Annotated in this window: 60 protein-coding genes; 51 read left to right on the forward strand and 9 right to left on the reverse strand. The window is 49.7% G+C overall.

Features of this window, described 5'->3' with window-relative positions; genetic code table 11:
- The 17 genes from ATL39_RS17310 to ATL39_RS02260 form a co-directional block, all read left to right on the forward strand.
- A partial coding sequence (locus ATL39_RS17310; protein ID WP_211326959.1) for a hypothetical protein occupies window positions 1-864 on the forward strand: 864 nt, incomplete at its 5' end.
- 110 nt (window positions 865-974) lie between these two features.
- Complete coding sequence (locus ATL39_RS02185) at window positions 975-2012, forward strand: hypothetical protein (protein ID WP_120191649.1); 1038 nt, start codon at window positions 975-977, stop codon at window positions 2010-2012.
- 15 nt (window positions 2013-2027) lie between these two features.
- Window positions 2028-2297, forward strand: coding sequence for a gas vesicle structural protein GvpA (gene gvpA, locus ATL39_RS02190; protein ID WP_120191650.1), 270 nt, complete (start codon window positions 2028-2030; stop codon window positions 2295-2297).
- Between the two features lie 101 nt (window positions 2298-2398).
- Complete coding sequence (gene gvpO, locus ATL39_RS02195; RefSeq protein ID WP_342768742.1) at window positions 2399-2665, forward strand: gas vesicle protein GvpO; 267 nt, start codon at window positions 2399-2401, stop codon at window positions 2663-2665.
- Between the two features lie 5 nt (window positions 2666-2670).
- Window positions 2671-3813 (forward strand): gas vesicle protein GvpN, encoded by a 1143-nt coding sequence (gene gvpN / locus ATL39_RS02200; RefSeq protein ID WP_120191652.1) that lies wholly within the window; start codon window positions 2671-2673, stop codon window positions 3811-3813.
- Window positions 3814-3825: 12 nt separating this feature from the next.
- On the forward strand, window positions 3826-4587 hold the full coding sequence (locus ATL39_RS02205; protein WP_120191653.1) for a GvpL/GvpF family gas vesicle protein: 762 nt from the start codon (window positions 3826-3828) through the stop codon (window positions 4585-4587).
- 1 nt (window position 4588) lies between these two features.
- Window positions 4589-4840, forward strand: a complete 252-nt coding sequence (locus tag ATL39_RS02210; RefSeq protein ID WP_120191654.1) for a gas vesicle protein GvpG — start codon at window positions 4589-4591, stop codon at window positions 4838-4840.
- Window positions 4841-4853: 13 nt separating this feature from the next.
- Window positions 4854-5717: a GvpL/GvpF family gas vesicle protein gene (locus ATL39_RS02215; RefSeq protein WP_120191655.1), complete on the forward strand. Its 864-nt coding sequence runs from the start codon at window positions 4854-4856 to the stop codon at window positions 5715-5717.
- The gene (locus tag ATL39_RS02220; RefSeq protein WP_120191656.1) at window positions 5704-5934 is read left to right on the forward strand and encodes a gas vesicle protein; all 231 of its coding nucleotides are present in this window, start codon (window positions 5704-5706) and stop codon (window positions 5932-5934) included. Before ATL39_RS02215 ends, ATL39_RS02220 begins: the two co-directional genes overlap by 14 nt.
- Before the next feature lie 18 nt (window positions 5935-5952).
- Window positions 5953-6261 carry a gas vesicle protein K gene (locus tag ATL39_RS02225; protein WP_374562979.1) on the forward strand — a complete coding sequence of 103 codons (309 nt, stop codon included), beginning with the start codon at window positions 5953-5955 and terminating at the stop codon, window positions 6259-6261.
- Between the two features lie 39 nt (window positions 6262-6300).
- Window positions 6301-6666, forward strand: a complete 366-nt coding sequence (locus ATL39_RS02230; RefSeq protein ID WP_120191657.1) for a gas vesicle protein — start codon at window positions 6301-6303, stop codon at window positions 6664-6666.
- Window positions 6667-6701: 35 nt separating this feature from the next.
- Window positions 6702-6959: a hypothetical protein gene (locus ATL39_RS02235; protein ID WP_120191658.1), complete on the forward strand. Its 258-nt coding sequence runs from the start codon at window positions 6702-6704 to the stop codon at window positions 6957-6959.
- A gap of 137 nt (window positions 6960-7096) precedes the next feature.
- Window positions 7097-7669 (forward strand): protein-L-isoaspartate(D-aspartate) O-methyltransferase, encoded by a 573-nt coding sequence (locus ATL39_RS02240; protein WP_120191659.1) that lies wholly within the window; start codon window positions 7097-7099, stop codon window positions 7667-7669.
- Between the two features lie 134 nt (window positions 7670-7803).
- Window positions 7804-8181 (forward strand): GntR family transcriptional regulator, encoded by a 378-nt coding sequence (locus ATL39_RS02245; RefSeq protein ID WP_211326960.1) that lies wholly within the window; start codon window positions 7804-7806, stop codon window positions 8179-8181.
- 2 nt (window positions 8182-8183) lie between these two features.
- Complete coding sequence (locus ATL39_RS02250) at window positions 8184-9062, forward strand: ATP-binding cassette domain-containing protein (RefSeq protein WP_342768753.1); 879 nt, start codon at window positions 8184-8186, stop codon at window positions 9060-9062.
- Window positions 9052-9756 (forward strand): hypothetical protein, encoded by a 705-nt coding sequence (locus ATL39_RS02255; protein ID WP_120191661.1) that lies wholly within the window; start codon window positions 9052-9054, stop codon window positions 9754-9756. Before ATL39_RS02250 ends, ATL39_RS02255 begins: the two co-directional genes overlap by 11 nt.
- Window positions 9757-9822: 66 nt before the next feature.
- Entirely contained in the window at window positions 9823-10755 is a 933-nt protein-coding gene (locus ATL39_RS02260) for an aldo/keto reductase (RefSeq protein WP_120191662.1), read from the forward strand.
- 43 nt (window positions 10756-10798) lie between these two features.
- Here ATL39_RS02260 and ATL39_RS02265 read toward each other — a convergent pair whose 3' ends face one another.
- Window positions 10799-12154, reverse strand: a complete 1356-nt coding sequence (locus ATL39_RS02265; RefSeq protein WP_120191663.1) for an alanine/glycine:cation symporter family protein — start codon at window positions 12152-12154, stop codon at window positions 10799-10801.
- Window positions 12155-12248: 94 nt separating this feature from the next.
- Between ATL39_RS02265 and ATL39_RS02270 the strand changes: the two genes are divergently transcribed.
- The 4 genes from ATL39_RS02270 to ATL39_RS02285 all read left to right on the forward strand — a co-directional run bounded on the left by ATL39_RS02270 (window position 12249) and on the right by ATL39_RS02285 (window position 15098).
- Window positions 12249-12638 carry a hypothetical protein gene (locus tag ATL39_RS02270; protein ID WP_120191664.1) on the forward strand — a complete coding sequence of 130 codons (390 nt, stop codon included), beginning with the start codon at window positions 12249-12251 and terminating at the stop codon, window positions 12636-12638.
- 127 nt (window positions 12639-12765) lie between these two features.
- Window positions 12766-13074 (forward strand): hypothetical protein, encoded by a 309-nt coding sequence (locus ATL39_RS02275; RefSeq protein ID WP_120191665.1) that lies wholly within the window; start codon window positions 12766-12768, stop codon window positions 13072-13074.
- Between the two features lie 107 nt (window positions 13075-13181).
- Entirely contained in the window at window positions 13182-14483 is a 1302-nt protein-coding gene (locus tag ATL39_RS02280) for a homocysteine synthase (RefSeq protein ID WP_120191666.1), read from the forward strand.
- Between the two features lie 57 nt (window positions 14484-14540).
- Window positions 14541-15098, forward strand: a complete 558-nt coding sequence (locus tag ATL39_RS02285) for a DJ-1/PfpI family protein (protein WP_120191667.1) — start codon at window positions 14541-14543, stop codon at window positions 15096-15098.
- Between the two features lie 43 nt (window positions 15099-15141).
- On the opposite strand, the gene ATL39_RS02290 is transcribed toward ATL39_RS02285, so the two are convergent.
- From ATL39_RS02290 to ATL39_RS02305, 4 genes are read right to left on the reverse strand one after another with little or no spacing between them, the layout of a single operon-like run.
- On the reverse strand, window positions 15142-16050 hold the full coding sequence (locus tag ATL39_RS02290; RefSeq protein ID WP_120191668.1) for a F510_1955 family glycosylhydrolase: 909 nt from the start codon (window positions 16048-16050) through the stop codon (window positions 15142-15144).
- A complete protein-coding gene (locus ATL39_RS02295; protein ID WP_120191669.1) occupies window positions 16047-16265 on the reverse strand; it encodes a hypothetical protein in 219 nt (72 codons plus the stop codon). The genes ATL39_RS02290 and ATL39_RS02295 overlap by 4 nt, the downstream gene beginning before the upstream one ends.
- Window positions 16262-17623 (reverse strand): sensor histidine kinase, encoded by a 1362-nt coding sequence (locus ATL39_RS02300; protein WP_120191670.1) that lies wholly within the window; start codon window positions 17621-17623, stop codon window positions 16262-16264. Before ATL39_RS02300 ends, ATL39_RS02295 begins: the two co-directional genes overlap by 4 nt.
- Window positions 17620-18321, reverse strand: a complete 702-nt coding sequence (locus ATL39_RS02305) for a response regulator transcription factor (protein WP_245960892.1) — start codon at window positions 18319-18321, stop codon at window positions 17620-17622. The genes ATL39_RS02300 and ATL39_RS02305 overlap by 4 nt, the downstream gene beginning before the upstream one ends.
- A gap of 200 nt (window positions 18322-18521) precedes the next feature.
- Here ATL39_RS02305 and ATL39_RS02310 point away from each other — a divergent pair, with 200 nt between their 5' ends.
- Window positions 18522-18839, forward strand: coding sequence for a four-helix bundle copper-binding protein (locus ATL39_RS02310; protein WP_120191671.1), 318 nt, complete (start codon window positions 18522-18524; stop codon window positions 18837-18839).
- Between the two features lie 141 nt (window positions 18840-18980).
- Entirely contained in the window at window positions 18981-20981 is a 2001-nt protein-coding gene (locus ATL39_RS02315; protein ID WP_120191672.1) for a copper-translocating P-type ATPase, read from the forward strand.
- 289 nt (window positions 20982-21270) lie between these two features.
- Here the strand turns inward: ATL39_RS02315 and ATL39_RS02320 are convergent, their stop codons facing one another.
- The gene (locus ATL39_RS02320; RefSeq protein ID WP_170146807.1) at window positions 21271-22347 is read right to left on the reverse strand and encodes a DUF418 domain-containing protein; all 1077 of its coding nucleotides are present in this window, start codon (window positions 22345-22347) and stop codon (window positions 21271-21273) included.
- Between the two features lie 199 nt (window positions 22348-22546).
- On the reverse strand, window positions 22547-24253 hold the full coding sequence (locus tag ATL39_RS02325) for a gamma-glutamyltransferase family protein (protein WP_120191674.1): 1707 nt from the start codon (window positions 24251-24253) through the stop codon (window positions 22547-22549).
- A gap of 206 nt (window positions 24254-24459) precedes the next feature.
- Between ATL39_RS02325 and ATL39_RS02330 the strand changes: the two genes are divergently transcribed.
- The 3 genes from ATL39_RS02330 (at window position 24460) to ATL39_RS02340 (ending at window position 25995) form a co-directional block, all read left to right on the forward strand.
- A complete protein-coding gene (locus ATL39_RS02330; RefSeq protein WP_120191675.1) occupies window positions 24460-24933 on the forward strand; it encodes a glycine/sarcosine/betaine reductase selenoprotein B family protein in 474 nt (157 codons plus the stop codon).
- Window positions 24934-24972: 39 nt separating this feature from the next.
- Window positions 24973-25197, forward strand: a complete 225-nt coding sequence (locus ATL39_RS02335; RefSeq protein WP_120191676.1) for a hypothetical protein — start codon at window positions 24973-24975, stop codon at window positions 25195-25197.
- A gap of 138 nt (window positions 25198-25335) precedes the next feature.
- Window positions 25336-25995, forward strand: coding sequence for a haloacid dehalogenase type II (locus tag ATL39_RS02340; protein WP_120191677.1), 660 nt, complete (start codon window positions 25336-25338; stop codon window positions 25993-25995).
- 33 nt (window positions 25996-26028) lie between these two features.
- Here ATL39_RS02340 and ATL39_RS02345 read toward each other — a convergent pair whose 3' ends face one another.
- The gene (locus ATL39_RS02345; RefSeq protein WP_120191678.1) at window positions 26029-26334 is read right to left on the reverse strand and encodes a hypothetical protein; all 306 of its coding nucleotides are present in this window, start codon (window positions 26332-26334) and stop codon (window positions 26029-26031) included.
- Between the two features lie 190 nt (window positions 26335-26524).
- Here ATL39_RS02345 and ATL39_RS02350 point away from each other — a divergent pair, with 190 nt between their 5' ends.
- Window positions 26525-26995 carry a GNAT family N-acetyltransferase gene (locus ATL39_RS02350; RefSeq protein ID WP_120191679.1) on the forward strand — a complete coding sequence of 157 codons (471 nt, stop codon included), beginning with the start codon at window positions 26525-26527 and terminating at the stop codon, window positions 26993-26995.
- A 231-nt stretch (window positions 26996-27226) separates the two neighbouring features.
- Here the strand turns inward: ATL39_RS02350 and ATL39_RS02355 are convergent, their stop codons facing one another.
- A complete protein-coding gene (locus ATL39_RS02355) occupies window positions 27227-29173 on the reverse strand; it encodes a sigma-54 interaction domain-containing protein (RefSeq protein WP_170146808.1) in 1947 nt (648 codons plus the stop codon).
- 153 nt (window positions 29174-29326) lie between these two features.
- Between ATL39_RS02355 and yfcC the strand changes: the two genes are divergently transcribed.
- The 24 genes from yfcC (at window position 29327) to ATL39_RS02470 (ending at window position 56844) form a co-directional block, all read left to right on the forward strand.
- The gene (gene yfcC, locus ATL39_RS02360; protein ID WP_120191681.1) at window positions 29327-30826 is read left to right on the forward strand and encodes a putative basic amino acid antiporter YfcC; all 1500 of its coding nucleotides are present in this window, start codon (window positions 29327-29329) and stop codon (window positions 30824-30826) included.
- Window positions 30827-30845: 19 nt separating this feature from the next.
- On the forward strand, window positions 30846-32012 hold the full coding sequence (iadA, locus tag ATL39_RS02365) for a beta-aspartyl-peptidase (protein ID WP_120191682.1): 1167 nt from the start codon (window positions 30846-30848) through the stop codon (window positions 32010-32012).
- A gap of 174 nt (window positions 32013-32186) precedes the next feature.
- Window positions 32187-32732 carry a DUF1697 domain-containing protein gene (locus ATL39_RS02370; protein WP_120191683.1) on the forward strand — a complete coding sequence of 182 codons (546 nt, stop codon included), beginning with the start codon at window positions 32187-32189 and terminating at the stop codon, window positions 32730-32732.
- 83 nt (window positions 32733-32815) lie between these two features.
- Window positions 32816-32956 carry a hypothetical protein gene (locus ATL39_RS17315; protein WP_170146809.1) on the forward strand — a complete coding sequence of 47 codons (141 nt, stop codon included), beginning with the start codon at window positions 32816-32818 and terminating at the stop codon, window positions 32954-32956.
- Between the two features lie 159 nt (window positions 32957-33115).
- Window positions 33116-35542, forward strand: coding sequence for a bifunctional diguanylate cyclase/phosphodiesterase (locus ATL39_RS02375; protein ID WP_170146810.1), 2427 nt, complete (start codon window positions 33116-33118; stop codon window positions 35540-35542).
- 184 nt (window positions 35543-35726) lie between these two features.
- Window positions 35727-36920, forward strand: a complete 1194-nt coding sequence (locus tag ATL39_RS02380; RefSeq protein WP_120191685.1) for a cation:proton antiporter — start codon at window positions 35727-35729, stop codon at window positions 36918-36920.
- 202 nt (window positions 36921-37122) lie between these two features.
- Window positions 37123-37833 carry a FadR/GntR family transcriptional regulator gene (locus tag ATL39_RS02385; protein WP_120191686.1) on the forward strand — a complete coding sequence of 237 codons (711 nt, stop codon included), beginning with the start codon at window positions 37123-37125 and terminating at the stop codon, window positions 37831-37833.
- Between the two features lie 14 nt (window positions 37834-37847).
- The gene (gene lhgO / locus ATL39_RS02390) at window positions 37848-39092 is read left to right on the forward strand and encodes an L-2-hydroxyglutarate oxidase (RefSeq protein ID WP_120191687.1); all 1245 of its coding nucleotides are present in this window, start codon (window positions 37848-37850) and stop codon (window positions 39090-39092) included.
- On the forward strand, window positions 39049-40455 hold the full coding sequence (locus ATL39_RS02395; RefSeq protein ID WP_120191688.1) for an FAD-binding oxidoreductase: 1407 nt from the start codon (window positions 39049-39051) through the stop codon (window positions 40453-40455). The genes lhgO and ATL39_RS02395 overlap by 44 nt, the downstream gene beginning before the upstream one ends.
- Window positions 40448-41752 (forward strand): (Fe-S)-binding protein, encoded by a 1305-nt coding sequence (locus ATL39_RS02400; RefSeq protein WP_120191689.1) that lies wholly within the window; start codon window positions 40448-40450, stop codon window positions 41750-41752. Before ATL39_RS02395 ends, ATL39_RS02400 begins: the two co-directional genes overlap by 8 nt.
- A gap of 275 nt (window positions 41753-42027) precedes the next feature.
- Window positions 42028-43218 carry an acyl-CoA dehydrogenase family protein gene (locus ATL39_RS02405; RefSeq protein ID WP_120191690.1) on the forward strand — a complete coding sequence of 397 codons (1191 nt, stop codon included), beginning with the start codon at window positions 42028-42030 and terminating at the stop codon, window positions 43216-43218.
- Window positions 43219-43253: 35 nt separating this feature from the next.
- A complete protein-coding gene (locus ATL39_RS02410) occupies window positions 43254-45254 on the forward strand; it encodes a TRAP transporter permease (protein WP_245960893.1) in 2001 nt (666 codons plus the stop codon).
- A gap of 40 nt (window positions 45255-45294) precedes the next feature.
- Window positions 45295-46377, forward strand: coding sequence for a TAXI family TRAP transporter solute-binding subunit (locus ATL39_RS02415; RefSeq protein WP_245960894.1), 1083 nt, complete (start codon window positions 45295-45297; stop codon window positions 46375-46377).
- Between the two features lie 87 nt (window positions 46378-46464).
- Window positions 46465-46884 (forward strand): FAS1-like dehydratase domain-containing protein, encoded by a 420-nt coding sequence (locus ATL39_RS02420; protein ID WP_170146811.1) that lies wholly within the window; start codon window positions 46465-46467, stop codon window positions 46882-46884.
- Complete coding sequence (locus tag ATL39_RS02425; RefSeq protein ID WP_120191693.1) at window positions 46881-47270, forward strand: MaoC/PaaZ C-terminal domain-containing protein; 390 nt, start codon at window positions 46881-46883, stop codon at window positions 47268-47270. Before ATL39_RS02420 ends, ATL39_RS02425 begins: the two co-directional genes overlap by 4 nt.
- Window positions 47271-47288: 18 nt before the next feature.
- Complete coding sequence (locus tag ATL39_RS02430) at window positions 47289-49043, forward strand: dihydroxy-acid dehydratase (protein WP_120191694.1); 1755 nt, start codon at window positions 47289-47291, stop codon at window positions 49041-49043.
- Window positions 49043-50434: a hypothetical protein gene (locus tag ATL39_RS02435; RefSeq protein WP_120191695.1), complete on the forward strand. Its 1392-nt coding sequence runs from the start codon at window positions 49043-49045 to the stop codon at window positions 50432-50434. Before ATL39_RS02430 ends, ATL39_RS02435 begins: the two co-directional genes overlap by 1 nt.
- Window positions 50435-50452: 18 nt before the next feature.
- Window positions 50453-51103: an aspartate/glutamate racemase family protein gene (locus ATL39_RS02440; protein ID WP_120191696.1), complete on the forward strand. Its 651-nt coding sequence runs from the start codon at window positions 50453-50455 to the stop codon at window positions 51101-51103.
- On the forward strand, window positions 51094-52347 hold the full coding sequence (locus ATL39_RS02445) for a nickel pincer cofactor-dependent isomerase, group 22 (protein ID WP_120191697.1): 1254 nt from the start codon (window positions 51094-51096) through the stop codon (window positions 52345-52347). The genes ATL39_RS02440 and ATL39_RS02445 overlap by 10 nt, the downstream gene beginning before the upstream one ends.
- Before the next feature lie 24 nt (window positions 52348-52371).
- Window positions 52372-53238 (forward strand): fumarylacetoacetate hydrolase family protein, encoded by an 867-nt coding sequence (locus tag ATL39_RS02450; RefSeq protein WP_120191698.1) that lies wholly within the window; start codon window positions 52372-52374, stop codon window positions 53236-53238.
- Between the two features lie 23 nt (window positions 53239-53261).
- Window positions 53262-54053 (forward strand): SDR family oxidoreductase, encoded by a 792-nt coding sequence (locus ATL39_RS02455; protein ID WP_120191699.1) that lies wholly within the window; start codon window positions 53262-53264, stop codon window positions 54051-54053.
- Between the two features lie 24 nt (window positions 54054-54077).
- A complete protein-coding gene (locus ATL39_RS02460) occupies window positions 54078-55262 on the forward strand; it encodes a CaiB/BaiF CoA transferase family protein (RefSeq protein WP_120191700.1) in 1185 nt (394 codons plus the stop codon).
- A gap of 25 nt (window positions 55263-55287) precedes the next feature.
- A complete protein-coding gene (locus ATL39_RS02465; RefSeq protein ID WP_170146812.1) occupies window positions 55288-55917 on the forward strand; it encodes a fumarylacetoacetate hydrolase family protein in 630 nt (209 codons plus the stop codon).
- Between the two features lie 27 nt (window positions 55918-55944).
- Entirely contained in the window at window positions 55945-56844 is a 900-nt protein-coding gene (locus ATL39_RS02470) for a dihydrodipicolinate synthase family protein (RefSeq protein ID WP_120191702.1), read from the forward strand.
- Window positions 56845-57055: the final 211 nt, after the last annotated feature.

The raw sequence follows: 57055 nt of genomic DNA on the forward strand, positions 1-57055 counted from the left end.
GACGAAGAAGAAGACGAAGAAGATGAAGAAGAAGACGAAGATGAAGAAGACGAAGAAGATGAAGAAGAAGAAGACGAAGATGATGAAGTAGAAGAAGACGAAGAAGAAGACGAAGATGATGAAGAAGACGAAGATGATGAAGTAGACGAAGATGATGAAGTAGACGAAGATGATGAAGAAGACGAAGATGATGAAGTAGAAGAAGATGATGAAGTAGAAGATGATGAAGAAGAAGACGAAGAAGAAGACGAAGATGATGAAGTAGAAGAAGATGATGAAGAAGAAGACGAAGAAGAAGACGAAGAAGAAGACGAAGATGAAGAAAACGACGAAGAAGATGATGAAGAAGTAGAAGAGGAAGAGGAAGAGCAGCCTAAAAAAGCCTCTTTTAAAAAGCCGAACCGCATCAAAAAGCCTGCACCAGGTAAAACGCAGCAGCAGCTTACCGAGCAGGAAACAGATGAAGACAACAAATCAGTAACAAAAAAAGAGCCTACAAAAAAACACCGGGCTGCTGCTTCTAGCAAGTCAACGGAGAGCAGTAAAAAAACGTCTTCTTCAACTGCAGGTAAAAAACAGCCGGCCGCTAAATCAGATTCGAAAAAAAAAAGTAGCGACGACGCCATCGAAAAAGTCGAAGCTTACTTTAAAGAAGAAGTAGCGGAACCGTTTCAAACGATCTCGGCCACCGACCGTAAAAACGGCTGGAAGGTTCGCTTAGAGGTTGTAGAATCAGAAGAAAAGCAGGACAATAAGGTGATAAAGAACATTGTACTGTACGATGCAAACATTAATGATAACCTTAATATCACCTCGTACCGCAAGATCTCTGAGCGTTCTACGGAGATACCGGAACTTTCGTAAAAAACGATCCGAATGAACTAGATTAACAAACTACTCAACGGGTATGGTAGTAGAGCAGCATGCATACTCAGCTGAGTAAGCTTTAACCACGAGAGGTGGTGGTGCACTATATGGCAAGCTGGAAGAAAAATAAGAATCTCAAGCGCTTTGCGTTATTGAATTCTAATTATTTAACAGAAGGCGCCGAGAAAGAGAAGCGGAGAACCTTTGATATTGCAAATACAGATGATTCTTCCAGTTCCTCAGATGAAGAAAGCTTTATGGATAAAGCAAAAGATAAAGCCAAAGATCTGGTACCGGGAACATCTTCCGGCAGTAAAGAAGATCAGCCGGAGGAAGAAAATGAAGACAGCAGTGAAGACTCTTCTCTGCTGGATAAGGCAAAAGACAAACTCTCATCTAATAATAAAGACGACAGCGAAGAGGATGAGGAAGAAGATCCTTCTCTGCTCGATAAAGCAAAAGACACTTTGGCATCCGATGATTTAAAAGATGTGAAGAAACGAGTGGAAAACGTAACCGACGGCAAGCCGCTGGAAACAATAAAAGATCTTGCATCCGGTGATAAAAGTACAATTAATGACGCGAAGAAAGAAGCGATTGGGTTTGCCAAGGACGAAGCAAAAAATCATCCGAAAGCACGAAATGCTGCTGCTGCTTCCATTATTGGCAAAAAATTCTACGATACGTTTGAAAAAATGCGTATTGCTAAAGAAGAAGCTCAGGAGAAAGTCGCCGAATTAAAAGAAAGTCTGGAAGATGCCGGTGAAGAAGCTAAAGAAAAGCTGGATGAATTTGCTGAAGAATTCCAGGATAAAGCAGCAGATGCTAAAGATGAATTAAAAAACAACTCGCTCACCGGCGATAAAGACTCGAAGGGAGGGAAAAAAAAGAAGAAAGGTTCCACTATCAAGGGAGCCAGTGACATTAAAGGAATGAAAGACATCCATAAAGGCGTCAGTGACATCAAGGGATACAAAGACATCAAAGGAACTGACAAATTGAAGGGTGTAAGCGATATCAAGACATCAGCAAGCAATCTCAAGAGCAGCACGGACCTCAAAGGAGCAGACAGCATCAAGAGTGCCCACAACATCAAGAGCGCCAAAGATATCAAAGGCATAAAAGATATTAATACTTTCACTTAAAGGAGTGACGCAACAATGGCAACATTGGAAAGAAACTCAGATTCTTCAAGCTTGGCAGAAGTTATTGACCGTATTTTGGACAAAGGTATCGTAATCGACATCTACGCAAAGATTTCACTAGTAGGTATTGAACTTATAACAATTGAAGCTCGTATCGTAATCGCCAGCGTAGACACATGGTTGAGATATGCTGAAGCAGTCGGCCTGCTTAGAGACGATGTACAAGGTGAAATAGACGAAGACGCGGACGTAAGCGACCGTTCCAAGCAGCTTAACTTCGCATAATAGTACTTGAATAAACCCAACCCTCCCATACGCATTGCGCGTATGGGTTCTGGGTTTATCACCATAATAGATAGAGCCGCAGGCGGAAAGCAGGGATAGCCATGGAAGAATTACTACAAAAAGTAACGACTTTTTTTGAAAATTATGTCCTTCCACCTTTTAAGATCACGTCCGTTATCAATCATGATGAAGGATGGGATGTAGAAGTAGAAGTAATTGAAGAAAGCGAATATATGAAAAAGTATGCGAAAGACCAGCTTTTAGGTGTATATGAAGCAAAACTTGATAAGAATAAAGAAGTTGTGTCATTTCAGCGCGTGAGCCTTCGTCCAAGAAGCACGCCGTTAGATAAAGCAGAAGGGAGATAACACGGATGCCTGCGAGAACAACGGAAGAACAGTCGAAGAGTAAAACAGAGGAAGAAACCACCAGCCCGAAAAGCAAAGCAAACACCTCGTCATCCTCCAGCAGAGCCAAAAGCAGCTCGTCATCCTCATCCAGTACGAAGAACAGTTCGTCTGCTTCAGCTAAATCATCTCCATCAAACAGCTCAAAAAATACAGACACCAGCAGTAAAAAGAACGACTCTTCTGATAAGAAGGAAGCAGTTTATGATGAGAATGATAAAATGGTACGCACGTTCGAAAACTTTGTTCAGACCGAAGAGCTGCAAAGTCTGCTTGAACGTTCAGAGCGTTATATCCATGCCGGATTCCCTGTTCACTTTACGGGAGCTGCGGGTGTAGGAAAGACATCTCTTGCCCTTCAGTTAGCCAGCCGACTCGGCCAGCCGGTCGTATTGTTAAACGGTAACAGAGATTTATCCAACGTGGATCTTCTCGGAGGATATGTAGGTTATAAAAGCAAGCGCTTGATCGACAACTATGTACGCACTGTTTATAAGCGGGAAGACGAAGTAAAAGAGCAGTGGAGCGGCGGACGTTTATATGAAGCCGTTACGAAAGGGTATACGGTTATTTATGACGAGTTTACTCGTTCCATGCCGGAAACAAACAACCTGTTTTTATCTATTCTCCAGGAAGGTATACTTCCACTTTACGGCGTAAAGCAGAGAGACACGTTTGTTAACGTTCACCCGGACTTCAAAATGATTTTCACCAGCAACCCGGAAGAATATGTCGGCGTGTATGAAACCCAGGATGCGCTTGCGGACCGTTTAATTACGATCCATATGCAGGAACAGGATATCGATAGACAGGCAGAAGTGCTTGCAGACCGGACAGATATATCTGAAGGCGATGCGAAGACAATCGTTAAGGCCGTCTCCAGAGTAAAAGAAATCTGTCAGGAAGAAGACAAACCTGCACCAAGTTTCCGTGCCTCTGTTATGATAGCCGAGATCAGCAGCAAAAGTGACATCAGCGTTAATACAAAAGATGATGATTTCTTCTTTGTCTGCCAGGATGTACTTGGTGCTTATATTTATGGAGCCAAAGGGCATAAGAGCAATGAAGAAACAGAGAAATTATTGAAGCAGGAACTGAAGAAGCTTTAGGAGGCAGCCGTTGTGAGTGGAAAAAAAGGAGTTTATCTATTTTGTGTCATCGAAGCGGATACGCCGCAGGAATTTGGCACGATTACACTTCTCAAAAAAGAGAGAGACGTTTACACGGTGAACCGCGATGGATACGCTATGGTTGTTGCCGATGCGCCGGTTGATGTATATGAACCGAACCGTAAAAACCTTAAGTCACATCAGGATGTGGTAACAAAGGTGATGGAGCGTTATGACATTATTCCGATGAGCTTTGGAAACGTGCTCGAAGGCAAAAAAGATGTGCATATTTTAATGGAAAAACTCAAAGAACAGTTTGATGAAATTTTTCCAAAGATACGCAACAAGTTTGAAGTAGGCCTGAAGATTATTGGAAAAAAAGAATGGCTGTCGGAGAAAGTAAGCCAGCAGCCGGGTATGAAGGAATTAAAGTCAAAGGCGCAGTCCAAGCCTGAAGATGCAGCTTACTACGAGCGCATGCAGCTGGGTGAATCCGCCCATAAATTTATGATCCGTCTTCATGAAGAGTTTGAAAATGAAGTGTTTCACCCGCTTGCCGATATTTCCGATGCGGCGAAGAGCAACGAAGTCATCAACGAACGTATGCTTCTCAATGCTGCTTTTCTGCTTGATAAAGACCAGGAGGAAGCATTTGAGAAAAAACTCAATGAGATTTATAATAAATGGATGGACAGTGCTGATTTTAAATATACAGGCCCTTGGCCGGCCTATAACTTTATAGATATTAAACTAACAGCAAAGGGTGCGACGTAATATGATAACCAAAGCATTCACTTGGCCCATCGACCTGCTGATTATGATCGGCAGGGAAGTCAAAGATGAAGTGGATAAGGAATATTACGATCTAAAGACCATCCAGCAGAAGCTTGCGAACCTGCAGATGATGTTTGAGATGGATGAAATACCCGAAGAACTTTACCTCGAACAGGAGGAGGAACTTCTGCTCCGCTATCGCGTAGCGAAAGAAATTGAGCAGCGCGAGCTGAGAGAAAGCCTGGAGGAATAAGGAGGAAACACAGGTGGAAGACACAGCACAAGAAAGCAATCAACTAATCTACTTGTATGCCTTCGTGCCATCAGGGCAGTTTACTGACAACCCCATGCCGGAGCTGGAAGGTATTGAACCGCCGGAAATGATACAGTACGAAGTGCACGGTGATATTACCGCCGTTACGTGCCGCGTGCCGGAGGACGTATACTCTGAAGCGAAGCTGCAGCGTAAAGTGGAAGATATGCAGTGGCTTCAGGTGAAAGCCTTTCATCATCATGAATTAATGAATAAGCTGCATGAAAACTATACGGTTATTCCATTGAAATTCGGCACGATCTTTGAAACAGAAAAAACGTTTCAAGCGATGATAGCTGAAAAAAAGACTACCATTATGGAACAGTTTCAGCGTCTGTCCGACAAAGAAGAATGGAACCTGAAAGTATACGCAGCCAAAGATAAATTCATGAACAACGTAGTCGAAAACAGCGAAGAAATGGAACAGAAAAAAGCTGATATTGAAGCGATGCCGAAAGGGCGTCAGTTTTTTGAAAAGAAAAAGCTCGCCAACTTCGCCGAAGAAAAAGCAATTGAAAAAATCAGAGACTACTGCCAGGAGCTTCATGACCATTTGAAGTCCCTCAGTGAAGCAACCGACGTAAAGAAAAACTGGGAACGAAAAGTAACCGGTCGTGACGAAGATATGAGCCTGAACAGCGTATACCTTGTAAACGCAGATGGGAAAAAGGCGCTGCTTGATTATGTGGAAGCAGAAAAACAGTACGCCGAGGATCATGATACCGGTTTTTATTTTGAAATGACCGGTCCATGGCCGTCTTATCACTTCTCGGACTTCGCTGCGAAGGGGGAGGAAAAGGACAATGCGGGAAGATAGCCTCGATTTAAAAAATAAGGATATCACGCTTTTGGATATTCTGGACACGGTGCTCGAAACAGGAGTAGTAATCCGCGGGGATTTAACCATTTCCATTGCCGATATTGAATTAGTGTACCTTGATTTAAGTGTCCTGCTCGCTTCGGTCCAGAAGCTCGAGGACAACCGGAAACGCTCCCTCGTTGAAAACGAGAGAACGATTCAGGAAGTAAAGTAACGTAAGGAGGACGTCCGTATGGGAGACACACCAGACCTGACCGGCCTGCAGACAAGCAATCCTACCGGGAAGATTTCGCTGGATCCGGATAAAGTAGACGAAGGGCTGTCACAGATTGTGATGACCGTTATTGAACTTCTCCGCCAGCTCGTGGAACGCCAGGCAATGCGCCGGGTAGAAGGCGGCGACCTGTCCGATGAACAGATCGAACAGCTCGGTATTGCATTAATGCAGCTTGAAGAGAAAATGGAAGAAATGAAAGTGATTTTCGGACTGACCGATGATGATTTAAATATTGATCTTGGTCCGCTCGGAAACCTTATTTAGAAATAACGTATGAAAATCAGCTTTAAAGGAGAATGTTAAATGGCTAGTAACGATCGTCATCATCCAGCTAGTAACCGTCCCGCCCAGGTAAATGCAAGCAACTCCGGAAGCAGCAGCCTTGTCGATGTACTCGAAACGGTATTGGACAAAGGGGTAGTTATCGCAGGAGACATTAAGCTCAACATTGCGGAAGTAGAGCTGTTAACGATCAAAATCCGCCTGCTTGTCGCTTCTGTTGATAAAGCTGAAGAAATGGGCATTGACTGGTGGAGACACGATCCGCATTATTCCTCCCAGGCTATGGAAGTCGTTCAGGAAAATAAAGCGCTTCACGAAAGAATCCGCCAGCTCGAAGAAGCAAACGGCACGCAGCAGGAAGAAGAAACCGAAGAGTCCAATAAATAAAGCCTCAGCGATTAAAAGCAGGGAGTGAAAGCACAATGAGATTGAATGATCTTCTTAAAGACGTCACTCGTATCGTGAAAGATCTTGAAAACAAAGATCAATCGCAGGCTCACCGCGTAGAAGAACGCACTATCGGCGGAAAAGAAGATGGTAAACCAGCCATGCGGGCAGAATATAACATTAAAGCCCATGTCGGCCTTCCTTCAAAAGAAGAGCTGGAAGCTTTTCAGGGAAAACGTAAAGAAGTAAAAGACGCCAACCCTGAACAGAATCGTCTCGATAAGGATAAATAAAGCTAAACTAAATGAATACACGTCTCTCTCCTGTTCTGCTGGAAAAAAGCCAATAGTGAGGGTTTCTTTGCATGCAGTAAACACCGGAGCTTAGAGGCTTTGGTGTTTTTTTATACTCTGGAAAGGAGCATCCGGGTATGAAATCAAAGGAAGAAGCAATAACCGCTTATTTAAGAGAAATAGACCGAAGCTTTTACATGGAGACATCCAAAGACCAGGCTCATGTAGATGCGGCTGCACCCATTGGATACGGCCAGACAATTTCCCAGCCTTCGCTTGTGCGCAAGATGACAATCGAGCTGGACCCGGGCCCGGATCTGCGTGTGCTCGAGATCGGAACGGGCTCGGGTTTTCAGACAGCTCTGCTGGCCGCTTTCTGCGGAGAGGTCTACACGGTAGAGCGGATTGCGCCCCTGTATGAGAAAGCGAAGCAGCGGCTGAAGGCAGCAGGCTTTTCCAATATTAAATACAAACTTGGCAACGGCAGCGAAGGCTGGGAAGAATATGCCCCGTTTGACCGGATTCTCGTAACAGCTGCAGCAGCTTCTGTTCCGCCGGCACTTCTTCAGCAGCTGAAGCCGGAAGGCCGAATGGTGATTCCGGTTGGCAGTAGTTTCAGCCAGGATCTGCTGCTTCTTGAAAAAGAAACGGACGGCTCGGTTAAGGAGACATTTTTGTGCGCCGTGATGTTTGTAAAACTGTATGAATAAATATGTCTCACCCTGTCGGTCTTTTGGCCGGCAGGGTGTTTTTTTGTGTAAAAAGAATTGACAAAAAGCGGATAAAGTTATATGGTTAGTTACACAACCAACTAACCATATAACATAAAGGTGGTGTTCCTATAGTGAGGCCCACATTGGATGAAAGCAAGCCTATTTTTCAGCAGATCACAAAGATGATTGAGGATGACATTGTGAATGGGGAATTAAAAGAAGGTGAGCAGGCGCCTTCTTCCACACAGCTCGTAGCGTATTACAAAATTAACCCTTCCACTGTCCTAAAAGGGATGAACCAGCTTGTAGACGATCAAATTCTATACAAGAAAAGGGGAGTTGGCATGTTTGTTGCAGATGGAGCAAGAGGGAAGCTGCTGGAGGCACGCAGGCAGACGTTTATGGAAGAGTATATAGGGAGCATGCTGCAGGAAGCAGGCAGGCTCGGCATCAGTACCGATGACATTTACAAGATGATGGAAGAAATGAAAAGAAGGGGGGAGCGGTGACGATGCATATTCAGGCGGAAAATCTAAGCATCGGCTATGGCTCGAAGAACATACTCGAACACGTGTCATTTGAGCTCGAAGAAAATAAAATATATGGTCTGCTCGGACGTAACGGTACAGGGAAAACCTCGCTTCTCTCCGTGCTTGCAGCCTTCCGGAAACCAAAAGCAGGACGGATTATGGTAAACGGAGAAGAGCCGTTTGAGAATGCAGCAGTGATGGAAACCATTTTGTTTGTGTATGATTCAAACCTTGAAGATGAAACAGAAAAAGTGAAAAAGTGGCTCAGAATGAACGCAGCTTTCCGCCCGAACTATGACCACGACTACGCTGATTATTTATGCCGGCGGTTTAACATTCCGGTAAATAAAGCGGTCAAAGATCTGTCCAAAGGATTGAAGTCGGCGGTTCAGGTGGTCGACGGTCTGGCATCGCGGGCGTCTCTTACCATTTTTGATGAAGCATATCTCGGTATGGATGCGCCGGCACGGGAGCTGTTTTACGAAGAAGTATTAAAAGACTACATGGAGCATCCGCGGACCATTATTCTCTCCACCCACCTGATTTCGGAAATGGCTGGCATGATCGAAGAAGTGTTGATTATTAACGACGGCACCCTGCTTTTACAGCAGGACAAAGAACAGCTTCTCGAACGGGGGACGACCGTTACCGGACCAAAAGAAAAAGTGCTCGCATTTACTGAAGGCAAAAAACGCCTCAAAGAACAACAGCTCGGCAGCACGATGTCCATCATGATTGATGCGGTACTGTCCGATCAGGAAAAGCAACAGGCGAAGGCGGAAAACCTGGAATTAGGACCGGTTGCCCTGCAGGAACTGTTCATTCATTTAACGGAAGGAGCGGAGCAGCATGCCGGATAAAAAAATGCTTGTCGGTAAAATCTCTTTTGACATCATAGGAAGATGGAGCCTCTGGTTCCTCGCTATTTACCTGGTAATTTATTTCGGCACCGGCGCCTTTATGACATGGTGGGGCGACGATATAATGACATGGTCGTTTCTGGAAAACTCCCGGGGCTCTGCGCGGATTTACTTCTTTATCGCCGGTATCCTTTCGATGGGCGGTTTAATCCGCTATTACGTGTCCAACGGTGTTACCCGCAGGGATTATTTCTTCGGCACCATGGGAGCCGCCGTCATATTGGCCGCCCTGCTCACGGTTGTATTCGGAGCAGCATACGGCCTGGAAACAATGGCAGCTGCTTTTACCGGATGGACCCAGTCACAGAGTGGGAGCACGTTAAATCTGCCGGGCCAGCTGCTTTCTTCCTTTTTCCAGTTTATTTTGTATTATGCAATCGGCTGGTTTATCAGCGCCTCCTTCTTCCGGTTTCACTGGTTCGTTGGTCTTCTGCTCACGTTTGTTGGAGGCGGGCTGATGGGTGTGATCGAGCTATTCTGGGAAGCGGAAAACTCTATTTTTCAATTCATATCTGTCATGGCATCCGGGGGAGTGTCCCTTATGGTATCTGTCTTATTAAGTACGCTGCTCTTCCTTCTCCTGGCCGCAGTTATTCGTATGTTAACAAAGCGGGCCGACATCAAAGCGGTCTAATATGTTTAAACTCTTCCAATTGGTGATAAATAGTAAGAGAGACATTATAATCAGGGAGATGAAAACATGGCAGAACACGTAACACTTGGAAAATCAACGCTGGCCGTTCATCCGATCGGCCTTGGTACAAACGCTGTAGGCGGACACAATATTTATCCGGACATGCTTGATGAAGAGCAGGGAAAAGATGTCGTACGCGCCGCATTGGACAACGGCATGAATTTTCTGGATACTGCCTTTATTTACGGACCGGAGCGTTCCGAGGAGCTTGTCGGGGAAGTGATGAAAGAATACAACCGCGAAGATATTATCCTTGCTACGAAAGGTGCCCATAAAATAGAAGGCAGCGAAACGACAATGGATAACTCGCCCGCCTTTTTAAAACAGGCGGTGGAAGACAGCCTGCGCCGTCTGCAGACCGACTATATTGATCTGTACTATATTCATTTTCCGGATGAAGAGACACCGAAAGATGAAGCAGTACAGGCGTTAAGGGAACTAAAAGAAGAAGGGAAAATTCGTTCGATCGGCGTATCCAACTTTACGATCGAGCAGCTTAAAGAAGCCAACAAGCACGGCGATGTGGATGTGCTTCAGTCAGAATACAATCTGTTAAACCGTGAGGCGGAGAAAGATCTTCTTCCCTACACTGAGCAGGAAAACATTACGTTTATTCCATACTTTCCATTGGAGTCCGGCCTTTTAGCCGGTAAGTATGATGAAAATACAACGTTTTCGGATATCCGCGACAGCCGGCCTAGTTTCAAAGGAGAAGCTTTTAAAGAAAATCTGGCTAAGGTGGAAAAAGTACGCGAAATTGCTGACGCCAAAGGCGAAGAAGTGGCGCACGTCATTCTGGCCTGGTATTTGACACGTCCTTCCATTGACGCGATTATTCCGGGAGCCAAGCGCGCCGAGCAGGTCGTAAATAATAAAAGAGCAGGGGACGTGACCCTGACTGACGAAGAAATCCGTAAGATTGACGAGATTTTTTCATAAGCACGTTAAAAAGCCGAAGGATTTTATGCCTTCGGCTTTGTTTTTATTTTTTGGATAAATAGCGGCTGACGTAATCCTTTGTAGTTTCCGCGACGTCTTTCCGCAGAAAGAACAGCGCAATAATGTTGGGTATAATAATCATCGCGAGCATAAAATCAAGGAACTGCCAGACAAACTGCAGCCCGCCGATGGCTCCAAGCACAATAGCTGCCAGGTACAGAACCCGGACGCCGATGGATACCGTGAAGCCAAATAAATATTCTGCCTGTTTTTCGCCGTAAAAGACAATAACGAGGATGGTGGAAAGCACGAAGCAGAACAGCGCAATGGAAACGAGCGTCCCGGCAGCGCCGGCACCCATGACGCTGGCGAAAGCTTCAACTACCATAGCGTTGGCGTCATCCGCGGCCGAGCCGGTCCAGACGTCAGTTGTGAGGATCAGGAGAGCAGTCATCGTACACACAACAATCGTATCCACAAATACTTCCGCCACGCCCCACATTCCCTGCTTGGAAGGGTGATCTGTCATCGCGGTGGAGTGGGCGATAGGAGCAGTACCCATACCGGCTTCGTTGGAATAAATGCCGCGGGCAAGACCGAAGCGCAGCGCAGCCGCGACGCCGGCACCGGCAAATCCGCCGGCCGCCGATATTGGATTAAACGCATAGTAAAAAATCATCCCGAAGGCTTCCGGCACGGCAGACAGGTTGTTAAATAAAATAATACACACGCTGCCGATATACAGAACGACCATCAGCGGAATCACCCGGCTGGTGACACGGCCGATCCACTGAATGCCGCCGAAGCTGATGATGCCGATCAGCACCGCCACCCCGATACCCGTATAAAGAGTGTCCGCCTGGAAAGAGGCCTCCACCGTCTGGGAGAGGGAGTTGGACTGCACCATGATGCTTGCAAATATCTGCAGCAGCAGGAAAAACGAGAAAAATACGGCCACTTTGTTCCAGCCGAGCCCCCGGCGTATGTAATACATCGGCCCGCCGACCCAGTCGCCTTTTTCATTTTTTACCCGGTATTTCATGCCGAGCACGATCTCTGAATACTTTGTTCCCATACTGATCAGGGCAACCATCCACATCCAGAAGACCGCACCGGGCCCGCCCAGCGTAATAGCAACGGGTACCCCTACAATGTTGGCGGCACCGACGGAAGATGCGAGAGCAGATGCCGCAGCCTGGAACGGCGTCACCGAGCCTTCTGCTTTTTCTTTTTTGAAAATCGATCCAAACGTCTGCTGGATCACATGGAAAAAATAGCGGATCGGGAAAAAGCGGATATACACATTCAATACAATACCGATGCCCAGCAGCAGCACTGCCATAGGTACGCCCCAGAGCCAGTTGGTCACGGCGGCAAGCCACGTTTCAAATAATTCCATTTTATGTATGGCACCTCCTTTTTCTTTCTTATACCCTGTTTTCTGGAAAAATAGAAGAAAAAAAGAAAAAGTCTGCCGGAAAGGAGATAAAATAATGAAAGACTGGAAAACAAAGCGTCTCGTGCTGCGGGAAGGTACGCCGTCTTCGAATGAAGGAGATGCAGCCGTCCGCCGGGTATTTGACACTCATCTTCAGGAAACGCTGCCGCCGAAAGAAGGGATTCTCCGCGTGCAGGAGGAAGTACTTCCCGGCGATCCGGTAAAACGGGTTTCCGTTCATGGAAAGCTCAAAGTGAAGCTGTTTAAATGGACGCTTCTGGTCGTGGATATCCCGAATCTGCACATTGACCTGCAGCGGACGGAAAGCAAAGCCGGATTAAAACAAAAAAACAAGGAACTTGAAGAACGCCTCCGTCGTCTTGAAAGCCGGGGCACACGCAGGCTGGCGCTTCCGGGGAAAAGAAAAGGAAACACAGGAAGGTAATAAAAAATATACGTTCTGTTTTCAATGGCTCCTAAAATATAGTAAGATAAGGGTACAGACCACCATCTCACAGCCACGGCCATCCGATTGTTATCCAATGTTACAAATCTGGAAAGGGGAAGCTGTTATGATGAAGACAAAAGATCGCATCAAGTTGAACATCAGCCTGGACAAGACGCACGGTGAAAAGCAGGCGGGAGACTATATCTACGGATTTGCTTTTCCCCGCTACCACGGACGGACCCGTTACGGCGACCTGAACAAGCGTGCCCACATGACGTTTTACATGAAAAACCTGAACGGAGACGTTATTTACTCCTGCAACATTGTGGAGATTTGGAGAAATGACCATTTTTTCATTCATCCGCGCTCTGAAAAGAGCATGCCGGCCGAAGTGAAAGAAGATGTCGAGCGTATTTCCATTAAATTTGTCTAATGAAACCGCCCCGGAGTGCCCGGAGCGGTTTTTTTCGTGCAGGCAGGAGATAACAGGAAGACGGCGAAACAGAGAAGAGAACGATTAATTCAAGGAGGAATGAGAGAGTGACTGAAAAGAAAAAGCTTCGTCCCGAAACAATGGGTGTGCACGCAGGACAGGAAATCGATCCAACGACGATGGCCCGGGCGGTGCCGATTTACCAGACGACGTCGTATGGATTTCAGGATACCGATCACGCCGCTAATTTGTTCGGACTGCAGGAGTTCGGCAATATTTATTCGCGGATAATGAACCCGACGACCGATGTGCTGGAAAAACGGCTTACTGAAATGGAAGGGGGTGCTGCTGCGGTAGGAACGGCTTCCGGCCAGGCCGCGGTTACGTATTCGATTTTAAATATTGCCGGCGCCGGCGACGAAATTGTTTCGGCAGGCAGTCTCTACGGCGGGACGTACAATTTATTTTCCACAACGCTGCCAAAGCTTGGGATTACGGTCCGTTTTGTTGATGCGTCCGATCCGGAGAACTTCCGTGAAGCCATAAACGAGAAAACGAAGCTTGTGTTTGCAGAAAGCATCGGCAATCCACAGGGCCACGTGCTCGATATGCAGGCTGTGGCGGATATTGCCCATGAACACGGGGTTCCGCTCATCGTCGACAATACCGTTCCGAGTCCGTATTTGTTCCGTCCCTTCGAACACGGAGCGGATATAGTCGTTCATTCCGCTACGAAATTCATCGGCGGCCATGGCACGACGATTGGAGGTATGCTGATCGACGGCGGTACGTTCGACTGGGCGGCAAATGATAAATTTCCCGGCCTGACGACGCCGGATCCAAGCTATAATGGCATTGTTTATACAGATGCCGTCGGACCGATTGCCTATGCGATCAAAGCAAGAGTCCAGCTTCTCCGGGATCTGGGCTCCGCACTGTCGCCGTTTAATTCATTTCTGCTGCTGCAGGGACTCGAGACGCTGCATCTGCGCATGGAACGGCACAGCGAAAATGCCCGGAAAGTGGCTGCCTTCCTGGAAGCACATGAGGATGTAGACTGGGTTTCCTATGCCGGTCTTCCTTCGCACCCGACCTATGAACGGGCCCAGAAGCTGATGCCAAAAGGACAGGGCGCCATTTTGACCTTTGGAATTAAAGGCGGTATCGAAGCCGGGAAAAAAGTCATTCACTCGGTTAATCTGTTTTCGCACGTGGCTAATATCGGCGACGCCAAATCGCTGATTATCCATCCAGCCAGCACAACGCACCAGCAGCTGAACGAAGAGGACCAGAAAAAAGCCGGCGTAAGCCCGGGCATGATCCGCTTATCCATTGGTATTGAAGCGATTGAAGATATTATCGAAGATCTCGATCAGGCGATCCGCAAAGCCGTGGAAGCAAAGGTTTAAAATTGTTCAAAACGTGTAATGAGAAAGCAGAACGATAAATCAAAGGAGGCGTTACGAATGGGAGCACCAAAAGTGTTGATTGTAACAGGAGACGCAGTGGAAGCGCTGGAAGTATATTATCCGTACTACCGGTGCCTCGAAGAAGGATTCGACGTGGATATTGCTGCAGGAAGCGTCAAAAAGCTGCATACGGTCATTCATGATTTTGAAGACTGGGATACTTACACAGAAAAACCGGGCTACGGCATTGAGGCCAATGTCGCTTTTGCCGATATTAAGGCGTCCGACTACGATGCGCTGATTATTCCAGGAGGCCGTGCTCCGGAGCATATCCGCATGAACGAGCATCTGCCGGATATTGTAGCCCACTTTTTTAAAGAAGATAAGCCGATCTGCGTCATGTGCCACGGCAGTCTGGTTCTTACAACCATTGCCGATGTAGTGAAGGGCCGTAAGCTTACCGCGTACCATGCCTGCAAGCCGGAAGTACAGAGCATGGGAGCCGAGTATATGGATGAAATGGACTACGTGGACAGAAACCTTGTTTCCGGTCATGCCTGGCCTGACCTTCCTGCTATGCTGCGTGAATTCGTGAAGCAGGTTAAAGCGCTGTAAATACGAAAACATCACCTGTGTTTCTGCAGGTGATGTTTTTTTATTATAATTCCTCGCCGGCCTCGGCCTGTTTTTCCCAGGAATCTCCTCGATCCTCCGTATAGAAGATATCTCTTTCGGTGGTTGTAACGAGCAGCGTATCCGGATGCTGCGGGTTTTGAGCGATATAGCCTGCGCTGTCGCCTTCCTTCAGGTCAGGAGCGGGGATCTCCCGCAGCTCGCCGTCAGCAGCTATTATTAGTTTTGTCTGCGTGCCGGTTCCTTCTGCATACAGCAGATTCCCGTTGGCTAAAAAGGTTAAAGCAGGCACGGGAGCTTCGGTGGAAACAGGCGCAAACGTATCGCCTTGATTTCTGGAAAGGTAGACGCCGTCTATCGTTCCTGCCGCCGCAAGGTCAGAATCTGTAGGGTGGGCGGACAATGACAGCACCTCGCCTTCCAGCCCTTCCATGTTTTTCTGTTCCCAGCTGCTTTCATCTTCCGAGCGGTACAGACCGCTCTCCGGCATAGCGTCATGGGGCTGCGGATTCACGGCGTAGATAACGTGCGACTCGTAGCCCGCGTCCATAATATGAAAATCAACTTCCCCCTCCATACCGAGTAAATCAATGGATTCTCCCTGATCGGTACTTTTTATAAGACCGAACGGATTCGCGTAGTCGGTCTGCTGGGAGGGGTGGCCGCTGCTGTAAAATCCGCTGTCGGTCATCGTGAACCCCATATAGTCATGGGCTTCTCCTTCAGGCACTTCCCAGGAGCCGTTTTCCAGCTTTCGCAGGCCATCGTGGGCCGGAATAAGCGCATGTTTCCCATCAGCGGTAAAGCCCGCGCCGTGAATATGCGAAAAGGTTACTTTTTCCTCCGGCTCTGAAGCACCAGACTCTTCGTTTCCTCCGCAGGCTGCTGCAAAAAGCAGCATACTTCCTCCAATAGCGGCATACCATTTTTTCATGATGTCTCTCCTTTGCTGCGTTTTCTTTTTTTCCAGACAAGATAGATGATCCCGGTGAGAAAGATAGGAATCCCTATCCAAAAACAGACATGAAGCACCTGAGCGAGGTAGGAATGAACGTTCAGGGAGCCGGTCAGCACAAATCCGGGCATCACAAAGCAGTGAATCCCCAGCACAATAAACAAAACAGCCGGAACCCATTCTCTTTTTTTCATTCTTCCTCCTCCTCTGCCGCAGGAATTTGAATTAGAAAGCTAGTGCCCTGTCCGGTCCTGCTCTGAACGGAAATACTGCCATGATGGAGCTCCGTCAGCTCCCGGGCGATAGCAAGCCCGAGCCCGCTGCCGCCGTGAGCACGGGATCTGGATTTGTCGGTGCGGTAAAAGCGTTCAAAAATATAGGGCAGATGCTCCTCATCTATGCCTGTTCCGGTGTCGGAAAACCGGCACCATATTTGTTTATTCTGTCTGCTCAGCGTTACATCAATGTGTCCTTCGTGCGTATAGGTTACGGCGTTCTGAAGAATATTTGAAAAAATCTGTTCCACTCTCATCGGATCCGCTGCGGCCGCGGGTAGATCCGGGTCTGCATCGAACGATACATCGATCCCTTTCTGCCGGGCCCGCGGCTTTATTTTCTGAACCGCCGCCTCTGCAATCTCCTCGATCTGTACTAACTCCCAGGCGAGAGGGAAGCGGTCTTCCTCCATTTTCGATAGTTCAAATACGTCGTTAATTAATCGAGTCATCCGGTGCGATTCATCATGGATTAAATGGACATACTGCTGCTTTTCTTCTTCACTGCGGTACCAGCCTTCTTTCAGCGCCCGGCTGTAACCCTGCACATAAGAAAGCGGGGTACGCAGTTCGTGCGACACGTTGGACAGAAACTCCCGGCGGGTATTCCGGAATTGTTTTAAATCCCGGGCCAGCTCATTCATGGAGCGGGCGAGGGAGCCGAGTTCATCTTTGGAAGAGGCCGGTACCTGCACATTTAAATTTCCGGTCGCCATTTGCCGGGCTGCTTTTTCCATCGAGCGCAGAGGCGAAGTGAGGCGTCTGGCAGCAATAAAGGTGAAGCCAAGTGCCAGCAGGATAGAGCCCGTTCCTGCCCAGATCAGTGCCAGCAGCAGCTCATTCATGGAGCCGCCCAGCAAATGCTTCGGCGAAAAAACATACACCGACGTCACATCAAACGAGTTGGAGGCAGCCTCCGCTTCTGCATAATAATACTCGCGGCCCGATGCTTCGTCTTGATAAGTGCCTTCCGCACCAAGGGCAGCCGGGGAAAATTCCTCGACACCGGATGACGTTTCTATCTCCCCATTGGCTCCGGCCAGCGCAATTTCCCGTGCGGTGTTCTCTGAGAGGGCATCTACGAGCAGCCCAAGCCTGCGCTCGTCCAGAAGGGGAAGCAGGTCTGCCTGCTGCTGTGCGAGCTCAGCTGTTTCCTCCTGCAGATGGGATTCGTTGTAGGTAGAGAAAATCTGCTGCACGACAAATCCCAAGGGGAGAAGGACGATTAGAAATAAGAACAGCACCGAGCCGAACAATTTAAGAAATATCGTATTCATTGGTTTTGTTCCTTGATCTGTTGAAAGGCGTAGCCGACACCCCACACGGTTTTAATAGGGTTGTAGGATAAACCGGCTGCCTGTAGTTTTTTTCTTACATTCTTAATATGGGTGTCCACTTTCCGGTAGTCATGCCATTCCTCATATCTATCTGCCTGCTCCACGATATTTTCCCGGGTGTAAATGCGTTTAGGGTGCTCAGCCAGCAGTAGTAAAATCATATACTCTGTCGGGGTTAAATCAACGGTGTTATTCTGAACGAAAACTTCCCGGGTTTCATAAAATATTTTCATCTCAGGCAGAATAAGCGACGAAGGAACATCCTCCCGGGCCTGGGAGCTGCGCCGGGTGATCGCCCGGACTCTGGCAATTAACTCTTCCGGGTCGAATGGTTTTACTAAATAATCATCGGCGCCTAGATTCAGCCCTTTGATCCGGTCTTTCACGTCCGTTCTGGCACTAAGCATCAATATGCCGGTGTCCCCGCTGTCCTTAATAGAACGGCAGAGCGTCCAGCCGTCCATGCCCGGCATCATAATATCAATAATCGCCACGCAGATAGACGTACGCTCCATTAATTCGAGCGCTTCCCGGCCGGAAGCCGCCTGATACACATGAAAACCTTCTTTGGATAAGTAAATATCCACGAGCTGCCGCATGTTTGCTTCATCATCCACTATTAAAATAGAAGTCTCCACTAGTTTCGGCCTCCTTTACTGTAAATACTCCTTACATTTTAGCAGGGGTGTATGGTTTTTGTGTGAAGTTCAACCTTTATTACTCTCCAAATAGAAGGAGAAAAACAAAAAATATCCAGATCTACATATTTTCTTCACATTTAAAGGGTATGGCTGTTATGTACCCTAAAAAATTATCATAATAAAAGGAGGAAACGAACATGAATCACGAAAATTTTATTAATGCACTTCACGAATGCATGACAGCCTGCAATCACTGCTTTGACGCGTGCCTGAACGAAGAAGATCCCGGAATGATGAGTGAATGTATCCGCCTGGATAGAGAATGTGCGGATATATGCGGCTATCTTGAACAGGCGATTGCTAGAAACAGTCCGTTTGTAAAAGAACTGGCTGCCGTTTGTGCGACCATCTGCGAAGCCTGCGGAAAAGAATGCGAGAAGCACGATCATGACCACTGTCAGAAATGTGCCAAAGCATGTTTTGCATGTGCGGAAGCCTGCCGTCAGACAGCTTAATAAAGAAAAGCAAAGCCTGAACGCTCAGAAGAAGCTTCAGGCTTTTTTTAATGATAACAAAACAACGGTTGAAAATATACCTATATGGGGTATATAATACATATACAGTGTAAGGGTATATGTATAAAGGAGGACTGTTTAATGGAACACGAACATCAGCACGATCAGGAGCACAGCGATTCTTCCCACGATCATTCCCATCACGGACACGGGGAGGATTTTAAGAAACGCTTTTATATTTCATTACTTATTACGATTCCCATCCTGTTACTGTCGCCGCTGATTCAAACGTTTATTGGCGTCGACTGGCGTTTTACAGGAGATATGTATGTGTTGTTTGTATTAGCGAGCATCGTCTTCTTTTACGGCGGATGGCCTTTCTTAAAAGGCACGAAAGAAGAACTCAAGCAGAAAAATCCCGGCATGATGACGCTGATTGCGCTTGCTATTTCGGTAGCATATTTTTACAGCACGGCAGTCGTATTCGGAATCGGAACCGGCGGCCACAATATGTACTGGGAAGTTTCGACGCTTATTGTAATCATGCTGCTGGGACACTGGATTGAAATGCGATCCGTTATGGGCGCATCGAGCGCACTCGAGGAATTAGTGAAATTTATGCCCTCTGAGGCTCATTTGGTTCAGGACAATGGAGAACTTAAAGAAGTCGAGATCTCTGCATTAACTGCCGGCCAGAGTGTCCTCGTTAAGCCCGGTGAAAAAGTACCGGTGGATGGTGTGATACGAAAAGGAGAATCAGAGGTGGATGAATCCAGCTTAACTGGAGAATCCGTACCTGTTAACAAAACGGTGGATGACACGATTATCGGCGGATCAATTAACGGGGAAGGCTCCCTTACCGTTGAAGTGGAAAAAACAGGCGAAGACAGCTATCTGTCCCAGGTGGTTACGATGGTGCAGGAAGCACAGGAATCCAAGTCCCGCACGCAGAATCTCGCCAACCGCGCTGCGAAGTTCTTGTTCTACGCAGCTCTTGCCGCCGGTGCCATCACTTTAACGCTGTGGCTTGCCTTTGGCTTTTCCGTTAATTTCGCGATTGAGCGGATGGTCACGGTAATGGTTATTGCCTGTCCGCACGCCTTAGGTCTGGCTGCTCCACTCGTGACGGCTGTTTCCACAAGCCTTTCAGCGAAAAAAGGGCTGTTGATACGCAACCGTACCAACTTCGAAGAAGGGCGCCATGTGGATGCGGTGGTGTTTGATAAAACAGGCACGTTGACTAAAGGGGAATTTGCCATTACCGACTTTATATCGGTAAACGGCGAAAGGAATGAGTTATTAAGACTGGCGGCGTCTGTTGAAGCAGAGTCCGCTCACCCGATTGCTCAGGGAATCGTCCGCGCGGCCGAGGAAGAACAGATTACGATCGCATCGCCTTCCTCATTTTCCTCTCTTACCGGACAGGGACTGGAAGGCACGGTGGATGGAAAGAATGTGAAAGTAGTCAGCCCCGGCTATATAAAAGAAAAGCAGATCTCCATGGATGAAAAAACATTCAGCGGTCTGTCCGATCAGGGGAAAACTGTTGTATTTCTGTTAGTGGATGAAGAGCCTGCGGCCATGATTGCCCTTGCCGATCAGGTACGGGAGAGCTCAAAGCAGGCAGTAGCTGAACTGCAGAAAATGGGCGTTCAGTCGATTATGCTGACAGGTGACAACCAGAAAGTTGCTTCCTGGATCGGCGGGCAGATCGGCTTGGATCAAGTTTTTGCGGAAGTACTTCCGCACGAAAAAGCAGAAAAAATTAAAGAACTGCAGAAGGATGGCCTGAAAGTAGCCATGACAGGAGACGGAGTCAATGACGCACCCGCCCTTGCCAATGCAGATCTCGGCATTGCGATTGGCGCAGGAACGGACGTAGCGGTGGAATCTGCCGATGTAATACTGGTAAAAAGCGATCCGCACGACGTAGTTGCGCTCTTAAAGCTGTCCCGCTCCACCTACCGCAAGATGATTCAGAACCTATGGTGGGCGGCAGGCTATAATATTATCGCGCTGCCTTTAGCCGCCGGAGCGCTCTACTCGTTCGGCATTCTATTAAGCCCGGCTGTCGGAGCCGTATTAATGTCAATAAGCACCGTTATTGTAGCCATTAATGCAAAACTGCTGAAAGCAGAGTAATAGTGGCAGGTATAGAAATGGAAATGTCTCTAACCTTATTTTGTAGATTTTATGCTGCGTTATAACTAGAATAAAAGAAGCCAAACAAACACCCTCGTATTCCTTTTAAAAGGATTACGAGGGTGTTTTTACATTGCTGTAATCAGGCGGAGACTCGAGCAGACCAGCCATAGGTGAAGATAAAGAGAGTGCCTTTCTCTTCTTTAGCTTAAGGCTCGGCCTGCCGAAAGCTTCCGCCTGGAACTGCCTTTATCTTTTTATCCAAGTGTCGTAAGAGAGTTTAGCTCGTTTAAGAGCGCCTGCGGAGCAGAGGGACCCACTTGCCGTATGTCCCCATTCTCCAGACCCACTCAAACGGCCCGTAATAAAAGTACTTTAACCATAAAGGGCTCACAAGCAGTTGAAAACCGAACAACAGAAGCCCGATAGTCAGGGCAAACGCATAGCTTGGAGCGGTCCAGATCCCAAGTTCAATAAAGATCGTCCGGCCGCTGTTCTGAAACAGGCTCACCATAATAAGCGACTGCATTAAATAGTGGGTGAAGGTTAGTTTTCCGACGGCGGCAAAGGGAAAAAGAATTCCCTTTCTGCTGCCGGTACCGAGCAGAAACAGGCCCATCGCGAGTCCAATCGTGACGAGAAACGAATAGAAATCATCCAGGGAATGAAAGACAAAAGAATTCACATCAAAATAGATGCCGGCTTTTCCTATCAGACCGATCACAAGGAGCCCAAAGCCGCTCATCCATTTCTGCTGCCGTCCGCTCCATTCCCTTAGAAAAATACCGCTTCGGTAGGCATACATGCCAAAAAAGAAATAGCCGAGATGGTCAATCATGGAAGAAAATTCAAGCAGTAAATAATCTATTCCGAAAGGATAGGAGGATGCATTAACGGCATCCTTAAGCCAGCTGTCCGGCGACAAATGAAAAGCAGTATAGTAGGTCAGCAGATCAATGCCGGTGGAATAACCGAGCCAGAAGAAAAATCCCAGCCCGAGCAGCCACTTGGCCGGAAGCCTGATGGCCAGCAGCAGAACAAATCCTGCTGCGGCGTACAAAAGTAAAATATCGCCCGCCCATACAAAAAAACCGTGCAGGGCCCCGATGAAAAATAACAGCCCCATCCGCCGTATCAGCGTCGGATAAGGATTAAAATCTTTAGCACGCAGCCGATCATAAATAAGCACGAGGCTGATGCCGAACATAAATGCAAATAAAGGCCTGGCGCTGTCTTCGAGAACAACGGCCAGAACCGCCTGCAGCGCGCTGTTTATCGTAAACGGACCGGCCTCTGCCACCGAGGCAAGACCGGGAATATTTACTAAAAAAATAGCAAATAAAGCCACTCCGCGTATTTGATCCAATATGTCTATTCTCTTTGTCTGCCGGGCAGGGAGCGTCACGGGAAAAACCTTCTTTCTGAAAAGGGAAACTTCTTGTGCTGTGCGCATAAAAGGTAGTTGAAAGAACCCTTATATAGGATAAAAGAAAGATGTGAAGAAACGATGAAGATCTTTTTTCAATTTACATACAATCAGGTAACAGCGCACAGCCCGGCACTATTTAATCAGTAACGGTAACCTGAAAGTCCGCTTCGCGCCGGGTATCCCTGGCGCCTGAAAGTTCCCCGGTTTCCCGGTCCAGTGCTAAAGCCTGGATGGAACCGAAATAAAGGGGAGTAGGCGGTTCCTCGATCCCGCTGTATCCGATGGAAAGCAGCTCTTCCCGCTGCTCTGCTCCGGGCGCTTCTTCCATAATAAGTGCACTGTCATCGAGATGAAAACGCGGAGATTCGACGGCTTCCTCCAGGCTTGTTCCATCAGAGGCCCAGTCGGCGATCACCTGCGTCAGCATGATCGGAATCCGTTCGCCTCCCGGGCTTCCAATCCCGAGTACCGGTCCTTCGTCATCTGCCACGAGCATAGGAGAGGACCACGTGACGGAACGGCGGCCCGGCTCCGGTTCATTCATGCTGTTTTCACCAATGCTGAACCGATCCATCTGGTTATTCAGAAAAAATCCGTCCGCATATTCTCCGGATCCCCAGAAATTCGTGAGCGTATTGGTCATGGAAACAAACGTGCCGTCCTCATCCACGACCGTAATATGGGTAGTATTGGGATCTCCACCCGCATAGGAAGAAGGCTGTCCGGAAGCCAGGCTGTCACTGGAAATATCCTCAGCCAGATCAGCGTTCTGTTCCGGATCCGTCAACTCGTCCACCGGTACGTCAACGAAATTGGGATCACCGTAGTCTGTTTCAATAAACTGGGAGGTCAGCCTCCAGGACATAGCGGTATCGTGGATAAATTCCGTGCTGTCGCGTTCCGCTTCCGCGCTTCCCCGTTCTTCGAGGATCTGCAGCATTTGAATAACGCTGATGCCGGGAAGCGGCGGGGCGGCTCCGATGACGTCATATCCTGCAAACGTTCCGATCGACGGTTCATTGCGGCTTACTTCAAAATCTGCAAGAGAAGCAGCGTCCAGTCCTTCTATCTGTGCAGCCAGTGATTCTCCGGCCGTTCCTTCATAAAATGTGCTGCTCCCGTTGTCGCGGATGTCGCGAAGCGTCTCTGCCAGTTCGGCCTGTTCCACCGTGCTGCCTGCTTCTAAAGGAACGCCATTTGGATAGAGATGAGGGAGCTGACTGATAGGAAGACTGTCTGCTCCTGACTGCAGCTGATCGGCCAGAAGATCCGAAACTTCGGAACTGTCGGCAAGTGCAACCGCCGGGTCGAGCAGCTCCTCCCATTCGGCATTCCCGTAATCTGCATGAAATTCATTCATTCCGGCGGTGAAGCCGGGAACTCCTATGTCGGAAGAAGGAATGCCGGTTTCAGGCACGACTTCCCGGTAATCATAAGCCTGCGGCTCTTCTCCCTGTTCGTGGATTAATACCGAACCGCCTCCGCCTATACCAGAAGCAAATGGTTCCACTACCGATACAGCATAAGCTGCTGCAATAGCGGCATCCGCTGCGTTTCCGCCCTGTTCGAGAACTTCCATGCCGGCATCAACCGCATCCGGGTGGCCGGCGCTTACCCCGTAATCTGAAGGAGTATCAGGCTCACTCGTTTCTTCTTCAGTCTGCTCCTCGTTTTCGTCTGTTTCGTTCTCCTCTTCAGAGGAAGGGCTTTCATTTCCTCTCTCTTCTTCCGGCGCGCATCCGCTGATCAGAAAAGCGGACAGAAGAGCCGCAGCGGGTACGAAAGGCCGGAGAGGGGAGCCTGTGCTTTTTCTGGAAAAAAGTATTTTATGTTTATAGAGCATTCATCATTCTCCTTTCCCTATTTTAACTGGCTGGTGCCTTGTTTCAACGTGATAGGAATAAAATAATGCCTGAAATATCTATGTTCTTTATGGCGGATCTATCTACAGTCTACCGTTTATCTGAATAGTATGCACTTCTTAAATGTTAGTTGATGGATGCTGGAGGGAATAGAAAGAGAATGCTGAAAAGGAAAGGAGCCATATAGATGATTAAAAAAACAGAACAAGTCGTGCAGGAAAAATGGGTGCCTTCTTTTCAATTTGAAGAGCATCACGATCGTCCGTTTACGGCTTTAAAAAAACCTGTGTCCGAATCCAAAGGGGTGCTTATCTCCACCGGCGGATTTTACCCGCGCGGAGCCGCGCCGTTTCAGGACAACTACGGACTGGGCGATCCGTCCTACCGGGAGATTGCCATTCAGGAAGATCCGCATGATTTGTCGATTTCGCACCAGCACTACGACCATACAAATGCCAAAGCCGATCCCAATGTGGGCTTTCCAATTGAACGTCTGCAGGAGATGACGGCAAATAAGAAGATCGGTGTTCTTGCAGCTTTTCATTACAGCTTTATGGGATATGTACCGATTGCCCATACCTTGAAAACGATGGTTCTTCCCGGCCTGATCAGAAGGTTAAAGCAGGAAGAAGTCGATTTCGCGGTACTTTCTCCGTCCTGACCTGTCTGTCAACAGACGGCCGGTCTGGTCGCCCGCGAATTGGAAAAGGCAGGCATTGCTACCGTATCGCTGTGCCTGTCGAAAGAAATAGCCGAACAGCTGAATATTCCACGTGCGCTCTACAACCGTTTTCCATTTGGAAGCCCCGTGGGACAGCCGAATAACAAGCAGCAGCAGCACCAGGTGCTGCAGGCCGCCCTGCAGCTGCTCGAAGAAGCAGAAGAAGGCGGCACTGTCAGAGAATCAGGCATTAAATATAAATAATCAGATCATCGAAAAACTATTTCGTTTTATATATATGCTGTTGAACGCTGTACAATTTGTTGGAAATAAAAAAGGCGACTCCTGCGGAAAGCGTCCTTTTTTAGAAGTTAAGTATCGGATAGACGAAGGAGAGAGACAATGAGCGAAACATTCGTATTTGACGTATACGGCACGCTGTTTGATGTGACTTCGATCGGAAAAGCCTGTGACACACATTTTCCGGGAAAAGGTGAGGCGATCAGCGCCACGTGGCGGCAGAAGCAGATTCAATATACCTTCCTGCGCCAGGCGATGGGAAAATACGTCCCATTTTCCGAGGTAACAAGAGATGCCCTGCGTTTTGCGGCAGATGAGCAGGACTGCACGCTGGATCAGGAAATAGAAGACAAGCTGCTGGAAGCCTACCAGTCGCTCACGTTATTCCCGGAGAGTAGGGACGTGCTGAAGCAGCTCAAAGAAAAGGGCCATACGTTAATTGTGTTCAGCAACGGAGATCCGGTAATGCTGGATCCACTGTTAAAAGGTGCGCAGATTGATATGTACCTCGATCACGTGTTGAGTATCGACACGGTGAAGCAGTACAAACCGACGCCGGCAGCGTACAACCTTATTCTCGACATGATTGATGTGCCGAGACAGGAAATTACGTTTTTATCCAGCAACGGCTGGGATATCAGCGGCGCGAAAGCCTTTGGTTTCAACACCGCCTGGATTAACCGCAGCGGCCAGCCGGTGGAAGGCCTGCACCAGCCGCCCCACCATGAATACGACACGCTCGAGCCTTTAATAGAATGGTAATACCGGCTCCCTGAAATTTTCAGGGAGTTCTTTTTATGACTGCAGGTACGCCAGCCGTGCTAAAATTTCTTCTTCATTTATAGCGGCGGAGGAATTTAGAATGCGGCCGTTATAGAAAATCGTATTCGGATGAGCCTTCGTAAAAAATCGATGGAGTGCCTGGAACAAGCCCAGGGAGGAAAATCGCCAGTGGCGGAGAAAGTAAATAAGAATAGCCGAAGTGTTGCGTGGATCTAAATACGTGATCGACACAGAGTCTCCATAAGTCTCGTAAATGGCCCGGTATACGGATCCGAGCCGTTCCATGCTTGCGCGGACGTCCTGAAACGTATCTGTCATATTGATGAACCCGTCATCAGCAAGACCCCCGCATCAGTCCCCTCCTATCTGCGGGCTGGTACGGATGATCATAATTTCTTTTTTCATAAATAACCCTCCTTTTCTTTATTATCTATTATAAAAGAAAACGGTGCGTAGTAACGTAAGTTATCTTACATTTCTGAAAAATAATCAGGAGGAATGAGACGTGATGGAAATTAAGAATCTGGAATTTCACCATCTGTGCGCCGACAGCATCGGGCTCGATCAGATGAGGCAGGTAAATGAGCTGTACGCCGTGGCATTTGCGGAAGAGGAAATGTATCTGCACCACCGGCCATCGGATGAGTACCTGCTGAAGCAGCTGAAGAAGGATCATGTTATTGTCTGCACGGCTGTTACGGAAGGGAAAGTAATCGCTGCGCTAACCGCCTATGTGTTCGACAAACTGGAGCGGGAAACGACAGAAATGTATGTGTATGATCTCGCGGTTGACGAGAGCTGCCGCCGGCAGAAAGCCGCTACCCGCCTGCTTCAGTTTCTTTTCCAGAAAGCGGACAAGTTCAACGTGTCTGCCATATTTATTCAGGCGGACAAAGAAGATAAGCCGGCCGTAGCGCTGTACGAAACCTTTGGGATAAAAGAAGATGTGTTTCACTTTGATATTTATACGAAACCTTAAAAGAAAGGAAGGTTGGAAGCGGGATTGGTTCAGCCCGATCACCAAATATTTTTGACATTATCAAGAGTGTCGGAAACCCCAATCATTATTGATTTTAAGTATCATAAAAAACGACAGAGACCTCTTAAATGAGTGTATTAAATAAAAAAAGACTGAAACACAAAGATGAAGTGATCTTTGTGTTTCAGTCTTTTTTTATTTGGGACGAAAAGATACCTACCGGCAGAATGTTCAGCGGCTTTCGGAACGGGGAGACAAGTGCTCCAGCCCCGCCCTGGTAATCTGTGATCCCATTCGACCGCGTCCTTTCTCGACAAAGCCGCGTTGATGAAGCTCTTCGATTCTCAGGCGTATTTGCTGTAGAGTCAGAGTGGATACCTCTTCTGCCAGCTGTTTGAGACTTTTCCGTTCACTTGAAGCAAGTGCCGACAGAATGGTTTCATGTTCGGAAGTAAGAGAATCAGACATGGCTGCGGAGTGGACGGCTTCGGGGAGATCCTCAGGCTGTATCTCTCCGCTGCTGAGCGTAACGGCATAGGCAAGGCAGCTTTTTAATTCACGGATATTGCCGGGCCATGAATATGATTCAAGAACACGGAGCGCTTCACTTGAAATCGTCCGATCGGCAGGAAGAAACTCTTCAATAAGCAGCCGCAGATCTTCTTTTCTGCTGCGCAGAGGCGGAATGATTAAAGGCAGTACCTGCAGTCGGTAAAATAGATCCTTACGAAACATATTATTTTGTACTTCTTCTTTTAACATTTTATTTGTCGCTGTTACAATCCGTACTTCTACAGATATATTACGGTCTCCGCCGACGCGGCGTATTTCGCCTTCCTGAAGCACACGCAGCAGCTGCCCCTGCACATTAGGGCTGAGGTCACCGATTTCATCAAGAAAGAGGGTCCCGCCGGAAGCAAGTTCAAAAAGACCACGGCGTCCGCCTTTCTGTGCCCCGGTAAAGGTTCCTTCCTCGTAGCCGAATAGTTCACTCATCAGCAGGCTCTCTGTCATTGCTCCTGCGTTAACGGCGAAGAAAGGCCCCTGCCATACCGGCGAATTGTAGTGAATGGCATGAGCGAACAGTTCTTTACCGACCCCGGTTTCTCCTTGGATCAGCACAGGATGGGAAGAGGCAGCCATTTTTCGTGCGGCTTCCTTGGCTGCGGTCATCTGCGGATCGCGGGCAATAATATCATCAAGCGTATATTGCGGACGGAGCACCTGCAGCTGCGCTTTTTTCGCAGCCTGTTCTACTTCGTAGGCGGCTTCCACACTTTTAATGGTCAGAATGGATCCTTCAAAAGACGAAGTGACCGTTTTATACTGCAGGTACTCCTTATTGTTAATCGTAACGAATTTTCTGCGATCGCTGCTCGTTAAAAAATCTCCAATCGGCGTTTCGTTCAGAATGTTTTTTACCGGGCGTCCGAGCAGTGTTTCTTCTTTCATATTCAGCAGCGCGGCCATCCGTTCGTTGGCTGCTGTAATATGGCCTGCTTTGTTAAAAGCGAGAATGGCATCATCCATTTGATTTAAAAGCTCATGGTAATGGGCATTCAGTGCTTTTGTATGTTCTTCCTGCTTCAGCAGGTGCTGCTGAAGCTGGACAATTGTTTGTAAGTATCTCTCCGAGATAGAAGAAGCAAGCGGCAGCTGAAAAAAGGAAACAATATTAAGAAGCGTAGCCATATTAAACGGACGTACGCCGATATCGATTACGTGTGAAATAGAGGGCGGGCAGCGCTCCGGTTCCCCCGGCGTTATGGCTGTACTGAGTTCCCCGTAGTACATACGTGCTGGATCATAAGGGACCGGGGTTAAATGAGTAAAGCCGAGCTGGTACAGTGATTCGGCGGTTTCTTCAATCGATGTGCTGTCGTCATTAACGAGAAGAACCTTTCCTTCCGGCTGTTTTAAAAGCAGAGAAAACGACTCCGGATCAATGGTGCGCGTCCCCGTTAATCCATATGTATGCAGAGCAGGATGAAGAGCCTCCCATTCTGTGCGTACGGAAAATGAAGAAAACACAAACATGTCGGCGCTCCCGATCCAGGGTGGGTTCTGTTCTTCATCGAGTGCGCAGCTTTTAATGACAAGAAAATCTCCAAGCAGATGAATGAGCTGATGCAACAGTACCTGCTCTGTTTTTTTGCTTCCGGCAATAAGCGCAATCATTAAATCAGCCTTTCTTTTTATGTTTTTAATTATAATATCATAACAACATATAAATAAAACGGTTAAAATAAAAACACGCTGTAGAGCGGCTGCGGCGTTGGCATCTATTTTGCATAGTAACAGGACATAGATGAAAAGGGAGGAATATTGATTATGCCAAAAAAAGGTATTCAAATGCCGCATACGTTCGTTATTATATTTGGAGTTGTCGTTCTGGCAGCACTGATGACGTATTTAATACCGATGGGAATATTTGAAACAGAAGAAGTTACATATGACAATCAGGGGCAGGAGGACACACGCACGGTGCTCATGCCGGAAACGTTTCAGTATGAAACCGGTGAAACAGGAGAGCCGCTGCGGGACGGCGTCAGTTTATTTGAGCCGTTTGGTGAAGCGGGTTTTCTGAACTATATGTTCGAAGGATTGGTATCCGGTGATAAATGGGGATCCGCTGTCGGAGTTGTCGCCTTTATTCTTATTATCGGCGGCGCTTTTGGGATCATTATGCGTACCAAGGCCATCGATCAGGGTATTCTTGCGGTGATTGATAAAACAAAGGGAAGAGAAGCACTGCTGATTCCGGTTATGTTTTTCATCTTTTCGCTCGGGGGTGCGGTGTTTGGCATGGGAGAAGAGGCGATAGCCTTTGCAATCATCCTGATTCCGCTCGTTATAGCGCTCGGGTATGATGCAATTACCGGTGTCATGATCACCTATGTGGCCACACAGATTGGGTTTGCCTCTTCCTGGATGAATCCGTTTGGGGTAGCAATTGTTCAGGGCGTATCGGACGTACCCGTTTTATCCGGGGCGCCTTTCCGGATCGTGATGTGGATTGTATTTACCGGCGTCGGGATTGCCTATACGATTTGGTATGCCTCCAAAGTACGGCGGGATCCCTCCAAATCGTATTCACCTGAAGCCAATGCATATTTTAAATCGCAGAGTAATACACAGGATATCAGCGGAAAGTTTAAGCTTGGCGACGCGCTTGTAGTAACTACACTTGGTCTCGGAATTGTCTGGATTGTCTGGGGGGTTGTGCGTGACGCCTACTATATCCCGGAAATCGCGACGCAGTTTTTTACGATCGGGCTTGTTGCAGGGGTAATCGGCGTCTTGTTTAAGTTAAATAATATGACCGTTAATGATATAGCGGAAGGCTTCAGCGAAGGGGCCCAGCAGTTGCTTCCGGCTGCACTTATCGTTGGAATGGCAAAAGGAATTGTGATTATTCTGGGTGGAGATGATCCGGCCGCGGCGTCCGTACTCAATACGATTTTATATAGCGCAGGCGGCCTTGTGGATAACATGCCGGAAGTTGTGTCTGCCTCGTTTATTCTCCTGTTCCAGTCCATTATTAATTTCTTTGTTGTCTCTGGTTCGGGCCAAGCTGCATTAACGATGCCGCTGATTGCGCCGCTTTCTGACATTGCTGGTGTTACGCGTCAGGTTGCGGTTCTCGGGTTTCAGCTTGGAGACGGACTGACAAATATGATCGTTCCGACCTCGGCGGCACTTATGGGAACACTCGGTGCAGCACGTGTCGGCTGGGGTACGTGGTTCCGGTTTATTTTTAAATTTCAGCTGTTGATGATGGGGCTGGCACTTGCCTTTGTTATCATCGCAGTACTTATTGACTTTTCATAATGACAACAGGAGGACTATTATGTTTACACTCATACGCGGAGCTGATGTATATGCTCCAGAACCGCTGGGCAGGAAAGATGTGCTGCTTTGCGGTGGGCAGATTATATTGGTAAAGCGTCACATAGACTTACCGAAGACGCTCGACGTTCAGGTGGTGGAAGCAGAAGGGAAATATTTGGTCCCGGGGCTGATTGACAGCCACGTGCATATTATCGGCGGCGGCGGGGAGGGTGGACCTGCGACCCGTACACCTGAACTTCGGATAACGCAGGCCGTCCGTGCTGGTATTACAACGGTGATCGGAGTGATCGGTACAGATGGCACAACCCGCACTGCGGCGGAGCTTGTGACAAAAGCGAGAGGGCTGGAAGCAGAAGGCATCAGCTGTTACTGCCATGTAGGTAACTATCACATCCCGGTTCGTACAATTACAGGAGCCATTGAAGATGACATGCTTCTGATTGATCGAATTATTGGTGTTGGAGAAGTGGCAATAAGCGATCACCGCTCGTCGCAGCCGACAAAAGAAGAGCTTGCGAAAGTCGCTTCCCAGGCGAGGATAGGGGGCATGCTCTCCGGTAAAGCGGGGATCGTTAATGTCCATATTGGTGCCGGTGAAAGCAGGCTTGATCTTCTGTTTGAAGTAGCGGATACAACCGAACTTCCGTTAACAAGCTTCTGCCCGACCCACGTGAATCGTACCGAAAAGTTGTTTCAGGCAGGGCTTACTTTTGCTGAGAAAGGCGGGGTAATCGACTTTACGACGAGTACGATACCGCAGTTTCTTGAAGACGGGGAGGTCAATGCGCCCCAAGCTGTGCGACGTGCTCTGGAAGCGGGCGTGAATGAGAACCTTTTAACGATGACTTCCGATGGCCAGGGGAGCCTGCCGGATTTCAATGCAAAAGGAGAATTAATTGGAATGACGGCAGCGGACGTTGGCAGCCTGCACCGTGCACTGCAGGCCGCTATAGTAGAAGAAGGGGTAGCGCCGGAACAGGCACTTAAAACCGTTACCCAAAATCCGGCCTCCGTGCTGAAGCTTCATCAAAAAGGAAGGATCGCTGCCGGTATGGATGGGGACGTTCTGCTGCTGGATGGTGATTGGAATGTAGACAGTCTCTGGGCAAAGGGTAAATGTATGATGGAAAATAAAGAAATGCTTACTAAAGATACGTTTGGATAGTAGTATGTAAAAAGCCGATCTGTTGAGATCGGTTTTTTAGTTGTCTTTACAATGTGTAAAACCCTTGTGCTTCACTGCTTTTCATAAGGTATGGGCCTGATTTCGGGTGTATATTCATCTAACACCTATAAGGTGAATAAGGTATGATAAACAAAAACGAAATGGGGATTGGCTGTGATTTATGTTGCTCTTTTAAGAGGAATTAACGTAGGCGGGAAAAATAAAGTGGATATGAAAATGCTGAAGCTGACGTTTGAAAACGCCGGAATGACTGATGTAGTAACGTACATTAACACGGGCAATATCATTTTTTCGCATCATAACCTGTCAAAAGCAGAGCTGGCCCATGTCCTGGAAGAAGTCATCTATAAGGATTTTGAATTGCACATTAGGGTAGTCATCCGCAGCATTGATGAGATCAGACAGATCATGGACGCGGTTCCAGACACTTGGCAGAACGACAAACATATGAAAAGCGACGTACTGTTTTTATGGGAGGACATAGACGACGAGTCTGTTCTGGAAAACCTCGTGATCAAGCCCGATATCGATACGGTGACGTATGTTCCGGGAGCCGTACTCTGGTCAGTAGCCAAAAAAGATGTAACGAAAAGTGGATTATCGAGGATCGTGGGAACGAAATTATACAAGCAGATGACGGTACGAAACGTGAACACGGCCCGTAAAATATATGAACTCATGCAGACAGCACCGAGATAAAACACAGATTGGCTATTTGAATGAAGACATAGTAGAATAGACCTAAGACACAAAAGGTTTTTTAGAAGGAAAGGGCGATATAAATGGCATTAAAAGATAAATTCGACCAGCTGAAAGGTAAAGCTATGGAAAAAGGAAAACTTCACTGGGAGGAAAACAAAGACCAGTATAAAGAGAAAGGCCGGCATTTGAAAGATACGATACAAAAGAAAATGTCCAAATAAATGGTAGTACTGGTAATGAGTCTCTACATAAAAAAGAGGCTCATTTTTTATTGAAAAAAGAAAACGCCTCAGCGGTATAAACAAAAGGATCGCGGGGACCGATAGAACAAGCACATGCTCTTTCTGCCGGAGCGGCTTACGAAAGGGGGATCAAGGCTCATGTTTGAAATTATAGAAACATATCAATTAGGAACGGCGGCGATATCGGTGCTCGTTGCTGTGCTGGCTTCATACGCGGCGCTGCATGTTTCCGCCCAGATGGTCGATTCCAGAGGCATACGCCGGAAGCTTTGGCTGTTCAGCGGCTCTTTGGTGATGGCTATTGGCATCTGGTCGATGCATATCATCGGAATGATGGCTGTTCATTTAGGAATCCCGGTCGAATACAACCCCTGGCTGCTGAGTGTATCGTTTGGCGCGGCCTGGCTCGGTGCTTTAATAGCTTTCTGGGTCGTTTCCGTCTCCTCTTCACTGCACGGTCTTCGCCTGTTATCAGCCGGCGTATGTATGGGCAGCGCGATTGCTGCCATGCATTATATTGGAATGGAAGCGATGGAGCGTACCATCATTACATATAATGTTCCGCTTCTGCTTCTTTCCATCCTTGTATCGATAGGAGCCTCGATTTTAGCACTGCGGTGTTTTTATGTGTTTCCGGCCTGGCCTGATTCCAAAAAGAAATATGCATTAAAAGCGGCAAGCGCGGTGCTGCTCGGAGCAGCGATAAGCGGAACGCATTATATAGGTTTAAGTGCGGCCCGGTTCCGGATATATGCTGATTCACCGGCAAGCGGGGAAGTGACCAGCCTCACCATGGCCGTTATTATCGGCCTGCTGGTTTTTTTAATTCAGGGTGTTTTTATTCTTGTCGCTTTTTATGACCGGCGTGTGGTATCGCAGGCGGTGAAACTAACAGATAACGAGCAGCGCTATCAGTCCTTGATTGCCCACAGCGTGGACGCTATTTTTACACTGGATCTGCAGGGGAAATTTCGCAGAATGAATCAAATCGGAGTGGAATGGTCCGGCCTCTCTCTTTCCCAATGGACGTTGAAGAGCTGGGAGCAGCTGTTCCATGGCGACACGGTTGACTTAACGGTCAAACATTTTCGGCAGGTGGTCACCGAAGAACGGGCAGTGAATTTTAATACTGCCATTACAGCCAAGGGTAGAGCACTTCATCTGAACGTAACGCTGATCCCTTTGTATTTAGACGGGAAGCTCGACGGTGTGCAGGGAATTGCCCGCGATATCAGCGAACAGGTCGTGGGTGAACAACAGCTGCAGCAGGCAGCCTATCATGATTTGTTAACCGGTCTTCCCAACCGCCGTTCTTTTGTGCATCATTTAAAAGAAAAATTCCAGCGCTCCGATGAAGGCTATGCGTTACTTTTTTTGGATTTGAATCGATTTAAAGTGATTAATGACTCCATCGGTCATACAGTAGGAGATCAGCTGCTGGAAGCCGCGGCAGGCCGCCTGAAAAATAAAGTAGGAGACGCGGGGTTTCTGGCACGGCTCGGAGGAGATGAATTTACGATCTTTCTGCCGGACTATATATCCAAGGAACGTCTGGAGAGCCAGGTGGAACATCTGCTTGAAGCGTTCAGTACTCCTTTTTTTATAGATGGATATACGCTTTCCACTTCAGCAAGTGTGGGGATCGCGCTGGCTCCGCAGGATGGCAGAGATCCGGATACGTTAATAAAACACGCGGATCTGGCGATGTACGAATCAAAAAAAAGAGGGCCGAACAGCGTTACCTTTTTTCATCCACAGCTGGCAGAAGCTTCGCAGTTTCTGCTTCAAAAAGAACTCGATCTTCAGCTGGGCATCGACCGGGAAGAATTTTTTCTGGAGTATCAGCCGCGTATCGGCTGTCATCATCGGCGGATTGCCGGAGTGGAAGCGCTGGTGAGTTGGAAAAAAAGCGATGGAACCATTGTGCCGCCCGGTCAGTTTATTCCCCTTTCCGAAGAAACCGGGCAGATTATTCCGCTGGGCGCCTTTGTTCTGGATCAGGCCTGCCGGCAGGCAAAACAATGGCAGGAAAATGGGACACCTATTCTCGTTTCCGTTAATTTATCGGCCAGGCAGTTTCAATCGGTGGAACTAGTGCCTTATATAAAAGCTCTTTTAGAAAGATATAAGCTGCCTCCCTCTCTGCTGGAACTCGAAGTGACGGAAAGTATGACGATGAATTGTACCGATCACTCCATTCAAATGCTTCATCAGCTGCGCGCATTGGGAGTATCGCTGTCGATGGATGACTTTGGCACGGGATACAGTTCCCTTTCCCATTTAAAAGATTTCCCTATTCAGCGGCTGAAGCTGGACCGCACGTTCGTCCAGGGGGTCCATGAGAACAGCAAAACCGAAAAAATCACCCAGGCAATTATTGCTCTCGGACGCTACCTTGATCTCGAGGTTACGGGGGAGGGCGCAGAAACCGAGGAACAGGTCGCCTACCTGGAAGCGCATCACTGTTCCGACATTCAGGGGTTTTATTTCAGTAAAGCGTTATCGGTTGAAGAGCTGGAGGAACGTTATTTAAGCCGCATGGCTTTTTCCGGGGAAAGTAAATAAAGAAACTACAGTCCGGGATGTATGACCGGAATATTCAATCGTTTTAAAGGTTTAAAAAGACAGGTTTGGTGAAACATAAAATAAATAAGGCAATTATCCCCTCCTATATAAGCTGGAAAAAGGTTCGTATCTTTTTCCGGCTTTTTTTAGTGTGAAAGATCTGCCGTAGAAAGGAGAAAGACTTATGACAGAACAGCTTCATCTTCTTTTCATTCTGCTTTTTATTGGATTTATTATCCTGGTAATAGATAAGAAAAATAAACAGTTTCCGGTGCCGATGGTGCTGCTTCTGCTGGGTATCGCTTTATCCTTTGTTCCCTACTTTTCTTCCTTATACTTAACGAAAGATATTATATTTATGGTGTTTCTGCCGGCGCTGCTGTTTGCTTCCGCGTATAAATTTCCGGTAAAAGATTTAAAGAAAAATGCGAGCACAATAGCCGTACTGGCCTCTATCGGCCTTATATTGACGACGTTGTTATTTGGAGGAGCGATTTATGCGCTGGCTCCGGCTTTTGCAGATATTTCTTTTGTAGGGGCTCTTTTGATTGCGGCGATATTAACTCCTACTGATCCGGTCTCAGTGACTTCGATTTTGGAAAAAACATCCGAAGATAAAAATATTTCCACTATCGTAGAGGGAGAATCGATGATTAATGACGGGACGAGTGTGGTTGTATTCACGATTGTAGCTGCGATGTTTGTTCACGGAGAGACGTTTTCTGTAGGTTCTTTCCTGGGAGAGTTTCTCCTCGTTTCCCTTGGCGGAACAGCTATTGGCCTGGCAGCAGGATGGATCATTACCAAAGCGGTTCACTACATGCATCAGCACGTGTATCAGGTGATGCTCAGTCTCCTGGCGGCTTATGGAAGTTTTTACATCGCGGAGGCAGCCGGTGTTTCCGGAGTGCTTGCTACTGTATGTACGGGAATCATGGTTTCCTATGCACTGACGTCTACGGAGAATGAGGATAACCTGCGCTCCTATCTGGACGGATTCTGGAATGTGCTGGAGCCTATTATTCTGTCGCTTCTTTTTCTGCTGATTGGTATTCAGGCCGCAGACTATCTTGTCTTTGACGGCTGGCTGTTTGCGGTTGTTATTTTTATTTTGTCGCTGTTGGTCCGGTTTGTCGTACTGGGAGGCGTGCTCCATAATCCTCTCTCCATTCCGGCTTCGTTCAGCTGGACTTCTATTTCCATTATTACCTGGTCGGGGCTGAAAGGAACCGTCTCCGTTGCCCTTTTGCTCAGCATTGAAGCAGACCCGAACAGCCAGGCGGATATGATTGTATCCCTGACTTTTGCTGCCATTGTGCTGTCCCTTGTTATTCAAAGCCTGGGAGAATATCCTATTATGAAGAAAGTGGAAAAATAAAGAGGGCCGGGATGGCGAAAGTATTCAAGCAAAGTTTCATGACATCCTGCAGCATTAGGCCTGAACTCTTGTTATTAAAATAGAGAGTTCAGGTTTTTCTTTTTTCTGTAAAAGAACTTCTTGCCAAAAGGAAGCGGTTTCAGCTAAACTTGTCATACAACATGACAAGTTTATTTTGCGTTATAAGAAAGGGAGGCAGATGATGGATTTCATGATTGACCGAAAGAAAGTTTCCAGTCAGGTGCTGGAGCGGATTAAAGAAAAGATCAAAAGCGGGGACTTTCCGGCGGGGGAAAAGCTGCCGTCCGAAATGGAGCTTGCCCGCCAGTTCGGCGTGAGCCGGGCGCCGATCCGCGAAGCGCTCAGTATTTTGTCGGCGAGCGGGATCGTGGAATCAAGACAGGGCGGCGGCAGCCGGGTGCATCCGGTTCCGCTTGTTGATATGCTCGAGCAGATTCCATATGACGTCGTGAAAATCGAAGAAGTGCATGACCTTCTCGAAATGCGGAGCGTGATTGAAGTAGAAGCGGCCGCTCTTGCCGCGGTGCGCCATACGTCGGCAGAAGAAGATGAGCTTAAGCTGGCGCTCGAAGAGTTTTCCAAAACCGTAGCGGATGAACAGGAAGTAGGGGCACGGGCGGATTTTTCCTTTCACCGCGTGATGCTGAAAGCCGCCCGCAATCCTTTCCTGGAACAGACGATGAACAACGTCAGCGGTCTTCTGCAGAAAGCGCTCGACTATTCGCTGTCGCAGAACGTGGGCAGGCAGGAAAAGCGGGAAGAAGTGTACGCAGAGCATCAGGTTATTTATGAGGCCTTCTGCCGACGGGACCCGGAAGCCGCCCGCGCCGCGATGCGGACCCATCTGGAGAATGCGCGCCGCAAGCTGGGAGACACGAGAGTAGATCACTAAAAGGAGGAAATGGTATGGCAGACTATATTATTATCGGCGGAGGCATTGTCGGGTTATCGACAGCCTACGCTTTAACTAAAGAGAAGCCGGAAGCTACAATCGTTATTTTGGAAAAAGAACAGCAGGTGGCGTCGCATCAGACCGGAAACAACAGCGGCGTGATTCATTCGGGTATTTATTACAAGCCGGGCAGCTTAAAGGCAAGGCTTGCCAAATCGGGCAACGAGTCGATGAGGCTGTTTGCCGAAGAGCACGGCATTGACGTCGACATCTGCGGCAAGGTGATCGTGGCTTCCGAAGAAAAAGAGCTGCCGTTTCTGGAGGATTTGTATAAGCGCGGCCTGGAAAACGGCCTGAATATAAGAAAGCTCAATCAGGAGGAGCTGCGTGAAAAAGAGCCGCACGTCAACGGTATCGCGGCGATTCACGTGCCGACGGCCGGAATTATCAATTACAAACAGGTGTCCAATAAGCTCTCAGAACTCGTTCAGGCAGCCGGAGCCGAAGTGAAAAGCGGGACGGCGGTAACGGGGATCAAGGAACATGATGCAGGCGTCACCGTTGATACCGATAAAGGCCGGTTTGAAGGAAAGTACTTAATTAACTGCGCCGGTCTGCAGAGCGACCGGATGGCAAAGCTCGCAGGCTATCATCTGGATGTGAAAATCGTGCCGTTCCGCGGAGAATACTACAAGTTTGTGGAAACGAGCCGTCATCTCGTGCGCAATCTGATTTACCCGGTGCCGAATCCGGATTTCCCATTTCTGGGCGCCCATTTTACCCGCATGATTGACGGCAACGTGGATGCCGGGCCGAACGCGGTGCTCGGGTTTAAAAGGGAAGGCTATAAAAAAAGCGACATTAACTGGAAGGACCTGTCCGAAGTACTTCTCTATAAAGGCTTCTGGAAGCTGGCGCGCCCGTATTTGAAAGAAGGCACCGGCGAAATGATCCGCTCAGTAAACAAAAAGAAATTCGTAAAAAACCTGCAGAAGCTTCTGCCTGAAGTGCGGGAAGAGGATCTGATTCCGGGTCCGCGCGGCGTCCGTGCCCAGGCGCTGAGCGTAGACGGCAAAATGGTCGATGACTTCTATATCGTACCCGGCCGGAACAGCCTGCACGTCTGCAACGCCCCGTCTCCTGCCGCCACAGCAAGTCTTGAAATCGGCAAAGAGATTGTGAAACGCGTGGATGAAGGAAGAAGGAGGACAGATCATGGAAGCTCAATGGATTACAGCGCTGCAGCAGCGAATCGGTAAGGAGCGGGTCCAGACCGGCACAGCGGACCGGCACAGCTACAGCTACGACGGCTCGTTCGGTGAATTTCTGCCGGAGGCGGTCGTTCAGGTCAGGAGCACCGCAGAAGTAGTCGCGGTAATGGAAACAGCCAACGCCTTTCTCGTGCCGGTGACGCCAAGAGGCCAGGGCACGTGTTTGAGCGGCGGGCCGCTTCCTGTAAAGGGAGGGATCGTGCTCGACATGAGCCAGTGGCCGTCGTCCGTCGATATTACGCCCGGTGACTTAACCGCCCGCGTTTCCCCGGGAACGCTCACCGCGGCCATTCACGCAGCGGCGGAAGAGCACGGCCTGATGTATCCCCCGGATCCGAGCAGTGCGCACGTGTCCACGATCGGCGGCAATCTCGCGGAGAATTCCGGCGGGCCCCGCGGCTTGAAGTACGGAGTAACGAAGGACTACGTGATCGGTCTGGAAGTCGTAACGCCGGAAGGCAAAATCATGCAGGCCGGCGGGAGCACGATCAAAAACGTGACCGGGTTTGATTTGACCAAGTTGATCGTCGGCTCAGAAGGAGTGCTCGGCGTGATTACGGCAGCCACGCTCAAGCTGATCCCCAAACCGCCTGCCGTGCAGACGATTATGGCGTCATTTGCGTCGATGGAAACTGCCGGGGAGGCGATTTCCACTACGCTCACCTCCGGCATTCTCCCTGCCAAAATGGAATTTATTGACCAGGCCTGTGCCCTTGCGGTGGAAGCCTATCAGCCGTCCGGTCTGCCGACCGATGCGGCCGCGATTGTCATGATTGAGCTGGATGGCAATGAAGAATCGATTCAGGTGGAAGCCCGGCAGGTAAGCCAAATCATGAAAGAGCTCGGCGCTTTGGAGGTCATCGAGCCGAAGACACCGGAAGCGGCCGCTGCGATCTGGAAGGCGAGAAAAATGGTCTCACCGGCCATTGCCAAAATTAAGCCAACGAAAGTATCCGAAGATGCGACCGTGCCGAGAAGCCAAATTCCGGCGATGACGGCGCGTCTTGCCGACATACGGGAGAAGTATAGTGTTTCGCTCGTCGTGTTCGGCCACGCGGGAGACGGCAACCTGCATCCGAATATTCTCTGCGACAAGCGCGATCAGGAGGAAATGAAGCGGGTGGAGCTTGCCGTCGGGGAAATTTTTGAAGCCGCGATTGAGCTTGGCGGCACGCTGTCCGGGGAGCATGGCATCGGCACGATGAAATCGTCGTTTATGGAGCAGGAGCTGGGCGCAGTCGGTGTGGACATGATGCGCCGGATTAAGGACGCCTGGGATCCGAACGGCATTATGAATCCGGGCAAAATATTTGCCGAGCCCGGGCAGAGGCTGGTGTTAACCGATGAGTAATCCCGGTACGCTGAAAGAGCGGATGAACTATGAGAAATCCTTTGACTGCGTGCAGTGCGGCTACTGCCTGCCTGCGTGCCCGACCTACGAAACAATGGAAACCGAAAAGCATTCACCGCGCGGCCGGATTCAGCTGATGAAGCTCGCGGCGGAAGGGAAGATTGGCCTTGAAGAGCTGGAGGAGCCCGTAGGCAAGTGCCTCGGCTGTATGGCCTGTATGCCGGTCTGTCCGACAAACGTCCAGTACGATCAGATGCTCGAAGGCGCCAAGCGGGTCATTGAAGACAACAAACAAAAGCCGAAGTTGCAGCAGGCGGTGGAGCATTCCCTGCTCGATACGCTGATTCCTTCTGCCGCCGGCATGAATACGGTGGGCAACCTTACCTGGCTGTATCAGAAAACCGGCCTGCAGAAAGCGGCGCAGAAGCTGCGGCTCTCCACGCTCGCACCGCTTGCGATGGGAGAGTTTGAAAAAGTGCTGCCTCCGCAGCCGTCACCGAAAGAACGAAGCGCCCGGCCGGCGTTCCGGCCGGCCCATCAGCCCGAGAAAGCCCGGGTCGCGTTTTTCACCGGCTGTGTAATGGACAGCATGTTTTTTGCGATTAACGAACAGTCGATGGAGCTGCTGGCGATTGCCGGAGCAAGTGTGATTGTCCCTGAAGAACAGACGTGCTGCGGGGCGCTGCACGCCCATTCGGGCAGGCATGACAAAGCGGTGGAGCTCGCGAAGCAGAACATTCAGATGCTCGAGGAGCTCGATGTCGATTACGTCGTGAACAATGCCGGCGGCTGCGGCGCGCAGATGATCCGCTACGACCACCTCTTTGAAGAGGGGACCGTCTGGCATGAGCGGGCGCTGGCGTTTACAAACAAAGTAAGAGACATTACCCAGGTGCTGGCCGATCTCGACAGCCTGCGCTTTACAAAGCCGGTGAATGAACGGATTACCTATCAGCCGTCGTGCCACATGACGAACGTACAGCGCGTCACGGAAGCGCCGCGGGCACTGATGCAGGCGATCCCCGGTATTGAACTTCAGGAAATGAACGATCCGAACTTCTGCTGCGGCTCGGCAGGGGTATATAACCTCGTTCAGCATGAGTCTTCCATGAACATTCTCGATGTGAAAATGAAGGATGCCGGCAGCACCAGCACGTCCACAATTGTAACGACGAACCCCGGCTGCCTGCTGCAGATGAAGTATGGAGCAGAGAAAGCAGCCACCGGTCAGCGCGCCGTTCATTTAGTGGAGCTGCTGATGGAAGCCGAACCAGTGCCGAAAGACTATAAACTATAGATTGGATCCAATATCCAATTTAAAAAAGTATAAATATTCAGATTCATATTGACATGTTTACCGGAATTGACTATCATTATAACTATTAAAGACGATTATGGATTGTTAAGTTCCGACTTACTTCTTTAGCCGGAAGTGAATCTCGGATCCAAACGCCAGTCCGCTCTGTCTTCTTGCATGATTTATTTTGCATGGAAGAATTAGGAGAAGACTGGCGTTTTCTTTTTTGTCTATATATGTAAGCGCTTTATAATACGATTGCAGGGAGCGATTCGATGGATTTTAACTACTCAGAGGAACAGGTAATGGTCAAGAACATGCTTCGGGACTTTGTAGATAAAGAAATTATTCCCCATATTCAGCAGTGGGATGAAAAAGGTGAATTTCAGCCGGCGATTCTGGAAAAGCTCTCCGGACTTGGCATGATGGGAATCTGTATTCCGGAAAAATATGGCGGAAGCGGAATGGACTACAATACGCTCGCGATTGCCTGCGAAGAGCTCGAACGCGGCGACACGGCCTATCGGACCGCCGTTTCTGTACACACCGGTTTAAACAGCATGACGATTCTCCAATGGGGAACGGAAGAACAGAAGGAACGAATACTTATGCCTCAGGCCAAAGGCGAAAAAATCGCCGCATTCGGCTTAACCGAACCAAACGCAGGCTCAGACGTGGCGGCGATGAACTCTACGGCAGTTAAAGATGGCGACTCCTACATTTTAAACGGATCGAAAACGTGGATTTCCCTATGTGACTACGCCGATCATTTTCTCGTCTTTGCCTACACCGATAAGAGTGCCGGCCACAAAGGATTATCAGCGTTCGTGATCGACCGGAACATGGAGGGCTTTTCATCCAAAGCGATTAAAGGAAAGCTCGGTATCCGCGCAGGAAACACCGGTGAAATTTTCTTTGAAGACATTAAAGTGCCAAAAGAAAATCTGATTGGAGAAGAAGGAGAAGGCTTTAAAATAGCGATGAGCGCGCTTGATAACGGCCGGTTCACCGTGGCTGCCGGCGCCTGCGGGCTCGTAATGGCTTCCCTTGAAGCAAGCGTGAACTACTGCCACGAACGGAAAACCTTTGGAAAAGAAATCGGGAAACACCAGCTCGTGCAGCAGATGATTGCGAACATGGAAGCCGGCCTTCAGATGGGACGCGCTCTTGTGTTTAAAGCAGGCAGCTTGAAGAATGCAGGCAAACGCAACACAAGAGAAACATCGATGGCGAAATGGCAGGCCTGTAATTTTGCCAACGAAGCCGCCAACGATGCCGTACAGATATTCGGTGCCTACGGCTATTCCAACGAATATCCGGTGGAACGATACTTAAGAAACTCCAAAGCGCCGGTGATTTATGAAGGAACACGGGAAATCCATACGGTCATGCAGGCCCGCTACGCCTTAGGCTATAACGAAGACAAGCCGCTGCGAAAGACACTTCCGGCCTGGCCGTTCGAATAACATAAAAAAACCACAATCGAAAGGGGGACATGAACATGAGTGAGAAAAGCACAGAAACACTGGAAGAAGAGCACAAGCAGATGGAAATACTGGATGAAGAGGGCAAGATGAGAAGCTACACCGGCTTTATGAAGTGGGTTATTACAGCCATTTGTATCGTCTGGGCTTTCATGCTGATGTATTTTAACAGCTTCGGCGCCATGGAAGCACTTATTCTCAGAGCCTATACTCTCGGCTTTCTATTCCTGATGGCGTTTCTGTTATTTCCTGCTTCAAAGAAAAGTGGAGGCAAAAGAAGGCTTCCTACGATTTGGGACATGATTTGTATTATCGGTTCCATCGCTGCCATCATTTATTTCGTCTCTATTTATGAAACATTTGCCAGAGAATGGGGAGGCTTTCACCGCACGGACTGGAACTATGTGGCCGGAGCGGTTGGAACGCTGTTTCTGTTTGAAGCAAGCAGACGGGTGGTAGGTAACACACTCTCCATTATTGCAGCGGTCTTTCTTGCGTATATATTTCTCGGACCCTACATCCCGGGAACCTTCGGACACGGAGGCTTTACGGTAACGAGGACGATCTCCACGATGTTCTGGGGCGCCCAGGGAATATTCGGGATTGCGCTTGGTGTTTTCACCACATTCGTTTTTATGTTTGTCCTGTTTGGTGCTTTTTTGAAAAACAGCGGATTTACCGACTTTGTTAACGATTTAGCCCTTACGATAGCGGGGAGCACGGCCGGAGGGCCTGCGAAAGTAGCCGTACTCGGAAGCGGTCTGATGGGCATGGTAAATGGAAGTGCGATCGGAAACGTCGTAACGACCGGTACCGTGACTATCCCGTTAATGAAAAAAACGGGCTATAAGAAGCATTTCGCCGGAGCGGTGGAAGCCGTAGCCTCTACCGGTGGATTATTCGCCCCGCCTGTTATGGGTGCTGCCGGTTTTATTATGGCAGAGTTTATCGGTGTACCGTATACAACGATCATGCTCGCTGCGGTTATTCCGGCGCTTCTGTATTTTATTACTGTTTTCATGGTCGTTCATTTTGAAGCAAAAAACCTCGGGTTGTCAGGGATAAGCAAGGAAAATATCCCCTCCGCCATAGGCGTGCTGAAAAGCAAAGGGCATCTGATTGTCCCGCTGGCTGTATTGGTTTACTTACTCGTTATCGGTACAACGCCGACCTACGCCGCGGTATTTGCCCTGTTTGCCACGATTCTGGTCAGTGCAGTTAGAAAATCGACCAGAATGAGCTTTAGAATGATTATCCAGTCGATTGAAGACGGCTGTAAGGCTGCCGTAGCAGTTGGTGTAGCCACTGCCATCGTCGGTATTATCGTCGGTGCGGTTACTCTTACAAGTCTCGGTCTGGTAGTAGGAAATAACATATTGAATCTCGCAGGCGACAGCCTGTTAATCGCCGGTATTTTCACAATGGTCATCAGCATCATCATGGGTATGGGCGTGCCGGCGACAGCGGCATACATTATCGTAGCGACCGTATCGGCACCGCTTCTTGTGGAACTTGGTGCTTCGGTGCTTGTGGCGCACATGTTTGCTTTCTTTTACGCCGCTTTATCCAACATTACGCCGCCGGTGGCACTGGCTTCATATGCTGCAGCGGGTATAGCCAACGCGTCGCCGAACAAAGTGTCGATGACGGCGGTGAGGATAGGAATAACCGGCTTTATCATACCGTTTTTCTTCCTATTCAATCCGGTGCTGTTGTTTGACGGCTCCAGCTACTCGGCAAGTATTCTCGCCGCCATCACAGCGATTATTGGTGTTATCGCTCTGGCAGCCGGCTTGCAGGGCTGGTTATTGACCAGAGCTAATATAGCGCAGCGTCTCATTCTTTTTGTCAGCGCTTTCCTTCTTGTAGAACCGACATTTCTTTGGGATCTGGTAGGAATTGGCCTGCTGATCGGCATTATGGCGTGGCAGAAAGTGAAGCCGACCAAAGCGAAGCAGCCTAAGAAAAAAAAGGAAACAGCAGACCCTATGTCAGACAATGGGAGAGTTAAGCTGTAGAAATTCAGGCACATAAAAAAAGAAAAAGGGGAGTTTTATTATGAAAAAGATGTCCACGAAAAGAGTATTTCCAGCAGTGACCATGGCGGTAGGTCTGACGTTCATAGCAGGCTGCGGCGGAGGCGGCGGAGAAGAATCCGGCGGCAGTGGATCAGAAAGCGAATCCTCCGAAGGAAGTGAAGCATCCGGAGAAGGCGGTCTGGATGGCGGCGAAGGAGAAAATCAGGCTGAAGAAGGGGATACGCAGATTGACCTGGTAACAGCCAGTGAAACCGGCCTTTACTATCCTCTCGGTGCGAGTCTTTCCAACTTCTGGTCCAATGAGGTGGACGGCGTGTCCTCCTCTTCCCAGTCTTCCAACGGAAGCGTGCAGAACATGATCTACATGTCGCAGGGAGAAGCGGATGTCGGCTTCGTAATGGGTAACATTCTGCAGGATGCCTACGAAGGTGAAAATGGATTCGAAGGCGAGCAGTATGAAGACGTAAGAATTCTTGCCGGTATTTATCCGAACTACAATCACGTCGTTATGCGTGAAGGTGCCGGAATTGAGTCCATCGGTGATATTGAAGGCGAAAGCTTTGCACCGGGAGCAACAGGAAGTGGAACGGAAATTGCGTCCCAGCACATTCTCGGCGCGTACGATCTGACGTTTGATGATATTAACGCCAACTTTGGGGCCTTCCCGGAAGCAACGGATCTAATGAGAAACAATCAGGTAGTCGGTGCCAACATTAACGGCGGTCTCCCAACTTCTGCCGTAAGCGAAATGCTGAGCACGGCCAACGGGGTTCTGACAAGCATTGATGATGAAGAGCGCCAGGAAATGCTCGATGAGTATGATTTCTATATTGATGAAACGATCCCGGCCGGAACGTACGAAGGCCAGGAGGAAGACGTTCATACGACGGCGATGCAGAACTTCCTCGTAGTGGATGCGTCTATGTCTGATGAAGTGGTCTACGATATTACGAAAGCAATGTGGGACAACATTGAAGACCTGCACACAAGCCATGAGACATTCCAGCAGTTCCAGGTAGAGAACTTTGATGAAGGTGCCGGCGATATTCCATTCCACCCGGGCGCAGAGCAGTACTATGAAGAGGAAGGTCTTCTTGACTAATACAGGACATCTGTTCCAAAGAAGTGAAGGCTGTTTTTCTGAACAGCCTTTTCCTTTTTTCTTCATAAAAAAAGGAGGGTGACAGCCGTGTATTGGGAAGATTTTCTGCATGTAACTGCCGCGGCGGTGGAAAATACGGTCTCCTCTAAAAGAGTGGATCAATTTAAGGAAGCTCTCGGCTTTCACGGCATACCGGCGGGTCACGTCCCGCCGACCTTCGTACGGACGTTTTCGTTTGGGGACATCAAAGGCCTCACCTGGCCGGATGCCGGGATGATTCACGCTGAACAGGAATACGACTACTACAGGCCTCTCGTACCGGAAGAAACGCTCTTTTGTTCCCAGCGGATCGATAAAGTCGTCCGCAAAACCGGCAGAAGCGGAGAGATGGCATTTATTTATTTGACACAGACAGGAAAAGACAGCGCAGAACAGACGGTCTTTATCTCCCGGCGTGTGCTTGTCTGGAAAGCAGCCGGACAGCGCTCGGAAGGAGTGCCTGAATGAACATTACTACTATTCATGACAACTGTATAAAAATATCCGGCTTCAGCAAAGAGCAGGTGCAGGACTACGCCAGGGCTTCCGGCGACCTCAACGGCATACATATAGACGAGGAGGAAGCGAAAGCGCACGGCCTTCCCGGCATTATCGTGCACGGCCTGCTGACAATGGCGTATACGTATGTGCCGTTTTTCCACCACTTGGAAAAAGGCTGGTACGTCTCGCATTTTCAGACCAAATTCACCGGCCGCGTGTTTCTCGATGAAGCGCTGCTTATCGAGTGGATGCCGGCGGAAAAGGAAAACACCTTTACGCTGAAAGCGTCGAAGAAAGACGGGACGCAGGTAACCGAAGGAACGATCGAGCTCTCACAGAGCAAGTCCATGTAACAGAAAGGGTGCACGCTTATGGCAAAGGACCGCAAACAAACCGCTTCGTATGGAGATGAAGGATTCAGCGTATTTTTAAGGCAGGCGTTCGCCCGCCATATGGGGCACACAAAAAAGGACTGGGAAAAGCCGACGATCGGCATCTGCAACACACAGAGCGAAGTGAATCGATGTCATACCCATTTTGGCCCGATTGTCGAAGCCGTCAAGCGCGGCGTACTGATGGAGGGCGGCATCCCGCTGGAGTTTCCGACTATCTCGCTTGGCGAAAGCTTTACGAGCCCGACGACGATGATGTTCCGGAATCTGGCCGCGATGGATACAGAAGAAATGATCAGCGCCCAGCCGCTGGACGGTGTCGTATTAATCGGCGGCTGCGACAAAATGACGCCCGCCCAGCTGATGGGGGCGGCAAGTGCTGATATTCCCTCCATTATGATTACCGGCGGCGGAATGGACAACGGAGAATACGAAGGAAAAACGCTCGGTGCCTGTTCGGACTGCCGCTTTTTCTGGCAGGAATACCGAAGCGGAAGCGTATCAGAAGAAGAGCTCGACAATATTAACCAGGCGCTCGCACCGTCCGCCGGCCACTGCATGGTGATGGGGAGTGCGAGCACGATGGCGGTCGTTTCAGAGGCGCTCGGCATGATGCTTCCCGGCGGCGCAGCTACGCTTGCCACCGATAATCGGAAACTGGCCGAAGCCCAGGAAGCCGGAAAGCAGATCGTAAACCTCGTGGAAAAAGATATCGTGCCCTCCGACATTATGACGGAAAAAGCATTCGACAACGCGATCCGGATGATTATGGCCGTCGGCGGATCCACCAATGCGGTTATTCATCTGACCGCTATTGCCGGCAGGCTCGGCATTAAGCTGCCGCTGTCGCGGTTCGATACGCTCGGACAGGATACGCCGTTTATCGCCAATCTCCGCCCGGCAGGGGAGTACCAGATGAAGGAATTCAGCCATGCCGGTGGGGCACGTGCGGTAATGAAGGAAATAGAAACGTACCTTCATACCGATGTACTGACGGTTACCGGCCAGTCGCTGAAAGAAAACCTGGCAGATGTAACCGTATCCCCGAACTACCGCCACGTGATCCGCCCGCTTGCCGATCCGCTCCATGAAGGAGACGGGATCGCCGTGCTGACAGGAAATATTGCACCAAACGGGGCTGTCATCAAGCCTAAAGCGGCGTCAGCTGCTCTGTTAAAGCATGAAGGGCGTGCGGTCGTGTTTGAATCCACCGCGGATATGGAGCAGAAAGTAAATGATCCGGACCTGGACGTGGAAGCCGACGACATACTGGTGCTGAAAAACACCGGGCCGCGCGGAGCACCGGGGATGCCGGAAGCAGGCATGCTGCCGATCCCGAAAAAGCTGCTCGAGCAGGGAGTGCGGGACATGGTCCGCATCTCGGACTGCCGCATGAGCGGTACGGCCTTTGGGACGATTGTGCTGCACGTTTCGCCTGAATCAGCCGTCGGCGGGCCGTTTGCGCTCGTCGAAACCGGGGATACGATCCGGATGGATGTACAGGCGCGGGAGCTGGAGCTGCTCGTTGACGAAACGGAGCTCGCCCGCAGACGTGAACACTTTGCCCCTCCGGAAAATGGAGCGGAACGCGGCTACAAAAAGCTGTTTCAGGAACATGTGCTGCAGGCCGATCAAGGCTGCGACTTTGACTTTTTAATGCCTCCGTCCCTTCGTTTGGCAGATAAGACGAAAGACGGCAGAATCATACAGGAGGAGAAAACGAGGGGAGGCTGATGGATACCGTAAACAAATGGCCGGAGCGGATTTCGATTTCCAGAGGGTATCTGCTGCTGACGCTTACCGTTCTTTTTATCCTTTTCAGCTTTACCGGCTGGCCGGGAGAACAGGTGCTGATGGTGCTTACTGGAGGGCTGATTCTTTATTCGCTGCCTTTTATGGCATTTTTTCCAAAGATTATGACGAGTATTCTGCTGATTACCGGCCATTTGGTATTTTTTGCCCAGGATCTCGGATTTTCCTACTGGAGGGAATCCCTGATTGAAAACCTGCCCCTCGTGGCGCTGTTCGTATCCGTTCCGCTGTTTGCCTATCCGTTAAAAAACGGCGGCTACGTCGAATATATTTCCATCATCGCCCACCGGTTTTTAAAAACGCCGGTTAAAATCTTTTCGAACATTGTGATTCTCACAAGCATATTGTCTTCGTTTATGAATCTGGGCTCTGTGCGCATTTCCTTTGAGCTGTTTCACAGTGAAATTGAAAAGAATCCGAAGTTTTATACAAAAGCGATATCGCAGGGATTTACGCTCGCGATGTGCTGGTCCCCGTATTTTGCCGGAGTGGCGATTGTGCTCAGCATGCTCGGGCTCCCGATTTTTCCCTTTATTTTCTGGGGGCTGCTGCTTGTACTGATCGGCACCGCCGTGTCGGTGCTGCTGATTATGAAACAGCCTCCGGAAACAGAAGAGCTGGCCGCTGCCATGGACAAAGAAATGCAGGCGGCCCGGGCTGCGACGATAACCGCCGGCAAAGGGATAGAGCTGCTCGTCATATTCGCCGGTATGTTTGCGGGAATTTTTATTCTCGAGCGGCTGCTTGATGTTAATCTGGTGATCCTGATCAGCGTGATCGCGATTGCCTACCCGATCCTCTGGTCGGTATGCATTAACAAAGTGCAGGCGTTCGGGCGCTCGCTTCAGCATTACAAAAATACAATTCTTCCGAATATACACAATGAAGCGGTGCTCTTCATAGCGGCCGCTTTTTTCGCCAAAATGGTGGAAACCACACCGGTGTCGCCGTTTATCGCTTCATTTTTCGCATCGATTAACCAGCTGTCGCCGCTTCTCGTTATAGTCATGACGATCGGCGTAATCGTTCTGCTCGGTGCCGGCGGCATTCACCAGATTCTGACCGTTTCTTTAATCGGCGCCAGTGTCTCCACGGCCGATCTGACGATAAGCGTCGAGGCGTTTGCGCTTGCTCTGATGGCCGGCTGGTCGTTATCGACCGTTGTGTCTCCGGTGGCCGCGCTGAACTTAACGCTCGGCACGCTGCTCCACCGCTCGCCGTTTAAAGTGGGGATGTGGAACCTGCCCTATGTGCTCGTGACGGGCGCTTTCGTTTCCGTTGTGATTTATGGCATCAGCTATTTGACTATGTAACAGAAAGGAGGCGGCTGTATGAAAGTCGTATGCGTGCATGCGCTGAAATCCTCGCTCCAGCCGATTGAAGATGCCTTTCAGGCGGCTTCGGAAGAAACAGAGCTTCATCATCTTATGGACACGACGCTCTTGTCGCTTTTGAAAAAAGAGCAGACGCTCTCGTCTACTATTTTGTACCGGTTCGTGGAGTTCTGCCGCCGGGCGGAAGAGGAGGAGGCAGATGTGATTCTCTTAACGTGCTCGGCGTTCAACGAAGCCCGCGATCTGATTCAGCCTCTCACGACGGTTCCCGTGCTGCGCTCCGATGAAGGCGTCATGACACAGGTGGCCCGGTATCAAAGAGTAGGGCTGATTGCGACGGTCAACGAAACGCCGCCTCCGCTGGAGCGCTACTTAACCAGCCTAGCCCCGGACGTGGACATTCGTACGAAAGTCGACACCGAAGCGATGGCCTGTCTTGCCCGCGGAGATAAAGCAGGGCATGACGAACGAATTCAGCAAATGGTTCAGCAGGTTCAGGGAGAGGTCGATGTGATCGTTCTTTCCCAGTACAGTATGGCGCACACCGCCGGGACGGTACCTGCCGGAAATACACCGGTACTGACCGCCCCCGAAGCGAGCGTGCAGCATATTCTCGGGCGAAAGGAGGCGGTTACGCGATGGAGCTGATTGAAGTTACGCAGCATTTTCCGGAGGAGCGCCTGGAGGATATTGAAGCGGCAGTCGCTGAAGAGGTCAGCGCTCATCTGCGCGATCAGCAGTTTCCGGAAGGAAGCCGGATTGCGATTACGGCCGGCAGCCGGGGCATTTACCGGATCGATCAAATGATTGCGTCCGCGGTCGCCACTGTTAAACAGTTTGGCTGCGTGCCGTTTCTCGTTCCCGCTATGGGCAGTCACGGCGGCGCGACGGCAGAAGGGCAGCGGAGCGTGCTTGAGCATTTAGGTATCACTGAAGCCACAGCCGGCGCGGAGATTCTCTCCTCTATGGACGTAGAACAACTCTCTGATACCGCAAACGGCATTCCCGCCTACATGGACAAGCACGCATTCGCCGCAGACGGCATTATCGTGATGAACCGGATCAAAGCCCATACGGCATTCCGCGGCAGTGTCGAAAGCGGACTGAGCAAAATGGCCGCGATCGGGCTCGGAAAAATTAAGGGCGCCGCCTTTATCCACAGCCGCGGCTCCCTGCAGATGGAAAAAAACATTAAAGACATCTGCCGCACCTGCCTCGAGAAGGGACCGTCAATAATGGGCATCGGTATCGTGGAAAATGCGTTCGATCAAACCGCGGTAGTCAGAGCCGTCCGGAAGGAAAACTGGTTTGAAGCAGAAGCGGAGCTGCTGGAACTGTCCAAGCAGATGATGCCCTCGCTCCCTGTGCAGGAGCTGGACGTGCTTGTTGTCGAAGAAATGGGCAAAAACTACAGCGGCACCGGCATGGATCCGAACATTATCGGCCGCTGGCGGATCGATGGCGTTCCGGAGCCGTCTTCGCCTGTCATCAGGCGCATCGCCGCGCTCGAGCTGTCGGAGGAATCATTCGGCAATGCGCAGGGGGTGGGGCTGGCTGATTTTATTACCCACTCGTTTTTTCAAAAAATAGACCGGCACACGACTTACACGAACGCGCTCACGAGCACCTTTCTGCGCCGGGCGATGATTCCGTTTATTTACGAGACGGAGCAGCTGGCCGTGGAAACCGCCCTGAACAGCCTGAGCGCAGAAGATACCGATATGCTGACATACATTCAAATACCGAATACGCTTCATCTGCACCGGCTGTACGTCAGCCCGGCCGTGCTTGAAGAAATGGAAAAGCAGCAGATCAGCTTTGATACAGGAGAGCGCTTCACGCTGGCATTCAATAAAGAAGGACAGCTCTCCCGCCGCCTCCTGCGGCAGTAAATAAGAAAGGACGTGACCGGAACAATGAGAACCGCTTCGATACGCGAAAACGGCGCCGACAAAGGCGTGATCGTTTTAAAAGAAGGCAGGCAGGTTAAAATAGAAGCCATCAACGAGACGCACCAGACGTTCTTTCCCACCCAGGTGGAGGACCTGATTGTGTCGGAAAAACTGGAGGAGCTCCGGAGCTGGGCGCAGTCGCACCCGCAGGAGCTTGAGGAACTCGCAGAACAGACGGCCGGCAGCTACAGCCCGCTGCTGCGCACCCCGGGGAAAATATGGGGCATCGGCCTGAACTATCAGGATCATGCCGCTGATTTAAAAGAAAAAGCGCCGAGCACGGAGCCGGCCAGCTTCATGAAGCCGCTCACTTCGATCATAGGTCCGGGGGATACGATTGAAATTCCGCATCAGTCCGAACGGACGACCGCGGAAGCGGAGCTCGGCATTGTGATCGGCCGCACGTGCAAAAACGTGTCCGAAGCCGACGCGAGGGATTATGTCGCAGGCTACACAACGATTATTGATATGACGGCGGAAGACATTCTCGAGAAAAACCCGCGCTACTTAACGCGCTCGAAAAGCTTTGATACCTTTTTCAGCGTCGGGCCGGAGCTTGTTACGGTTGAAGAGGTCGACAATGTTGATGATCTTAAAGTGGCGACCGTTATTAACGGAAGCGTCCACCGCGAGAACGTCGTTTCCAATATGACGTTTACGCCGTGGAATCTGGTGTCTTTTCATTCCAAAGTGATGACGCTCAAACCGGGCGACATTATTTCCACCGGCACCCCCGGCGCGATTCACATTCAGGACGGCGATGAAGTGGAATGCCGGATTGAGGGATTCACGTCGCTTTCGAACCCCGTTACGGATTTAAAAAAACAGTAATCAATTAGAGGAGAGATGTTTCTATGGATCTGCATTTACAAAACAAATCGGTCGTGGTGACCGCTTCAAGCAAAGGGCTCGGCAAAGCATCAGCCCTCGAATTCGCAAGAGAAGGTGCCAACGTACTGATTTCGAGCCGGAATGAAGACCAGCTCCGCCAGGCAGTGGAGGAAATCAAAAAAGAAACAAATAATGAAAACGTGCACTATCAGGTGTGCGACATTACCGATCCGGCTTCGATTAAAGCACTCGTGGCAAAAGCAGTGGAGCTGCACGGCACGGTTGATGTGCTCGTGAACAACGCCGGGGGCCCGCCGGCCGGCACGTTTGAAGCGTTTGAAGATGAGGCGTGGGAATCGGCCTTTCATTTGAACCTGCTGAGCTTTGTGCGCCTGATCCGCGAAGTGCTTCCGCACATGCGCAGCCAGAAAAGCGGCCGGATCATTAATTTTGCCTCGTCCTCGATTAAACAGACGCTCGACAACCTTGTGCTCTCCAATACGTTCCGCGCCGGCATCGTCGGCCTGGCGAAAAGCCTTTCCCAGGAAGTCGCGGATGACAATATTCTCATCAATACTATCGGTCCGGGCCGGATTGACACCGAACGTGTCGCACAGCTCGATACGATCCGCGCCGACAAACAGGGTAAAACCTATGACGAGATCCGCTCGAATACCGAAAAGTCGATTCCGATCGGCCGCTACGGACAGCCGGAAGAATTCGCCAAGCAGGTCGTGTTCCTCTGCTCCGGCGCAAATACGTACGTTACCGGCCAGACCTTTGTCGTCGATGGCGGCCTCGTAAAGGCACTATAGTCTATTTAGTGGAGTGATGCAGACATGAATAAGCCATTGCAAGGCATTAAGGTGCTTGATTTATCGCGGGTGCTCGCGGGTCCTCTCGGCTCGATGCAGCTCGCGGATCTCGGCGCCGAAGTGATCCGGGTCGAAGCGCCGAACGGGTCGGATGATATCCGGCACTGGTGGCCGTTTATCGAAGAGGAAAGCACGTACTATCTGGCTGCCAACCGCAACAAGAAATCGATAACGATTGATTTAAAAAATACAGAAGGCGTCGCCCTGTTCAAGCAGCTCGTTAAAGAATCAGATGTGGTGATCGAGAATTTCAAAACGGGAACGCTCGAGCGTCTCGGGCTCGATTATGAGACACTTAAAAGTGTAAAAGAAGACATTATTCTCTGTTCGGTCACCGGCTACGGCCAGACGGGTCCGTACAAGGATCTGCCAGGCTATGATCCGGTCATTCAGGCGGTGGGCGGCTTAATGGACATTACCGGCCATCCCGGCTCAGAGGCGACGAGAGTCGGCACTCCGGTTGTGGATATTATGACCTCGCACTACGTCGCAATCGGTGTGCTGGCCGCGCTCCGCCACCGCGATAACGAAGGGGAGGGCGAGCACATCGACCTGTCCCTGCTCGACGTGCAGGTAAGCTCGCTCGGCAATATTGCCAGCAGCTATCTGCTGAACGACCACGTGTCCGAGCGCGTCGGCAATGCGCACGGCAACATTACCCCGTACGAAACGTTTCCGTGTAAAGACAAGCCGATTATGGTAGCCGCGGGAAACGACCGCCTGTTTCAGCGGATGGCGGACGCGATGGGGCATCCGGAGTGGAAAAACAACCCCAAGTTTGTGACCAACGGCGACCGGGTTGCCAACCGGGCCGAGCTCCGCGCTCTCCTCGAAGACGTGTTTACCGAAAAGGGCGCGGATGAATGGGAGGAGCTCCTGTCCTCGCATGCAATTCCGTGCGGACCGGTGAATAACGTCGAGCAGGTATTTGATCATCCGCAGGTCGTGGCCCGGGAAATGACGCAGGAAGCCGATCATCCCGGCGTCGGGCGCATGAAAGTCGTCCGCAACCCGATTAAATACAAGAATATTAACGTGAAAATGGAAAGCGCGCCGCCGCAGCTGGGCGAGCATACGTCGGAAGTGCTGCAGGGCTATGGCCTATCCGAAAAGGAAATTGCGGCCCTGCGCGACAGTGGAGCCATTTAATAAAACTGACACTAAAGAGGGATACATGATGACAACTATTAAAAATATTTACTGCGTCGGGCGTAATTACACCGAGCACGTTTCCGAGCTGAATAATGCGATGCCGGAAGCGCCGATGCTTTTTCTGAAGCCGACGCACGCCTTTGTGGAAGCAGACGGCCGCGAGATTGAGCTGCCAGGCGATAAAGGCGCGGTTCATTTTGAGGCGGAGCTGGTTATTCGTATCGGAAAGCCGTACGAAAAAGGGATGAGCGCCGATGAGCTGATCGACGGCCTCGGGCTCGGCCTTGATTTTACCCTGCGTGACGTGCAGAGCACTTTAAAAGAAAAAGGACATCCGTGGCTGCGGGCTAAAGGCTTTCCCGCCTCTGCACCGGTGACGCCATTTATTGAATTTCCGGGTGTGGAATCGCTGAAAAGCATGGACTTTACGCTGGTTAAAAACGGCACAGAAGCCCAGCGCGGCAATATTCAGCAGATGATATTTGATCTGCAGCACATTATCGACTACACGGCGGAATCATTCGGACTCGGCGAAGGAGACCTGATTTTTACCGGCACGCCAAAAGGAGTCGGTCCCGTGGCGGACGGGGATACGTTCTCTCTGCGCCTCGGCGACAACGTGCTCGGCGGCTGCCGCACGGCTTTAAAATAAAACGGGACAAAAAGAGGAGGAGTACAGATGGCAGGTTTGACGCTTCAGGGGGTTATTCCTCCGGTAATAACGCCGTTTACAGAAAACGGGGATGTAGACTATGACAGCTACCGCGCCAATATCGAAAAATGGAACGAGGACGACCTGTCCGGGTACCTGGCGCTCGGCTCCAACAGTGAAACAATCTATCTGACCGAGGAGGAAAAGCTGGAGCTGATCCGCATTACCGTTCAGCATGCCAAAAAGGACCGCGCGGTGCTGGCAGGAACAGGAATGGAATCGACGCGGGAAACGATTGCGCTGACAAACAAAGCCGCCAAACTCGGGGCGCACGCTGCGTTGATCCTGACGCCTTTCTACTACGGAAAAGCGATGTCCGACGAAGCGCTGGCCGCTTATTTTACCGAAGTGGCCGACCACAGCGACATTCCTATTCTTGTCTACAACGTACCGAAATTCACGCATATTAATGTAAGCGCGGCGCTCTTGAAACGGCTGAGCGGACATCCCAACATTATCGGCATGAAGGACAGCAGCGGAAATGTGCCGCAGCTTGCCACCTTTAAGCGCGAGCTGCCGGCCGACTTCACGATTATGGTCGGAACGGCATCGGCATTGTTTCCGGCGCTCGCTTTAGGTATTGATACAGCGGTGATGGCACTTGCCAACAGTCATCCGAACGAATGCAGCCGCATAATTAACTACTTTAAAGATGGGAAGGTGGAAGAAGCACGCGAGCTGTATCAGGCCGTATTCCCAATCAATACAGCCGTCACGGACACGTACGGCATTGCGGGACTCAAACATACCGCCACCCTGCAGGGCTACAAGGGCGGCTGGGTCCGGAAGCCGCTTCTCGACAGCACCGGCCAGCAGAAAAAGGAAATAGAGGAGCTGCTGCAAAAGCAGAACCTGCCGGTGCATTAGCGCAGGCAGCAGCCGTTAATAAATAAGAAAATAACCGGACGTACGATTTCGACAGGCCATTCCTCAGCTGAAAAGAGAAGAACATTCTCTTTATCTTCACCGATGGCTGTTCTGCCAGAGTCGACGTCCGGTTATTTACATGCTTCTATCCGTACTCGGTACTAAAAATAACCTTGTCTGTTTTATGAAAAAACAGACAAGGTTATTTATT

The organism is Sinobaca qinghaiensis (assembly GCF_003610495.1).
Classification (GTDB): Bacteria; Bacillota; Bacilli; order Bacillales; family Marinococcaceae; genus Sinobaca; species Sinobaca qinghaiensis.

Bases quoted from the DNA above. Each gene is read 5' to 3' on its own strand.
- ATL39_RS02185 (WP_120191649.1), top strand. From the start codon at position 975: ATGGCAAGCTGGAAGAAAAATAAGAATCTCAAGCGCTTTGCGTTATTG.
- gvpA (WP_120191650.1), top strand. From the start codon at position 2,028: ATGGCAACATTGGAAAGAAACTCAGATTCTTCAAGCTTGGCAGAAGTT.
- gvpO (WP_342768742.1), top strand. From the start codon at position 2,399: ATGGAAGAATTACTACAAAAAGTAACGACTTTTTTTGAAAATTATGTC.
- gvpN (WP_120191652.1), top strand. From the start codon at position 2,671: ATGCCTGCGAGAACAACGGAAGAACAGTCGAAGAGTAAAACAGAGGAA.
- ATL39_RS02210 (WP_120191654.1), top strand. From the start codon at position 4,589: ATGATAACCAAAGCATTCACTTGGCCCATCGACCTGCTGATTATGATC.
- ATL39_RS02220 (WP_120191656.1), top strand. From the start codon at position 5,704: ATGCGGGAAGATAGCCTCGATTTAAAAAATAAGGATATCACGCTTTTG.
- ATL39_RS02225 (WP_374562979.1), top strand. From the start codon at position 5,953: ATGGGAGACACACCAGACCTGACCGGCCTGCAGACAAGCAATCCTACC.
- ATL39_RS02230 (WP_120191657.1), top strand. From the start codon at position 6,301: ATGGCTAGTAACGATCGTCATCATCCAGCTAGTAACCGTCCCGCCCAG.
- ATL39_RS02235 (WP_120191658.1), top strand. From the start codon at position 6,702: ATGAGATTGAATGATCTTCTTAAAGACGTCACTCGTATCGTGAAAGAT.
- ATL39_RS02240 (WP_120191659.1), top strand. From the start codon at position 7,097: ATGAAATCAAAGGAAGAAGCAATAACCGCTTATTTAAGAGAAATAGAC.
- ATL39_RS02250 (WP_342768753.1), top strand. From the start codon at position 8,184: ATGCATATTCAGGCGGAAAATCTAAGCATCGGCTATGGCTCGAAGAAC.
- ATL39_RS02255 (WP_120191661.1), top strand. From the start codon at position 9,052: ATGCCGGATAAAAAAATGCTTGTCGGTAAAATCTCTTTTGACATCATA.
- ATL39_RS02260 (WP_120191662.1), top strand. From the start codon at position 9,823: ATGGCAGAACACGTAACACTTGGAAAATCAACGCTGGCCGTTCATCCG.
- ATL39_RS02265 (WP_120191663.1), bottom strand. From the start codon at position 12,154: ATGGAATTATTTGAAACGTGGCTTGCCGCCGTGACCAACTGGCTCTGG.
- ATL39_RS02270 (WP_120191664.1), top strand. From the start codon at position 12,249: ATGAAAGACTGGAAAACAAAGCGTCTCGTGCTGCGGGAAGGTACGCCG.
- ATL39_RS02275 (WP_120191665.1), top strand. From the start codon at position 12,766: ATGATGAAGACAAAAGATCGCATCAAGTTGAACATCAGCCTGGACAAG.
- ATL39_RS02285 (WP_120191667.1), top strand. From the start codon at position 14,541: ATGGGAGCACCAAAAGTGTTGATTGTAACAGGAGACGCAGTGGAAGCG.
- ATL39_RS02290 (WP_120191668.1), bottom strand. From the start codon at position 16,050: ATGAAAAAATGGTATGCCGCTATTGGAGGAAGTATGCTGCTTTTTGCA.
- ATL39_RS02295 (WP_120191669.1), bottom strand. From the start codon at position 16,265: ATGAAAAAAAGAGAATGGGTTCCGGCTGTTTTGTTTATTGTGCTGGGG.
- ATL39_RS02300 (WP_120191670.1), bottom strand. From the start codon at position 17,623: ATGAATACGATATTTCTTAAATTGTTCGGCTCGGTGCTGTTCTTATTT.
- ATL39_RS02310 (WP_120191671.1), top strand. From the start codon at position 18,522: ATGAATCACGAAAATTTTATTAATGCACTTCACGAATGCATGACAGCC.
- ATL39_RS02315 (WP_120191672.1), top strand. From the start codon at position 18,981: ATGGAACACGAACATCAGCACGATCAGGAGCACAGCGATTCTTCCCAC.
- ATL39_RS02325 (WP_120191674.1), bottom strand. From the start codon at position 24,253: ATGCTCTATAAACATAAAATACTTTTTTCCAGAAAAAGCACAGGCTCC.
- ATL39_RS02330 (WP_120191675.1), top strand. From the start codon at position 24,460: ATGATTAAAAAAACAGAACAAGTCGTGCAGGAAAAATGGGTGCCTTCT.
- ATL39_RS02340 (WP_120191677.1), top strand. From the start codon at position 25,336: ATGAGCGAAACATTCGTATTTGACGTATACGGCACGCTGTTTGATGTG.
- ATL39_RS02345 (WP_120191678.1), bottom strand. From the start codon at position 26,334: ATGACAGATACGTTTCAGGACGTCCGCGCAAGCATGGAACGGCTCGGA.
- ATL39_RS02350 (WP_120191679.1), top strand. From the start codon at position 26,525: ATGGAAATTAAGAATCTGGAATTTCACCATCTGTGCGCCGACAGCATC.
- ATL39_RS02355 (WP_170146808.1), bottom strand. From the start codon at position 29,173: ATGATTGCGCTTATTGCCGGAAGCAAAAAAACAGAGCAGGTACTGTTG.
- yfcC (WP_120191681.1), top strand. From the start codon at position 29,327: ATGCCAAAAAAAGGTATTCAAATGCCGCATACGTTCGTTATTATATTT.
- iadA (WP_120191682.1), top strand. From the start codon at position 30,846: ATGTTTACACTCATACGCGGAGCTGATGTATATGCTCCAGAACCGCTG.
- ATL39_RS17315 (WP_170146809.1), top strand. From the start codon at position 32,816: ATGGCATTAAAAGATAAATTCGACCAGCTGAAAGGTAAAGCTATGGAA.
- ATL39_RS02375 (WP_170146810.1), top strand. From the start codon at position 33,116: ATGTTTGAAATTATAGAAACATATCAATTAGGAACGGCGGCGATATCG.
- ATL39_RS02380 (WP_120191685.1), top strand. From the start codon at position 35,727: ATGACAGAACAGCTTCATCTTCTTTTCATTCTGCTTTTTATTGGATTT.
- ATL39_RS02385 (WP_120191686.1), top strand. From the start codon at position 37,123: ATGGATTTCATGATTGACCGAAAGAAAGTTTCCAGTCAGGTGCTGGAG.
- lhgO (WP_120191687.1), top strand. From the start codon at position 37,848: ATGGCAGACTATATTATTATCGGCGGAGGCATTGTCGGGTTATCGACA.
- ATL39_RS02395 (WP_120191688.1), top strand. From the start codon at position 39,049: ATGGAAGCTCAATGGATTACAGCGCTGCAGCAGCGAATCGGTAAGGAG.
- ATL39_RS02400 (WP_120191689.1), top strand. From the start codon at position 40,448: ATGAGTAATCCCGGTACGCTGAAAGAGCGGATGAACTATGAGAAATCC.
- ATL39_RS02405 (WP_120191690.1), top strand. From the start codon at position 42,028: ATGGATTTTAACTACTCAGAGGAACAGGTAATGGTCAAGAACATGCTT.
- ATL39_RS02410 (WP_245960893.1), top strand. From the start codon at position 43,254: ATGAGTGAGAAAAGCACAGAAACACTGGAAGAAGAGCACAAGCAGATG.
- ATL39_RS02415 (WP_245960894.1), top strand. From the start codon at position 45,295: ATGAAAAAGATGTCCACGAAAAGAGTATTTCCAGCAGTGACCATGGCG.
- ATL39_RS02425 (WP_120191693.1), top strand. From the start codon at position 46,881: ATGAACATTACTACTATTCATGACAACTGTATAAAAATATCCGGCTTC.
- ATL39_RS02430 (WP_120191694.1), top strand. From the start codon at position 47,289: ATGGCAAAGGACCGCAAACAAACCGCTTCGTATGGAGATGAAGGATTC.
- ATL39_RS02435 (WP_120191695.1), top strand. From the start codon at position 49,043: ATGGATACCGTAAACAAATGGCCGGAGCGGATTTCGATTTCCAGAGGG.
- ATL39_RS02440 (WP_120191696.1), top strand. From the start codon at position 50,453: ATGAAAGTCGTATGCGTGCATGCGCTGAAATCCTCGCTCCAGCCGATT.
- ATL39_RS02445 (WP_120191697.1), top strand. From the start codon at position 51,094: ATGGAGCTGATTGAAGTTACGCAGCATTTTCCGGAGGAGCGCCTGGAG.
- ATL39_RS02450 (WP_120191698.1), top strand. From the start codon at position 52,372: ATGAGAACCGCTTCGATACGCGAAAACGGCGCCGACAAAGGCGTGATC.
- ATL39_RS02455 (WP_120191699.1), top strand. From the start codon at position 53,262: ATGGATCTGCATTTACAAAACAAATCGGTCGTGGTGACCGCTTCAAGC.
- ATL39_RS02460 (WP_120191700.1), top strand. From the start codon at position 54,078: ATGAATAAGCCATTGCAAGGCATTAAGGTGCTTGATTTATCGCGGGTG.
- ATL39_RS02465 (WP_170146812.1), top strand. From the start codon at position 55,288: ATGATGACAACTATTAAAAATATTTACTGCGTCGGGCGTAATTACACC.
- ATL39_RS02470 (WP_120191702.1), top strand. From the start codon at position 55,945: ATGGCAGGTTTGACGCTTCAGGGGGTTATTCCTCCGGTAATAACGCCG.